Annotated in this window: 44 protein-coding genes and 1 other RNA gene (2 of these 45 cut by a window edge); 25 read left to right on the forward strand and 20 right to left on the reverse strand. The window is 69.4% G+C overall.

What is annotated here, in order from left to right:
• From KY572_RS23635 to KY572_RS23645, 3 genes are all read right to left on the reverse strand, one after another.
• Positions 1–2271 carry the 5' portion of an RCC1-like domain-containing protein gene (locus KY572_RS23635; protein ID WP_224245208.1) on the reverse strand. The gene continues 192 nt to the left of window position 1, outside the view, so only the first 2271 of its 2463 coding nucleotides appear in the window; the start codon lies at positions 2269–2271; its stop codon lies beyond the left edge, outside the window.
• A gap of 129 nt (positions 2272–2400) precedes the next feature.
• Entirely contained in the window at positions 2401–2688 is a 288-nt protein-coding gene (locus KY572_RS23640; RefSeq protein WP_224245209.1) for a hypothetical protein, read from the reverse strand.
• A gap of 58 nt (positions 2689–2746) precedes the next feature.
• Positions 2747–3169, reverse strand: coding sequence for a hypothetical protein (locus tag KY572_RS23645; protein WP_224245210.1), 423 nt, complete (start codon positions 3167–3169; stop codon positions 2747–2749).
• Between the two features lie 76 nt (positions 3170–3245).
• On the opposite strand from KY572_RS23645, the gene KY572_RS23650 reads away from it, so the two are divergent.
• The 3 genes from KY572_RS23650 to KY572_RS23660 all read left to right on the forward strand — a co-directional run bounded on the left by KY572_RS23650 (position 3246) and on the right by KY572_RS23660 (position 10525).
• Positions 3246–3875: an SAM-dependent methyltransferase gene (locus KY572_RS23650; RefSeq protein WP_224245211.1), complete on the forward strand. Its 630-nt coding sequence runs from the start codon at positions 3246–3248 to the stop codon at positions 3873–3875.
• Positions 3876–3950: 75 nt separating this feature from the next.
• Positions 3951–10022: an alpha-2-macroglobulin family protein gene (locus KY572_RS23655; protein WP_224245212.1), complete on the forward strand. Its 6072-nt coding sequence runs from the start codon at positions 3951–3953 to the stop codon at positions 10020–10022.
• A 173-nt stretch (positions 10023–10195) separates the two neighbouring features.
• Positions 10196–10525 (forward strand): hypothetical protein, encoded by a 330-nt coding sequence (locus KY572_RS23660; protein ID WP_224245213.1) that lies wholly within the window; start codon positions 10196–10198, stop codon positions 10523–10525.
• A 97-nt stretch (positions 10526–10622) separates the two neighbouring features.
• On the opposite strand, the gene KY572_RS23665 is transcribed toward KY572_RS23660, so the two are convergent.
• The 5 genes from KY572_RS23665 to ssrS all read right to left on the reverse strand — a co-directional run bounded on the left by KY572_RS23665 (position 10623) and on the right by ssrS (position 15126).
• Positions 10623–11618 carry a hypothetical protein gene (locus tag KY572_RS23665; protein ID WP_224245214.1) on the reverse strand — a complete coding sequence of 332 codons (996 nt, stop codon included), beginning with the start codon at positions 11616–11618 and terminating at the stop codon, positions 10623–10625.
• Positions 11619–11754: 136 nt separating this feature from the next.
• Positions 11755–12792, reverse strand: coding sequence for an EndoU domain-containing protein (locus KY572_RS23670; protein WP_224245215.1), 1038 nt, complete (start codon positions 12790–12792; stop codon positions 11755–11757).
• Positions 12793–12890: 98 nt separating this feature from the next.
• Positions 12891–14153 (reverse strand): tyrosine--tRNA ligase, encoded by a 1263-nt coding sequence (tyrS, locus tag KY572_RS23675; protein WP_224245216.1) that lies wholly within the window; start codon positions 14151–14153, stop codon positions 12891–12893.
• A gap of 136 nt (positions 14154–14289) precedes the next feature.
• Positions 14290–14913, reverse strand: coding sequence for a 5-formyltetrahydrofolate cyclo-ligase (locus KY572_RS23680; protein ID WP_224245217.1), 624 nt, complete (start codon positions 14911–14913; stop codon positions 14290–14292).
• A 19-nt stretch (positions 14914–14932) separates the two neighbouring features.
• A non-coding RNA gene (gene ssrS, locus KY572_RS23685) (6S RNA) lies at positions 14933–15126 on the reverse strand.
• 221 nt (positions 15127–15347) lie between these two features.
• On the opposite strand from ssrS, the gene KY572_RS47845 reads away from it, so the two are divergent.
• The 3 genes from KY572_RS47845 to KY572_RS23700 all read left to right on the forward strand — a co-directional run bounded on the left by KY572_RS47845 (position 15348) and on the right by KY572_RS23700 (position 17458).
• Positions 15348–16211: a tetratricopeptide repeat protein gene (locus tag KY572_RS47845; protein WP_224245218.1), complete on the forward strand. Its 864-nt coding sequence runs from the start codon at positions 15348–15350 to the stop codon at positions 16209–16211.
• Positions 16208–17143, forward strand: coding sequence for a serine/threonine-protein kinase (locus tag KY572_RS23695; RefSeq protein ID WP_224245219.1), 936 nt, complete (start codon positions 16208–16210; stop codon positions 17141–17143). Before KY572_RS47845 ends, KY572_RS23695 begins: the two co-directional genes overlap by 4 nt.
• A gap of 141 nt (positions 17144–17284) precedes the next feature.
• Positions 17285–17458 carry a hypothetical protein gene (locus tag KY572_RS23700; protein ID WP_224245220.1) on the forward strand — a complete coding sequence of 58 codons (174 nt, stop codon included), beginning with the start codon at positions 17285–17287 and terminating at the stop codon, positions 17456–17458.
• Between the two features lie 33 nt (positions 17459–17491).
• On the opposite strand, the gene KY572_RS23705 is transcribed toward KY572_RS23700, so the two are convergent.
• The 7 genes from KY572_RS23705 to KY572_RS23735 all read right to left on the reverse strand — a co-directional run bounded on the left by KY572_RS23705 (position 17492) and on the right by KY572_RS23735 (position 24956).
• Positions 17492–18649, reverse strand: a complete 1158-nt coding sequence (locus tag KY572_RS23705) for a cysteine desulfurase family protein (RefSeq protein ID WP_224245221.1) — start codon at positions 18647–18649, stop codon at positions 17492–17494.
• Positions 18646–19761 (reverse strand): DHH family phosphoesterase, encoded by a 1116-nt coding sequence (locus KY572_RS23710; RefSeq protein ID WP_224245222.1) that lies wholly within the window; start codon positions 19759–19761, stop codon positions 18646–18648. Before KY572_RS23710 ends, KY572_RS23705 begins: the two co-directional genes overlap by 4 nt.
• A 13-nt stretch (positions 19762–19774) precedes the next feature.
• Positions 19775–20608 carry a deoxyribonuclease IV gene (locus tag KY572_RS23715; protein WP_224245223.1) on the reverse strand — a complete coding sequence of 278 codons (834 nt, stop codon included), beginning with the start codon at positions 20606–20608 and terminating at the stop codon, positions 19775–19777.
• 7 nt (positions 20609–20615) lie between these two features.
• The gene (locus KY572_RS23720; protein ID WP_224245224.1) at positions 20616–21449 is read right to left on the reverse strand and encodes a Fic family protein; all 834 of its coding nucleotides are present in this window, start codon (positions 21447–21449) and stop codon (positions 20616–20618) included.
• Between the two features lie 121 nt (positions 21450–21570).
• Entirely contained in the window at positions 21571–22905 is a 1335-nt protein-coding gene (locus KY572_RS23725; protein ID WP_224245225.1) for an AAA family ATPase, read from the reverse strand.
• 32 nt (positions 22906–22937) lie between these two features.
• Positions 22938–23885, reverse strand: coding sequence for a branched-chain amino acid transaminase (locus KY572_RS23730; RefSeq protein WP_224245226.1), 948 nt, complete (start codon positions 23883–23885; stop codon positions 22938–22940).
• 129 nt (positions 23886–24014) lie between these two features.
• Positions 24015–24956, reverse strand: coding sequence for an AAA family ATPase (locus KY572_RS23735; protein ID WP_224245227.1), 942 nt, complete (start codon positions 24954–24956; stop codon positions 24015–24017).
• Positions 24957–25147: 191 nt separating this feature from the next.
• Between KY572_RS23735 and KY572_RS23740 the strand changes: the two genes are divergently transcribed.
• Positions 25148–25360: a hypothetical protein gene (locus tag KY572_RS23740; RefSeq protein WP_224245228.1), complete on the forward strand. Its 213-nt coding sequence runs from the start codon at positions 25148–25150 to the stop codon at positions 25358–25360.
• Between the two features lie 67 nt (positions 25361–25427).
• Here the strand turns inward: KY572_RS23740 and KY572_RS23745 are convergent, their stop codons facing one another.
• Together KY572_RS23745 and KY572_RS23750 are read right to left on the reverse strand one after the other, a co-directional pair.
• Complete coding sequence (locus tag KY572_RS23745) at positions 25428–29495, reverse strand: response regulator (protein ID WP_224245229.1); 4068 nt, start codon at positions 29493–29495, stop codon at positions 25428–25430.
• Positions 29496–29603: 108 nt separating this feature from the next.
• Positions 29604–32786: a glycosyltransferase family 4 protein gene (locus KY572_RS23750; RefSeq protein ID WP_407659991.1), complete on the reverse strand. Its 3183-nt coding sequence runs from the start codon at positions 32784–32786 to the stop codon at positions 29604–29606.
• A gap of 224 nt (positions 32787–33010) precedes the next feature.
• Here KY572_RS23750 and KY572_RS23755 point away from each other — a divergent pair, with 224 nt between their 5' ends.
• The 4 genes from KY572_RS23755 to KY572_RS23770 all read left to right on the forward strand — a co-directional run bounded on the left by KY572_RS23755 (position 33011) and on the right by KY572_RS23770 (position 38484).
• On the forward strand, positions 33011–34693 hold the full coding sequence (locus KY572_RS23755) for a DUF4912 domain-containing protein (RefSeq protein WP_224245231.1): 1683 nt from the start codon (positions 33011–33013) through the stop codon (positions 34691–34693).
• A 12-nt stretch (positions 34694–34705) separates the two neighbouring features.
• Positions 34706–36295, forward strand: coding sequence for a glycoside hydrolase family 57 protein (locus KY572_RS23760; RefSeq protein ID WP_224245232.1), 1590 nt, complete (start codon positions 34706–34708; stop codon positions 36293–36295).
• Between the two features lie 118 nt (positions 36296–36413).
• On the forward strand, positions 36414–37868 hold the full coding sequence (locus KY572_RS23765) for a trypsin-like peptidase domain-containing protein (RefSeq protein ID WP_224245233.1): 1455 nt from the start codon (positions 36414–36416) through the stop codon (positions 37866–37868).
• 19 nt (positions 37869–37887) lie between these two features.
• A complete protein-coding gene (locus KY572_RS23770) occupies positions 37888–38484 on the forward strand; it encodes an SGNH/GDSL hydrolase family protein (RefSeq protein WP_224245234.1) in 597 nt (198 codons plus the stop codon).
• A 120-nt stretch (positions 38485–38604) separates the two neighbouring features.
• On the opposite strand, the gene KY572_RS23775 is transcribed toward KY572_RS23770, so the two are convergent.
• Positions 38605–40533, reverse strand: coding sequence for a GGDEF domain-containing protein (locus KY572_RS23775; protein ID WP_224245235.1), 1929 nt, complete (start codon positions 40531–40533; stop codon positions 38605–38607).
• Between the two features lie 168 nt (positions 40534–40701).
• Here KY572_RS23775 and pgeF point away from each other — a divergent pair, with 168 nt between their 5' ends.
• The 8 genes from pgeF to KY572_RS23815 all read left to right on the forward strand — a co-directional run bounded on the left by pgeF (position 40702) and on the right by KY572_RS23815 (position 49488).
• Positions 40702–41463 (forward strand): peptidoglycan editing factor PgeF, encoded by a 762-nt coding sequence (gene pgeF / locus KY572_RS23780; protein WP_224245236.1) that lies wholly within the window; start codon positions 40702–40704, stop codon positions 41461–41463.
• 62 nt (positions 41464–41525) lie between these two features.
• Positions 41526–42380 carry a tetratricopeptide repeat protein gene (locus KY572_RS23785; protein ID WP_263451952.1) on the forward strand — a complete coding sequence of 285 codons (855 nt, stop codon included), beginning with the start codon at positions 41526–41528 and terminating at the stop codon, positions 42378–42380.
• Between the two features lie 22 nt (positions 42381–42402).
• Positions 42403–43626, forward strand: a complete 1224-nt coding sequence (locus KY572_RS23790) for a LysM peptidoglycan-binding domain-containing protein (protein ID WP_224245238.1) — start codon at positions 42403–42405, stop codon at positions 43624–43626.
• A 140-nt stretch (positions 43627–43766) separates the two neighbouring features.
• Positions 43767–44888, forward strand: coding sequence for a DNA-processing protein DprA (locus tag KY572_RS23795; protein WP_224245239.1), 1122 nt, complete (start codon positions 43767–43769; stop codon positions 44886–44888).
• A gap of 12 nt (positions 44889–44900) precedes the next feature.
• Positions 44901–47450 (forward strand): type I DNA topoisomerase, encoded by a 2550-nt coding sequence (topA, locus tag KY572_RS23800; protein WP_224245240.1) that lies wholly within the window; start codon positions 44901–44903, stop codon positions 47448–47450.
• Between the two features lie 155 nt (positions 47451–47605).
• A complete protein-coding gene (locus KY572_RS23805; protein ID WP_224245241.1) occupies positions 47606–48340 on the forward strand; it encodes a MotA/TolQ/ExbB proton channel family protein in 735 nt (244 codons plus the stop codon).
• Between the two features lie 30 nt (positions 48341–48370).
• The gene (locus KY572_RS23810) at positions 48371–48892 is read left to right on the forward strand and encodes an ExbD/TolR family protein (protein ID WP_224245242.1); all 522 of its coding nucleotides are present in this window, start codon (positions 48371–48373) and stop codon (positions 48890–48892) included.
• 65 nt (positions 48893–48957) lie between these two features.
• Entirely contained in the window at positions 48958–49488 is a 531-nt protein-coding gene (locus tag KY572_RS23815; protein ID WP_263451953.1) for an ExbD/TolR family protein, read from the forward strand.
• A gap of 58 nt (positions 49489–49546) precedes the next feature.
• Here the strand turns inward: KY572_RS23815 and KY572_RS23820 are convergent, their stop codons facing one another.
• Positions 49547–49933, reverse strand: coding sequence for a TraR/DksA family transcriptional regulator (locus KY572_RS23820; protein ID WP_224245244.1), 387 nt, complete (start codon positions 49931–49933; stop codon positions 49547–49549).
• Positions 49934–50196: 263 nt separating this feature from the next.
• Between KY572_RS23820 and trmFO the strand changes: the two genes are divergently transcribed.
• The 4 genes from trmFO (at position 50197) to KY572_RS23840 (ending at position 54837) form a co-directional block, all read left to right on the forward strand.
• Complete coding sequence (trmFO, locus tag KY572_RS23825) at positions 50197–51546, forward strand: methylenetetrahydrofolate--tRNA-(uracil(54)-C(5))-methyltransferase (FADH(2)-oxidizing) TrmFO (protein WP_224245245.1); 1350 nt, start codon at positions 50197–50199, stop codon at positions 51544–51546.
• On the forward strand, positions 51547–53157 hold the full coding sequence (locus KY572_RS23830) for a TolB-like translocation protein (RefSeq protein ID WP_224245246.1): 1611 nt from the start codon (positions 51547–51549) through the stop codon (positions 53155–53157).
• Positions 53158–53362: 205 nt separating this feature from the next.
• The gene (locus KY572_RS23835; RefSeq protein WP_224245247.1) at positions 53363–53890 is read left to right on the forward strand and encodes a DcrB-related protein; all 528 of its coding nucleotides are present in this window, start codon (positions 53363–53365) and stop codon (positions 53888–53890) included.
• Between the two features lie 44 nt (positions 53891–53934).
• Positions 53935–54837 carry a tyrosine recombinase XerC gene (locus KY572_RS23840; protein ID WP_224245248.1) on the forward strand — a complete coding sequence of 301 codons (903 nt, stop codon included), beginning with the start codon at positions 53935–53937 and terminating at the stop codon, positions 54835–54837.
• Positions 54838–55118: 281 nt separating this feature from the next.
• Here the strand turns inward: KY572_RS23840 and KY572_RS23845 are convergent, their stop codons facing one another.
• Positions 55119–55556, reverse strand: a complete 438-nt coding sequence (locus KY572_RS23845; RefSeq protein WP_317987890.1) for a CAP domain-containing protein — start codon at positions 55554–55556, stop codon at positions 55119–55121.
• A gap of 396 nt (positions 55557–55952) precedes the next feature.
• Here KY572_RS23845 and hslV point away from each other — a divergent pair, with 396 nt between their 5' ends.
• Positions 55953–56480, forward strand: a complete 528-nt coding sequence (gene hslV, locus KY572_RS23850; protein WP_224245249.1) for an ATP-dependent protease subunit HslV — start codon at positions 55953–55955, stop codon at positions 56478–56480.
• 12 nt (positions 56481–56492) lie between these two features.
• Positions 56493–57671, forward strand: partial view of an ATP-dependent protease ATPase subunit HslU gene (hslU, locus tag KY572_RS23855; protein WP_317987891.1) — the 5' portion only. The gene runs 213 nt beyond the window's last position; the window shows 1179 of its 1392 coding nt (coding positions 1–1179); the start codon lies at positions 56493–56495; its stop codon lies beyond the right edge, outside the window.

Consider the following 57671-nt stretch of genomic DNA (forward strand, 5'->3'; position numbering starts at 1 on the left):
CGTCCCGTCACCCAGCTGCGCATCGGAGTTGCTCCCCCATGCCCACAGGGTGCCATCGTTGCGCAGCGCCAGCGAGTAGCCCTGGCCCGCGGAGATGGCCGTCACCCCGCTCAGTCCGGGCACCTGGATGGGACTCAGGCGCTGGGTCCGCGTCCCATCGCCGAGCTGGCCGCCGCTATTGGTTCCCCAGGCCCAGACGGTGCCGTCGCTGCGCAACGCCAGGGAGTGAAAGAGTCCGGCGGAGGTGGCGATCACCCCGGTCAGCTCAGGCACCTGGATCGGCTCGAGGCGGTCCTGCGTCGTCCCATCGCCGAGCTGCCCCCGTCGGTTGTCGCCCCAGGCCCAGACAGTGCCGTCGTTGCGCACCGCCAGCGAATGGTTGGCGCCCGCGGCGATGGCCGTCACTCCCGTGAGCGCTGACACCTGGACAGGCGTGGCACGGTGAACGGTGGTTCCATCGCCGAGCTGGCCCCGGCTGTTGCTGCCCCAGGCCCAGACAGAGCCATCGCCGCGCAACGCCAGGGAGTGAAAGGACGTCGCGGCGAGAGCGGTGACACTCGTCAGCCCGGACACCTGGACCGGTGTTGGCTGGTTGAGGCCCGTTCCATCTCCGAGCGCGCCGAGCCCATTGCCGCCCCAGGCCCAGACAGTGCCGTCGCCGCGCAACGCCAGGGAGTGGCTGTTGCCCGCCGCGAGAGCCGTGACGCCGCTCAGCGCGGACACCTGGACCGGCGTGGAACGCTCGGAGTCCGTCCCATCACCGAGCTGGCCCAGGCCGTTCTCGCCCCATGCGCGGACCGTGCCGTCCTTGCGCAGCGCCAACGAGTGGAAGGAGCCCGCCGCGACGGAGGCCACGTCGGTCAGCCAGGACACCACGGTCGGCGTGGGGTGCTTGCTCGACGTCCCATCTCCCAGCTGTCCATGGCTGTTGCTCCCCCAGGTGCGAAGCGTGCCGTCCACGCGCAAGGCCAGGGAGTTGTCGAAGTTGGCCGCGATGCGGACCACGCCCGTCAGCGGCGGCACCTGGGACGGAGTGGCGCGCTGGAGGCCCGCGGTGTCTCCCAGCTGCGCCTCGGAATTGTAGCCCCAGGCCCAGACGGTGTTGTCGTTGCGCAGCGCCAGCGCATGGCTCGCGCCCGCCGTCAGCCCGGTGATGCCCCCGGGCGTGCTCGCCCGGACCGGCGTGTGACGAGACGTCGTCGTCCCATCGCCGAGCTGTCCTGCCGCGTTGCCGCCCCAGGCCCAGACGCTGCCGTCCTTTCGCAGCGCCAGGGAGAAGTCACTTCCCGCCGCGATGGCGCTGATGTCGGTCAGCCCTGGCACCTGCGAGGGGAGGGGACGAGCGGTGGTCGTCCCATCTCCGAGCTGGCCCTCGGAGTTGTTGCCCCAGGCCCAGACGGTGCCGTCCCCGCGCAGGGCCAGGGTGTGCGCCCGGCCCGCGGCCAGGGCGGTGATGCCGCTCAGCCCGGACACCTGCACGGGAGTGGGGCGGTCGGTGGTCGTTCCATCGCCCAGCTGACCCGAGGCGTTGTCTCCCCACGCCCAGACCGTGCCATCCCCGCGCAGCGCCAGGCCGCTGTCGGACAGACCGGCGGCGATGGCGGTGATGCCGCTCAGCCCGGACACCTGCGCCGGGGCGGCTCGGTCGATGAGCTGCCCGTCTCCGAGCTGGCCCTTGAAGTTGGCACCCCACGCCCAGACGGTGCCGTCCTCGAGCAGCGCCAGCGAGTGGGCGGGCCCCGCGGCGATGGCGGTGACACCCCTCAGGCCCGGCACCTCCCCAGGCGTGGACCGGAAGGGCGAGGGCTCCGTGCCGAGCTGCCCCCCCGCGTTGCTCCCCCAGGCCCAGACCGTGTGGTCCACGAGCAGCGCCAGCGTGTGCTGGCCGCCGCTGGCTCCGGCCAGGACCGAGCAGTGCTGGAGCGCGAGGGTGAAGGACCGGGACGCGGTGCTGCCGGGCTCGTCGGAGACGGTGACCTTGACCGAGGCCTCGTCCATGGTGCGAGCCGAGCAGGGCGGCGCCGTCCACGTCACCTCGCTGGTGGTGCCCGTCTCGCTCGGAGGCCCCAGGGAGCCCTGGCTGGCCTCCCAGGAGAACCGGAGCGAGGGGCTCTCGGCATCCCGCGCCACCACGCGCAGGGTGACGGTGCCCAGGGGCTGGAGCCGCGCGGCGGACTGGCTGGCCTCTTCGATGGTCGGCGGCGTGTTGCGTGGCGCGTCCTTTCCACAGCCAGCCACGGCGGTGAGCAGCAGCAGCAGCCCCGCTCCCATGAGCCCCTTCCAAGATCTCGATCGTCTCGTCTGGTTCATGCGCACCTCTCGCCTGTCGAGTGTGCGACGAACCTTATGCTCTCCAGGGAGGGGACCGCAGCCGTGCTCCCGGCGAGCGTCCGCCGTCCTTCACTTCTTGCGGAACAGCGCCTCCGCCGCCGAGAGCAGCTGATCCTTGCTCTCCTTGGCGTGCAGGCCGCCCTCGCCAATCTGGAAGAACTCGCAGAAGTTCGCCGAGTCCTTGTCGCCCGGCACGTCCGCGAAGGGCTCCTTGCACTCCTTGGCCACGGTGGGATCGAAGTGGCGGCAGTTGCGGCACGAGTGCACCTCCTCGCCGCAGTGCGGACACGTGTCGCGCCGTCCCACCTGGTTTCCAATCACCTCGAGCGGCTTTCCGCAGTGCGCGCAGCCGGGCATGGCTCCTCCGAGACAGAGGGCGCCATCTTGCCAGCGCTTCACGAGCAGCGGCGAGCGCTCAGCGGTTCGGCGTCGCCACCAGCCCCGACGCGCTCTCCGAGGAGGCGGACGCAGGAGCCGACGTCAGCTCGGGCGGGGCCTCGGCGGCCGCGTCGTCCAGCTGCGAGTCCAGCCGCCTCAGCAGGTACAGCATGTACGCCACCAGCGCGGCGATTGCTCCGCCCATCAGCCCGAGCATCTGCCCGCGCTGCCACACGTGGGCGCGCTCCATCACCGTGCGTCGCGAGGCGAACGTCTTGAGCTGCGCGTCCGCCACCGCGTTGTCCAGCCGCTCGGCGTACTCGATGGCCTGGGCGTTGCCGCGCTCCATCAGCCAGCGGGCCTCCGAGTCCAGGGAAGCCTTGCGCGTGTAGCAGAACCCGGCACTTCCCACGCACAGGAGGGAGACGCAGACGGCTGCTACTACGCTACGGGAACCCATGGACCCTCCAATGCGCCCAAAGCGCGGGATATCCTACACCCGCGGCCGCCCGACACTTCCCCGAGGACAGTGCGGAATGGTAGGGACGCCCGGAGTTATGGGCAAGCCCTACCGTCCGAAAGACCACTATTTCCAGAAAGCCAAGCAAGAAGGGCTCCGGGCGCGCTCCGCCTTCAAGGTGGATGAGATCCTCAAGCGCCATCCCATTGTGAGGAAAGGTGGGGTGGTGCTGGACCTGGGCGCGGCGCCGGGAGGCTTCCTGCAGATCCTCGCGGACACGGTGGGGCCGACGGGGAAGGTGGTGGGCGTGGACATCGTGGCCATCCGCCCGTTCACGCAGAAGCACGTGACGACGGCGGTGCTGGACGTGCTGGCGGACGACTTCGACGCGAAGCTGCTGGCGCTGCACGAGGGGCCGTTCGACGCGGTCATCTCGGACATGGCGCCGAAGACGAGCGGCATCAAGGCCACGGACGAGGCGCGCAGCCTGCGGCTGGCGGGCAAGGCGCTGGAGGTGGCGGTGACGCGGGGCCGGCCGGGCTCGAGCTTCGTGGCCAAGCTCTTCATGGGCGGAGACTTCGAGGAGTTCCGCGCGCAGGTGCGCTCGAATTATGAGGATGTGAAGGTGGTGCGCCCCGAGGCCACCCGAGGCGCGAGCATGGAGGTGTACCTGGTGGGGCTGCGCCTGAAGGCCGCCGCGCCCTGAGGTGCCGCCCTTTCTTGTGCCTTCGTGAAGGAAGAGTCTCGTGAGCCGTACCGGCCGCTTGCGTAGAGTGGCCGCATGGCAACGCTCTACCGGCTGCTGGCTGTCTTCCCGCTCCTGCTGATCGCTTCCCTGGCCGTTCCTGGCTCCGCCCACGCACAGGCCAAGACGCCGCCCTCGTGGAAGGAGATCGACCAGCTCGTCGAGCAGCAGAAGCTCGAGGCCGCCATTCAAGGCATCGACGCGCGGCTCGCGCAGGCGCAGGCGAAGGCGGACGAGAACGAGTGGGCCAAGGCCCTCATCCGCACGGTGCAGCTGCGCACGGGGCTCCACGGCTACGAGACCACGGTGCGCTTCCTGCGCGACCAGCCGTGGCCCAAGGGGCTGCTGCCGCGCACGGCGGTGCAGCTCTACTACGCCCGCTCCCTCGTCAACTACACGCGCGCCTACCACTGGGAGGTGAGCCGGCGCGAGCGCGTGGTCTCGTCCGGCCCGGTGGATCTCAAGACGTGGACGATGGAGCAGATCCTCACCGAGGCCCATCGCACCTACGCGGAGGTGTGGAAGGAGCGCGAGCGGCTGGGGGCGACCTCCGTCCAGTCGTTCTCCGAGTTCCTCACGCCGAACACCTATCCGCAGGGCATCCGGAGCACGCTGCGCGACGCGGTGACGTACCTGTGGGTGGAGATGCTGGCGGACACCGCGACGTGGAGCCCGGAGCAGTCGCAGATGCTGTACCAGCTCGATCTCGCCGTGCTGCTCGGCGGGAAGCCCTCGGTGGAGCTCACGGAGCCGGCCGTCCACCCGCTGATGAAGATCGCCGCGCTCCTGGGAGACCTGGAGGCCTGGCATCGCGGAGCGGGCCGGCGTGAGGCGGAGCTGGAGGCCCGGCTCGCGCGCTACGAGACGCTCTACACGGCCTACTCGCAGCCGGACGATCTCGCGCGCATCCGGAAGCACCTCGCCGCGCACCTGGAGGCCTTCCGGAGCGTGCCCTGGTGGGCGATGGGACAGGGGCTGCTGGCGGAGCTGGAGGAGCGGGCGGAGCACCGGGTGCGCGCGCATCAGCTCGCGAAGGCGGGCGCCGCGGCCTACCCGACGAGCCTGGGCGGACAGCGCTGTGCCGCGGTGGTGAGCCGGCTGGAGGCTCCGGCCTACTCCCTCGAGAGCATGAGCTCGGACGGTCCTCAGCGGCGCTCGATCCAGGTGACGCACCGCAACCAGCCCGTCCTCTACTTCCGCGCGTATGCCTACGATCTCGAGAAGCGGCTGGGCAAGGCGGACGACTATGACGTGCGGCCCGACGACCGGGAGCTGCGCCAGCTGATCGAGCAGCAGAAGCCGGTCGCCTCCTGGACCTTGGAGCCGCCGGCGACGCCCGACCTCCAGGACCACCGCACCTTCGTCACGCCGCCCCTGAAGGAGCGAGGCACCTACGTCATCGTTGCCTCCGCGCGGCAGGACTTCAAGCTGGAGGACAACGACGTGCGCGGGGTGCTCCTCACGGTGACGCCCTATGTCCTCATCACCCGCGCCAACGAGGGCCGTCGGATCGAGGCCCAGGTGGTGGATGGCCAGACGGGCCAGCCCGTGGCCGGCGTGGAGGTGCGCCTCTTCCTCATGGACTACGAGCGTGGCCACCGCGAGGTGCAGCGCGCCTCCACGGACGCGAAGGGAGAGGCGTCGTTCCTCCGTCAGCAGGGCCAGCGCTACGAGAACTTCCTCGTCATGGCGGGGCGGGGGAAGGAGCTCCTGCTCCAGTACAACCAGCTGAGCTACTTCGAGTCCTATCGGGAGGCCGAGCACCCGCAGACGCTCATCTTCACCGACCGGAGCGTCTACCGGCCGCTGCAGAAGCTGCTGTGGAAGGTGGTGGCCTACCAGGGCAGTGGCGCGCAGGCGCGCTACAAGACGCGGCAGAACACGCAGGTCACCGTCTCGCTGCGCGATCCCAACGGTGAGGTCGTCGAGAAGCGCGTGGTGCGCACCAACACGTTCGGCTCGGCGGCGGGCGAGTTCTCCATCCCCGCGGGCCGGGTGCTCGGACACTGGTACCTCTCGACCGATCCCGCGGGCTCGGCGCACGTGCGGGTGGAGGAGTACAAGCGCCCGACGTTCGAGGTGGCGCTCAAGGATCCCGACGCGCCGCTGCGGCTCAACCGGCCGGCCACGTTCCGGGGCGAGGCGCGCTACTACTTCGGGCTGCCGGTGGTGAATGGCTCGGTGCGCTGGCGCGCCTATCGCGAGCCCGTGTTCCCCGAGTGGTGGTGGGGATACGGCGGCCGCGGCACGGGCTTCATCCCGAGGGAGCGCCAGCTCGTGGCCACGGGGACCTCACCGCTGAAGGAGGATGGCTCCTTCCAGGTCTCCTTCACGCCCCAGGCCGACGAGCGCGACACGTCCTCCGCGCTCACCTGGCGCTACCGCGTGGAGGCGGACGCCACGGACGAGGGCGGGGAGACGCGCTCGGCGAGCCGGGCCTTCCGGCTGGGCTTCGTCGCGGTGGAGGCGCGCGTGGACAGCGACGAGGGCTTCTTCCAAGAGGGCAGGCCCGCGGAGCTGCGGCTGACGCGCTCCAACCTGGATGGGGTGCCGCAGCCCGGGAAGGGGAGCTGGCGGCTCGTGACGCTTCAGCAGCCCGTCCAGCCGATGCTGCCCGCGGAGGAGCCGATCGAGCCACCTCCGGGCCCGCCTCCGGCAGGGGCGGAGCCGCGCACCGTCACGCCCGGAGACGCGCTGCGGCCCCGGTGGAGCGAGGAGTACGCGCCCGAGCGGACCCTGCGTCGCTGGGCGGCGGGGGCCGAGCAGGCCCGAGGCATTGCGGAGCATGACGCGCAGGGGCTGGCGCGCGTGAAGCTGCCGGTGCTGAAGCCGGGGGCCTATCGCCTCGAGTACGAGACGGTGGACGCCTTCGGACAGAAGTTCACCACCACGCACGAGTTCCTCGTCGCGGGCGCGAGCGCTCCCATCTCACTGCCGGCGATGCTGCTGCTCGAGCGGGACACGGTGAAGGTGGGGGAGCCGGCGCGCGTGCTGGCGTTCTCCGGCTTCGAGGTGCAGCCACTGTTCCTGGACGTGTACCAGGGAGAGAAGCGGCTCCAGCGGCGCCACCTCACGCGCGGGAAGGATCCGGCGGTCATCGAGCTGCCCGTGACGGAGGAGCTGCGCGGGGGCTTCACCGTGACGCTGGTGGGCGTGCGGGACTACCAGCTCCTGCGCTTCACGCAGCAGGTGTTCGTCCCGTTCGATGACAAGGAGCTGAGCCTCGAGTTCACGTCCTTCCGGGATCGGATGCGCCCGGGAGCGAAGGAGACCTGGCGCGTCACCGTGCGAGGTCCGAAGGGAGCCCCGGTGGAGGCTGGGGCCGCCGAGCTGCTCGCGTACATGTATGACCAGTCGCTGGATCTCTTCGCGCCGCACAGTCCGCCCTCGGTGACCGCGCTCTACCCGGTGCGCACCGCGGAGATCCTGCTGCACTCCTCGCTCGGCTCCGAGCAGAGCCACTGGATCGCCTACCGAGAAGAGGAGGCCAGGGGGACCCGGTGGGTGCCCCCCGAGGCGGACGCGCTGCTCTTCATCGACAACTACTCGATGGGGGGAATGGGAGGGGAGCGCAGGCTCTCGATGAAGCGCAGGGAAGTGATCCAGATCGTGCGTGGCAGCTCCGCGCTGGCTCAGAGCGCCGCCCCGGAGGCCTCGGCGGATGCGCCGCCGCCGCCGCCGCCCGCTCCTCCCGGGGAGGCGGCCAGGAAGTCGCAACCGAGCTTCGGGAGCACCGTCAGCGGCTCGGCCAGTACCATCCTGGGAGGCGTGGTGGAGGCTCCCCAGGAGCCGCCGCGCTCGAACTTCGCGGAGACGGCCTTCTGGATTCCGCAGCTCCTGACGGGGGCGGATGGCTCGGCGACGCTGGAGTTCACGGTGCCGGACTCGGTGACGGCGTGGAGCGCGTGGGTGCACGCGCTGACGCGGGACTTGAAGGGAGGCTCGGTCCAGCGCACGACGCGCAGCGTGAAGGAGCTGATGGTGCGCCCCTACGTCCCGCGCTTCCTGCGCGAGGGGGACAAGGCCGTGCTGGAGGTGGCCATCAACAACGCCAGCGAGCAGAAGCAGCAGGGCACGCTGACGCTCGACATCCTGGACACCGAGACGGAGAAGAGCGTGCTGTCCCGCTTCGGCGTCACGAGCGCCAGCCAGCCCTTCACCGTGGAGCCGGGCAAGGGCACCTCGCTGCGCTTCACGCTCACGACGCCGCCCAAGCCCGGCCCGGTGGCCTTCAAGGTCACCGCGCGGGCGGGCAACCTGGGGGATGGAGAGCTGCGCCCGCTGCCCGTGCTCCCCGGACGCATGCACCTGGCACAGTCGCGCTTCGTCACGCTGCGCGGCAAGGATCGCAAGGAGCTGACGTTCGAGGATCTGCGGCGCAATGACGACCCGAGCCGCATCAACGAGCAGCTCGTCGTCACGGTGGACGCGCAGCTGTTCTACTCGGCGCTGCAGGCGCTGCCGTACCTGGTGGACTACCCGTACGAGTGCACCGAGCAGACGCTCAACCGCTTCGTGTCCACGGGCATCGTCTCGAGCCTCTACGGGAAGTACCCGGCGGTGGCGAGGATGGCGAAGACGCTGAGCGCGCGCCCCACGCGCTTCGAGACGTGGGACACGGTGGATCCGAACCGGAAGATGGCGCTGGAGGAGACGCCCTGGCTGCAGGAGGCCAGGGGCGGGCCGGAGGTGGAGCACGGACTGGTGAAGGTGCTGGATCCGGCGATCGCGAAGGCCGAGCGCGCGGCGTCACTGGCGAAGCTGCAGAAGGCGCAGACTTCGAGCGGCGGCTTCCCCTGGTGGCCGGGAGGCCCGCCGTCTCCATACATGACGCTCTACATCGCCCACGGCCTGGCGCGGGCCGCGGAGTACAACGTGGAGTTCCCCCGGGAGATGACCCAGCGCGGGTGGAACTACCTGACGCGGCACTTCCGCGAGGAGTACGCGAGCAAGCTGATGAAGGAGGATCGGGGCTGGGAGTTCCTCACCTTCCTCAACTACGTGGCCTCCAGCTACCCGGATGTCAGCTACATGGGCAACGCGCTGACGGCGGAGGAGCGCAAGCGCATCCTCGACTTCAGCTTCAAGCACTGGAAGCAGCACTCGCCCTACCTGAAGGCGTACCTGGCGCTGACGCTGAAGCGAGCGGGGCGGGCGAAGGACGCGGAGCTGGTGTGGGCGAGCGTGATGGACTCGGCGAAGACGAGCCCGGAGCTGGGGACGTACTGGGCGCCCGAGGACCGCAGCTGGCTCTGGTACAACGACACGACGGAGACGCAGGCCTTCGCGCTGCGCACGCTCACCGAGCTGAACCCGAAGGACGCGCGGCGGGACGGGCTGGTGCAGTGGCTGCTGCTGGACAAGAAGCTCAACCACTGGAAGTCCACGCGGGCCACGGCGGAGGCCCTCTACGCGCTGGTGAAGTACCTGGAGCAGGAGGGGGCGCTGGGCATCCGCGAGGACGCCAAGGTGACGGTGGGGGACAAGACGGTGGAGTTCGTCTTCCAGCCGGACCAGTACACGGGGAGGAAGAACCAGGTGGTGGTGCCGGGGCCGGAGGTGGATCCGGTGAAGAGCAGCACGGTGGTGGTGGAGAAGACGGCGAAGGGCTTCGCGTTCGCGTCGGCCACGTGGCACTTCTCGACGGAGAAGCTGCCGACGGAGGAGCGCGGGGACTTCTTCCAGGTGTCGCGCCGCTACTTCCTGCGAGTGGCGCAGGGCCGGGAGACGACGCTCCGGCCGCTGGCGGAGGGCGCGAAGCTGGCGCCGGGAGACGAGGTGGAGGTGCAGCTGTCGCTGCGCGCGAAGCACGCGGCCGAGTACGTGCACTTGAGGGATCCGCGGGCGGCGGGGCTGGAGCCGGAGAACGCGGTGTCCCGCCACAAGTGGGACCTGGGGATCGTCTGGTACGAGGAGACGCGGGACTCGGGGACGAACTTCTTCTTCGAGTGGCTGCCGGCGGGCGAGTACACCTTCAAGTACCGGCTGCGAGCGAACATGGCGGGCACGTTCCGGGTGGGCCCCGCGACGGTGCAGTCCATGTACGCGCCCGAGTTCACGGCCTACTCCACGGGCGCGGTGCTCACCGTGGGCAGCGCCCGGCCCTGACCGGAGAGTCTCCGCTGCCGGGCGAGCGGAGAATGTCCTCGGGTGCCTCCCTGCTGCCAGGGCTCTCGCGCCGAGCCCTGGTTGCCTCCCCTGGGTGGATCCTCGGCCCTTGTCCGAAGGTCCGAGCCACCCAAGGTTTGTGCTGGGACGCATCAACCTGGGGATGTAGGACCATGTTCAAGCGGATGATGGTGGTGAGCGCGGTCGCTTCCGCGCTGGTGCTCGCGGGCTGTCGGGATCAGGCTGGCAGCCAGTACGGCGGTCAGGCGGATCAGACTCAGGGCACCGGCGGCGCGGGATCGACGGACCAGACGCAGGGCACGGGCGGCGCGGGCCAGGGCACCGGTGACACCGGCTCGAGCGGAAGCGTGGGCAGCGGCTCGGAGACCGGCGCGACGCAGGGCGCGGGGGGAGGCTCGTCGGGCAACCAGGGCGGCCTGGGGAACTCCGACTCGACGGACATCCAGAATGACGTCGGCGGCCAGGACAACACCCAGCGCTAGCCGGGCGAGCGAAAGCTCCTGACACGACAGAGCCCGAGGCCAGCAAGCGCCTCGGGCTCCAGGCAGCGGCGAGCAGGCTCACCCGCTCGCATGTGGCTCAGATCTCGTAGGCCTGCTGCTCGAAGACGATGACCTTGTGCGACTGCGGGAACAGGATGATGAACAGGCTGTCCCAGTGGTCCCCGTTCGGGCCCGTCTGGTAGGTCCGGTAGTAGCGCCTCACCTGCACGTTCTCCGTGCCGTTGCCGTACGTCGAGAGCAGGGTGGCGGGCAGCGGGTGGTAGACGGAGTACACGGCCGACGAGAAGTCCGCGTACGTGAGCGCCGTCAAGGTGCCGTAGTACTCGTAGCGCCACCACTCACCCACCATCTCCAGCGCCTCATGGCTCGCCTGCTCGAGCGTCGTCTCCCCCGCGTACGGCCAGCCGAAGTCATAGCGGTGCAGGATCGCGTGGACGCCGTCCCGCTGGTTGCCCGTGTTCACTTGCGCCTGCAACTGCGCGCTGATGGGCTCCTCCACCAGCACGATCTGATAGCCGCCCGGCGCCGGAGGAGGCGGCTGCGGCACGCACGCGAAGCCCATGCAGTCCACCTGGAGCCGGAACTGCTTGCCCGCGCCGTTGGCCGAGCTCACCACCGCGAGGTACTCGCCGCTCTGCGCCAGCGTCACCAGGGTGATCCGGCTCAGCGTGCCGTAGCCTGCATCGTCGTCCACCTTCACCGGCGTGGTGCCGTAGCTCCCGTTGGCGTCCTTCGGGCCGTACAGGAACAGGCTCGTGTCCAGGTACATGGAGCTGCCCAGGTGCGTGACGTCCAGCTTGAGCTGCGAGTTCGCCGGCACCTGCACGGTGAAGGAGTAGTACTGCGGGTTGGACGTGAAGGACGCCTGCGCCGCGCCCCCTACCGCCACCGGGCCCACGTACGTCGTGCTGTCCAGGATGTTCCCGCTGGCCGGCGTCGGCGGCGGGGCCAGCACGGCCTGCGAGCGCTCGCCGACCTTCTCCGCCGGCTCGTTCTCGGCCACTCCGCCGCAGGCGCCCAGCAGGCCCAGCGACAGCATCCACAGCAACGCGTTCTTCCACGTCTGGCGCATCGTCTCGTCCTCTCGTCAGGGGACGGAGCCCAGGCCTCATCGCCCAGGGCCTCCGTCCGGAAAACGGCACGCCCTGTAGCGTTGTAACTCTAGCAATTCAAGTAAAGATGGTGTTTCAGCCCGAGCGGATCCGAAGCTACTCCGCGCAGGTGGGGCGATCGTTCGTGGGGTAGAAGGTGGCGATGCCGTAGGTGCCGTTGCGGGTGCCGCAGTGGATCTGCCACGCGGTGCCACCCAGGTCCGGCGCGGAGTACACGCCGCCCTCCTTCTTCGCGCCGTCCCGCGCGCAGCAGCGTACGAAGGCCCGTGTCGCCAGGGCCGCGACGCTCACCGCATCCTGCGAGCGAGAGAACCCGCCGATCTTCTTCACCCCGCAGGACCACGGGGCCACGCCGTGGAAGGAGATGAGGTACTGGTCGCCGCTCACCGCGCTGTTGCCGCGGGCCGGGCCGTCGTAGCAGAGCTTCCCCTCGGCCTCGAGCTGCGCGTACCGCGCCTGGTAGTGCAGGCCACCGATGGGGCCACGCAGCCAGTCGTCGCCGCAGAAGACGTGGGTGAAGGCGTTGCGCGGGCCCGTGCTCACCCAGAGGCTCGTGAGCCACTCGAGGTTGGCCTGCTTCGCGCCCGCTCTCGTCCGCGAGCGCCCGGCCGCCGCCAGCGCCTTCTGGATGCGCGGGTCGTCATAGTGGTTGGAGAAGAAGCGCTGCACGTCCCCGGCACTCACGGACACATCCGGCCGAGCGGGGCACAGCGCGAGGATCTCCCGGTCCACGGCGGACAGGGCAGGGGGCTTGGAGAACAGGGGCGGGTTGCCACACGTCGTCGCGCACCCCGAGGCCAGCTTCGCCACCGCGGGGATCACCTCGGCCTGCTGCTGCCTGTCCGCCTTCACGAGCTCCGTCGCGCTCGGCGCGGCCTGGACCGCCGTCTCCGCGGCGCCGTCACACAGCACCCAGCCCTCGGCCTTGGGGCCCTGCAGCTTGCACCACTTGCGCCCGGGCCCTCCCTTCTTGAGGAGCGGGTAGGAGGTGTCGGGCTCGACGACGAAGACGACCTTCTTCGACTCGGGCTGATCCACCGCCTCCACGCGGGTGTCGGAGACGAAGGCCCCGGAGCCCGCCAGCGAGCTCAGAGGAAGGAGCAGGGTCAACAGGAGGGGAAGCAGACGAGACATGGCGCCCGGAGCATACCGTGAGAGGTCTGGAGCCCCCACGACAGCGAGGGCTCGCAGGCTTGGACCCTCCGCCGGGCGCGCTTATTCACCGGTGCCCGCTACGCCAGCTTCACCTTCGCGGCCTTCAGCTTGCCCACCTGCACCAGGTACTCGCCGGCGGGCAGCTCGTGCTTCGGATCGGTGATCTTCTCCCCGTTCACGCGCACGCCGCCCTGGGCCATCAGCTTGCGCGCCTCCGTCGCGGAGGCCACCAGCTTCGTCTCGGGCAGCACCTTCGTCAGCGGCAGCTTCGGCGCCCCCGCCAGCGACACCTCGGTCAGCGGCAGGCTCTCGGTGTCCAGCTCCTTCTTCGCGAAGCGCGCCTCGAAGTCCGCCGCCGCCTTCTTCGCGGCCTCCTCGCCCTGGAAGCGCGCCGCGATCTCCTGCGCGAACGCCACCTTCGCCGCCTTCGGGTGCGTCTGCCCCGACTGCACCGACTCGCGCAGCGCCTGCACTTCCTTCATCGGCTTGGACGAGAGCAGCTCGTAGTAGCGCCACATCAGATCGTCCGTGATGCTCATCAGCTTGCCGAAGATCTGCTCGGCCCGCTCGTCCACGCCCACGTAGTTGTCCAGGCTCTTGGACATCTTGTCGCCGACGATCTTCCCCTCGATCAGCTTCGCGTCCAGGCCCTCCAGGATGGGGCCCGTCATGATCACCTGCGGCTCCAGCCCCTGCTCCTTCATGAGCTGCCGGCCCACCAGCAGGTTGAAGAGCTGATCGGTGGCGCCCAGCTCCACGTCCGCCTTCAGCGCCACCGAGTCGTAGCCCTGCAGCAGCGGGTACAGGAACTCGTGGATGGAGATGGAGCGATTCTCCCGGAAGCGCTTCTTGAAGTCGTCGCGCTCCAGCATGCGCTGCACCGAGTAGCGCGACGCCACCCGGATCATCCCCTCCGTGCCCAGCGCGTCGAGCCACTCGGAGTTGAAGCGCACCTGCGTCTTCTCGGCGTCCAGCACCTTGAAGACCTGCTTCTTGTACGTCTCCGCGTTGGCCTTCACCTCGTCGCGCGAGAGGGGAGGCCGCGTCGTGTTCTTCCCCGACGGGTCGCCGATGAGCGCCGTGAAGTCACCGATCAGGAACACCACCGTGTGGCCGAACTCCTGGAAGCGCCGCATGCGCGTCAGCAGCAGCGAGTGCCCCAGGTGCAGATCCGGTCGCGTCGGGTCGAACCCCGCCTTGATGAGGAGCGGCTTGCCCTCCTTGTAGGAGCGCTCGAGCTTCTTCTTGAGCTCCTCGGCCACCTGGAGGTCCACGGTGCCTCGGGTCACTTCCTCGAACTGCTCTTCCGGAGTCGCCTTGCGCAGCAGATCCTGGCTCATAGCGCGGGGCACGTTATCCGAAAGTGCCCTCGGCGCGAGGCTCTTCTCTTCGTGCGTCAGGTAGCCGGCGCCAAGGAAGGAGCGGACGCACGGCCAGGAGCCCTGGCCGGTCCACTCCCTCCCATGAAGAGGTGCTTCAAGTGTCCAGGAAGTCCCAGTCGCGGTACAGGCCGCGCAGCGACTCGGACTCGGTGACGACCAGGTCCATGTCCACGTCGTCCCCGTTCGTCGGCATGCCCGGGACGATCTGGTCGCTGAACGCCAGGCCCACCCGCCGGCTGCGTGCCGAGGCCGCGCGCAAGGTGGCGTCGTAGTAGCCACCGCCGCGCCCCAGGCGCTTGCCGTCCCGGGTGAAGCCCAGCCCCGGCACCACGAACAGGTCGATCTGGTCCACCGGGATCAGATCCGAGGAGTTGGAGGGCTCACGCACCCCCAACCGCCCCGGCTCCAGCTCCGCCTCGGACTTGATCGCCCTGAAGGACAGGATGCGCCCGTGCACATGGGACAGCGGGTAGCAGACGATCTTCTCGTCCTGCAGCGCCGCGATCAAAATGTCCCTTGTGGGCACTTCCCCCCGGATGGGGGCATACAGCGCCACCGTCCTCGCCTTCTGATAGTAGGGCGAAGCCAGGAATCGAGACTGCACCTTCAACCCACGCCCATCGATGAGGTCTGGCGTCATCGCCTTGCGCCGTGCCGTCAACTCCTCGCGCAAGGACTGCTTCCGCGCCGCCTCGTCTGCCGCCACCGTCTCGCTCACCGCCGCCGCTCCACAGAAAAAGTCCCCCGCCGCATGGCCGTGTGCCTAGCGTCCATTGAACCCTAAAAAGCCAGGTGGGGACCAAAGTCATGGCTCCGTAGGCTTCCCTCTGCTCCGCGAGGAGGAGGGCTTGCGCATGGCGCCCGAAACGGACCCCGTGATGGACGTATCGGTTCGAATTTCTGCTGGGCATCACGCGCCCCGCAGGGGACAGCCCTTGAACACCTGAAATCGGTCTCTAAGTCCTCAAAGTTGCTGAAGAAACTGCGGAATATCCGGATGAAATGATAAGGACGGCCCCCGGTCGGGTCAAGGTGTCCCGCACGCGTTTACAACGTTGCCGCCGGCCCCCTATGATGCGCCGGCCCTAGCTCCCGATGGCGCCCGTGCATCTGACAACAGGCCTCGCGCTGGCCCTTTTCCTGCTTCCTGGCTTGGCCGCGGCGGATCGTCCGGTCCTGTCGGGCAGGTTCCAGGCGGAGGCCTATGCCACGCTGGAGCTGAAGACCGAGGGCGATCACGTCACCGGTCATGTCGTCCATGGCGGCGACTGCCGCTTCGACGCCCAGCGCGAGGTGCTGGTGGGCTCGTTCGAGGGCTCGGTGCTGGTGGCGCGGCTGACGCTCTGCCAGAAGGGCGACCTGTGCCCGCCGGATCAGACCTACACCGTGCTGGGTTTCTATAACGAGGAGGACAGCTCGGTGGTGGCGCACGTGCGCCTGAGCCCGGGGTGTACCTCGCAGGCGGTGCAGAAGTCCGGGCGCTTCGTCCTCACGCCCGTGGGCAAGGAGGGCTCCCGAGGGCCCGGCGGCGAGCACTGGCCCGATCCTGGAGGCATGAACATCCAGGAGGCGGCGAAGGAGGCCAGCAAGCTCGGCCAGCAGTTCTACAAGCAGAGCAAGTGGGGCGAGGCCGCCGCCCAGTTCCGGCAGAGCATCGAGATCGATCCGGGAGACGAGAACTGGCCCGCGTACCTGGGCCTGGGCTCCAGCCTGCTCAAGCAGAACAAGACGGTCCAGGCCATCAAGGAGCTGGACAAGGCGCACCGGGCCCGGCCGCAGAACAGCTTCATCCTCTACATGCTCGGCTCCGCGCACGCGCAGAAGCGCGACAAGCCCAAGGCCATGGACTACCTGCGCAGCGCGGTGAAGATGGGGTTCGATCTCAGCAGCTATGTCGAGACCGACCCGGACCTGACGCGCGTGATGAACCTCGATCCCCAGTTCAAGGAACTGCTGAAGAGCTCCCGCGAGAAGAACGCTCGCGGCCCGGCAGCCAGCGGAACCCCGAACCCGTGAGCACCCCTGTGACGCCGCGGCCGACCCGGGTCTTCGGCAACTATGAACTCCAGGCCCCGCTGGGCAAGGGGGGCATGGCCGAGGTGTTCCGGGCGCGCGTGCTGTCCGGGCGCTACGAGGGCTGGAACGTGGCCGTCAAAAGGCTGCTGCCCTCGCTCACCGGCGATCCGTCCTCCGTGGAGAGCTTCATCCGCGAGGCGGACCTGTCCACCCAGCTGGACCACCCCAACATCGTGAAGGTGTTGGACGTGGGCATCGCCGAGGGCACCTACTACATCGTCATGGAGCTGGTGGACGGCAGGGACCTGGCCCAGATCCTCCGCCGCTGCAAGCAGCGCGGCATTCCCCTGCCGCTCGACTTCGCGGTGTACCTGGGCAAGGTGCTGCTCGAGGCGCTCGCCTACGCGCACACGGCCACCGACTCGCGCGGCGCGCCGCTGGGCATCGTCCACTGCGATGTGTCCCCCTCCAACCTGTTCATCTCCCGGCTGGGGGAGATCAAGCTGGGCGACTTCGGCGTGGCGCGCGTGTTCGTGGACGGCTCGCGCGAGGGCGGCGAGGTGCTGGGCAAGCCCTACTACCTGAGCCCCGAGTCGTTGCGCGGCATCGTCACGCCGGAGGCGGACCTGTGGGCCGCCACGGTGGTGCTCTACGAGCTGCTGACGCTGGAGCGCCCCTTCACGGGCAACACGCCGGAGGAGGTCTTCTTCAACATCCGGCACCGGCGGTATCGGCCCATCCACGCGTTCCGCCCGGACGTCCCCGAGCTGCTCGAGGAGCTCATCTCCCGGGGCTTCGCCGCGCGCATCCAGGATCGCTTCCCCACGGCGGAGGCCTACGCCCAGGCGCTCACGCCGCACTACGACGAGCTGGTGGGCACGCCGCTGGCCATCGCCGCGGTGGTGCGCGGCCTCTTCGGCACCAGCGACTGAGGCCGTCAGCTCGCTCACCCGGCGGCGCGGGAAGGCCTCGCTGACTCGCACGGGCCGCCGCCCGGCGCGGAGGGCTCCGAGCCTGTCCCGTGTCGGGTGTCGAGCTTTCCTCCAGTTCGTCCACCGCGAGAGGAGGATGTGATGGCCATCCAGGAGAAGGAGCGCAGGGAGCAGGAGAAGCCACGTGAGGCCGGCGCGGGCCAGGAGCCGGCGGAGAAGAAGTCGGACAACGCGGACCAGGCCAAGGAGGGGATGCCCGGCTACGGCCAGCCTCCCGATGAGAGCCGCAAGAAGCTGCCCGAGCAGGACTGGTAGCAGGGCAGGGGAGGGGGACAGGCTGGCGTCGCGCTACGCCAGGTCCTGCGCCGCCAGGGCCCGCGCGCGAGGCACGTGCGTCTGGAGCGCCGCCACGACGCGCTCCACCTCCGCCTCGGTGGTGCCAGGGCCGAGCGAGAAGCGCAGCGAGCCGTGTGCCTGCGCGGGCGTGAGCCCCATGGCCAGCAGCACGTGCGAGGGGTTGAGGGTGCCCGAGGCGCACGCCGCTCCCGAGGAGACGCAGATGCCCTCCAGGTCCAGCGCGATGAGCAGCGCCTCGCCGTCCGCGCCGTGGAAGTGGAGGTTGCTGGTGTTGGGCACCCGCGGAGCCCCTCCGCCGTTGACGGTGACGTCCGGGATGCGCGCGTGCACCTCGCGCTCGAAGGTGTCCCGGAGCGTGCCCAGCCGTGCGGCGGTGGCCTCCTGCTCCGCCTGGGCCAGCTCCAGCGCCAGGGCGAACGCCTCCGCATAGGGAACGTTCTGCGTCCCTCCGCGCAGCCCCGCCTCCTGGTGCCCCGGCGTGAGCGCCTGCACGGCCACGCCCTTGCGCACCACCAGCACGCCCGCCCCCGCGGGGCCGCCGAACTTGTGGGCCGAGAGCGCCAGCAGATCCGCGTCCACCTCGCGCAGGCTCAGCGGCGCCTTCCCCGCCACCTGCACCGCGTCCGTGTGGAAGAGGATGCCACGCTGGCGACACGCGCGAGCCACCTCCGCCGCCGGCTGCACCACCCCCGTCTCGTTGTTGGCCCACTGCAGCGAGCAGAGCGCCGTGGCCGGCGTGAGCGCGTCCAGCACCGCCTCGGCTCGCACGCGGCCGTCCGCGCCGGGCTTCAGCCGCACCACCTCCGCGCCCTGCTTCTCCAGCTGCGTCAGCGCCGTCAGCACCGCCGGGTGCTCGAGGGCGGAGGTGACGATGCGGCGGCGGTTCGGATCCGGGCGCGCGAGGAAGGCGCCCTTGATGGCCAGCGCGTCCGCCTCGGAGCCGGAGCCGGTGAAGCACACCTCCTTCGGCTCGCAGCCCAGCACCCGCGCCACGCGCGAGCGCGCCGAGTCCAGCCGCCCCCGCGCCTCTCGCCCGGCCTGATGCACGCTCGAGGCATTGCCGAAGCCGCCCTGCGTGAAGGCGCGCGCCAGCCCCCGCGCCACCTCCGGCCGCAGCGGCGCGGCCGCGTTGTAGTCCCAGTAGATCACGCGTCCTGCGCGGACAGCAGGGACACGGGCCGCTCGTCCGCCACGCCGAACGCCGCCAGGAAGCGCCCCACCAGCTCACGCTTGAGCGTCCGGCGCTGGTTGGCGCGCCCCGACAGCGGCATCCGCGCCCCCGCCATGCTGCCGTGCCCTCCCGAGGAGCCGCCGTAGTCCGCGCAGATCTCCCGGATCAACCGGCCCGCGTTCATCCGGCGATCCTTCACTCGCAGGGACACGTAGAGCTGGTTGCGGTACGTGCCGTACGCCAGCGACCACTTCATCCCCTCGAGGAACATCATCCGCTCGGCCACCTCCGCCACCATGTCCGGGGAGTACACCTCCTCCAGGTCCGTGACGATCGCGGTGCCGTACACCTTCGCCTTCTCGATGGCCGTGTGGTGGAGCTGGAAGTAGCGCGCCGGCAGCTCCGGGTGCTCGATCTGCCCCAGCAGGTGCTTGTCACAGCGCGGGAAGAGCCACAGGTAGCTGTCCACGTCCGTCTGGGTCGTCTCGCGGCCCAGATCCCGCGTGTCCGCCTTGATGCCGTAGAACAGCCCCGTGGCCACCTCCACGGAGGGCTCCAGCCGCGCCGCGCGCAGGTACTCCACCAGCATCGTCGAGGTGGCGCCGAAGTCCCCGCCCACGTCCGCGAACGGCGCCTGCAGGCTCTCCTCGCGCACCGGGTGGTGATCGATCACGATGTCCGCCCGCAGCCGCGCCGGCAGCGAGTGGTTGCCCACCGGCGGCTGCGTGTCCACCAGCCCGAAGAGATCGTACGTGTCGAAGTCGATCTGCGACACGTGCGACACCGGCAGCCGCAGCACCCGCACGAAGGCGATGTTCTCCGCTCGCCCGATGATGCCACCGTAGCCCACGCGGGCTTCCATTCCCGTACGGCGCTCCAGGATGTGCGCCAAGGTGACTGCGGCAGCCAGGGAGTCGGGATCCGGGTTGTCGTGGGTGAGGATGAGCGCCTTCTTCCTCCCTCGGGCCACACGCAGCAGTCGCTCCAGCTTGTCCCGAGCAGGGAGCTGGGCAATCCGCGGTGACGGGGGCTCCGCACCCTCCCCGGTGGAGGGGGAGCGGCGCGTGTTGGCGGACGGTGTGCCAGGCATGAGTTCTCTTCTTCTACCGTCCCCGGCGGAGGGATTCGAGGAGCCGGATGGCTTCGGCATAACGCTCGGGGAACGGAGTCTCCAGTACTCCAATGGTGTTGACGAACCGCGGATCATTCACGAGGCAGCGGAAGGCCACTCGCCCGATTGCACCCTTGCCCACCTCTTCGTGCCGGTCCACCCGACAGCCGAGCGGCTTCTTGCAGTCGTTCAGGTGGAAGCAGCCTACCCGCTTCAGGCCCACCGTGGCGTCGCATTCAGCCATCACCGCCTCGTAGCCCTTCTCGGTGGACAGATCGTACCCGGCGGCGAACAGGTGGCAGGTGTCCAGACACACCCCGAGCCTGTCCTCGCGCGCCACCTGGGAGAGGATCTCCGCCAGGTGCCAGAAGCGCCACCCCAGGCAGTGGCCCTGGCCGGCGGTGCTCTCCAGGCACAGGCGCGCCCGGAAGCGCGGCGTGCGGCGGTGCACCTCGTCGATCGCCTCCGCGATCAGCCTCAGCCCGCGCCGCTCGTCCGGGTGGGCGCCCGGGTGGATGACGAGCAAGGAGATCCCCAGCCGCTCGCACCGCGTGAGCTCCTCCGTCACGCACGCCAGCGAGCGCTCGCGCAGCGCCGGATCCTCCGAGCCCAGGTTCACCAGGTAGCTGCCATGCGCGATGGAGGGCAGGCCCGTGCGACGGGCCTCGGCGCGGAAGGCGCGGCGCTCGGTGTCGGTGAGCGAAGGCGCGCTCCAGCCGCGCGCGTTCTTCGTGAAGATCTGCAGGGAGCGGGCGCCGTGCTCCTCGGCGCGGGCGAAGGCCTGGCTCACGCCTCCAGCAATGGACTCGTGAGCCCCGATCAGCACGGCGACGCTAGTTGATGGCCTTGTAGCGCCGGTTCAGGTCCTTGAAGTACTTCACGCCGTTGTCGAGCGAGTTCTCGATGGCGTCCATCAGCAGCGTGCGGAAGCCCGACACGGGGCCGCGGAAGGACTCGTAGTACTTCTGCCGATCGATCGAGTGGATGATCGCCGGCATGTAGCCGTTGCGCAGCAGGATGAGGTTGGTGCACATCCGGCCCACCTTCCCGCTGTGCTCGGTGAAGGGGAAGATCTGCAGGAACATGTGCTGCACCGTCGCCGCCTGCTTGATCGGGTGGAACTCGCGGAACTCGGCGCTCGCGGTGTAGTCCACCAGCTTCTCCAGCGCGGGCTGGATCTTCGCCGGCTGGGCGATGTCGTGGAAGTACGTGCGGTGCAGCGGCATGTCCTTGCGGAAGCCGGCGCGCTCGCGCTCCTTGGCCAGCTCCTTCTCGGTGCGCTCGCGCCGCTCGTTGGCCGCGCGCGCCGCCATGGCCTCGGGCGTGTTCCCGATGAACAGATCGTGCATCCGCTTGATCTGCGTCAGGGTGATCTGCGCGTTCTTCTTGCTGTTGGCGGCCTCTTCCCGGATGTAGTCGCAGACGGACTTGTGCTGACGCACCTCCAGCACCACCGGCATCATGGAGGCCTCGGCCGCCACCCGGCCGGGGTAGAGCGCCGCGGTCAGCTCCTGCTGCGTGTACACCACGCCCTCGAGCGCCGCGTCGTGGTAGATCCACGACATCTCGAAGCGATCGAGGAAGTCGCGCGCCTTCTCCTTGAAGATGTCGAGGTAGTCGCGCAGCGCCTCGTTCTTCTCGTCAATCTCTTGGTAGCGTTCCTTCACGGACCTGCGGCTCCTTGTGCCCGCTTCCCGTTACACGAGGCTGGATCGGGCAGTCGGCCAGCGATTGAAACCCGACGCGGATTCTAGAAATTCCGCGCGGTTGGGACAACAAAACCCTGCTCTACAAATCGACGAGGAAGACCTCGCATGCCTGGTCGAGCAGGTCCTTGGAGAGCGCCGGCGGCATCTGCCGGTAGCGCGCCGCGTCCTTGATGAGGGCGACGAGATCCCGGGGGTGGCAGGCGCGCAGCTGCATGTTGCGTGGCTTGTAGTAGGCCTCGAAGAGGTAGGTCACCGCCTGGTCCACGTACGGAATTCCCGCTGCTTCGCACACCCGTTCGAAGATTTCCCGGAAGGTTCCCTCATCCGGGTTCTTCACCTCGATCTTGTACTTGATCCGGCGCAGGAACGCCTCATCCACGAGTTCCTTCGGATCCAGGTTGGTGGAGAAGACCAGGAGCTGCTCGAAGGGGATCTCGAACTTCTTGCCCGTGTGGAGGGTGAGGAAGTCGATGCGCTTCTCCAGGGGGACGATCCACCGGTTGAGCAGGTCCGTGGGGTGGACCTTCTGGCGGCCGAAGTCGTCGATGAGGAGCATGCCGCCGTTGGCCTTGATCTGGAACGGGGCCTCGTAGAAGCGGGCGCTCTCCGAGTAGATGAGGTCCAGCGTCTCGAGCGTCAGCTCGCCACCGACGACGACGGCGGGCCTGCGGCAGAGCAGCCAGCGGTTGTCCATCTCGAAGGTCTGCCGGCGCCCCGCCGCGTCACCGCCCCCGTCCAGGGGGATGGGGGTGTGGTTGAGGTTGTCGAAGACCTTGATGATCTGGTTGTCGATCTCGATGCAGTAGGGGATGTAGGCCTCGCCGCCGAACATGCGCGAGATGGCCTCGGCCAGGCTCGTCTTGCCGTTGCCCGGAGGCCCGTAGAGGAACAGCGAGCGGCCCGAGTTGACGGCGGGGCCCAGCTTGTCGAGCAGATCCTCGGTGACGGTGAGGTGCGACAGGCCCATGAGCAGATCATCCCGGCTGACGACGGGGTTCTCCTCGATCTGCTGGGTGATGAGGGCGTTGTACTGCTCGATGGGCACCGGGGCGGGGCCCACGTAGGTGGTGCGGGTGAGCGCGTCGCGGGCGTACTCGCGGCCCTTCTCGGTGAGGATGAACTCCACCGAGGCGCGGCCGAAGCCCTTGCCGCCGCGCAGGTCCACCAGCTTCTCGGTGGCGACGAAGTCCACCACGCGCTCGATGACGCCGGGCCACGGCAGGCGCAGCTCGTCGGCGATCTCCATGCCCGTGCCCGTCCCCGAGTAATAGAGGAACTTCAGGGCGATGTCCGAGAGCAGACCCATCTTGAGCCCCGTCTCCTCCAGCGACTTCGGCTCCGGGGGAGCGATGTCGAGGATGGCCGGGTTCTCGAGGTTGAACGGGTTGTCGTCCTGGTAGCCGGGTTGAGGCATTGGGAGGGTTTTACCTCAATCCGAGCGACGGGTCAGACGTAGGTGAGCCACTCGGCGTAGCGGGGCTCCTGGCCGCGGACGGCGCGGAAGTACGTCTCCTGCACGAACTTCGTCACCGGGCCGGGCTTGCCCTCGCCGATCTGGCGGTTGTCCACCTCGCGCACCGGGGTGATCTCGGCGGCGGTGCCGGTGAAGAACACCTCGTTGCAGATGTAGAGCGCGTCGCGGGTGAACGTCACCTCCTCGATGTAGCGCCCGCTGTCGCGCAGCAGCCTGAGCACCGAGTCGCGGGTGATGCCGTCCAGGATGGGGGAGGAGAGGGGCGGCGTCTTGATCACGCCCTTCTTGTTCACCATGAAGATGTTCTCGCCGGAGGCCTCGGCCACGAAGCCGCTGATGTCCAGGAGGATGGCCTCGTCATAGCCGCCGAGCACCGCCTCGCGCTTGGCGAGGATGGAGTTGACGTACTGGCCGGAGATCTTCCCGCGCACCATGTTCACGTTCACGTGCATGCGGGTGAAGGAGCTGACCTTGGCGCGGATGCCGTCGCGGATGCCCTTCTCGCCCAGGTAGGCGCCCCAGTCCCAGGCGGTGATGACGACGCGGGTGGGGTTCACCGCGCCCAGGCCCATGGCGCCATCCCCCATGAAGGCGATGGGGCGCAGGTAGGCGCCGTTGGCGAACAGGTCCTTCTGCTTGCGCAGCAGCTCCAGGCACGCCTCCTCGAGCTGCTCGGCCGTGAAGGGCATCTTCATCAGGCAGATGTGGGCCGAGTCCATCAGCCGCTGGATGTGCTCGCGCAGCCGGAACACCGCCAGGCGCCCGTCGTGGGTGCGGTAGGCGCGGATGCCCTCGAAGACGCCCAGGCCGTAGTGCAGGGCGTGGGTCATCACGTGCATCTGGCCTTCGTCCCACTTCACGAACTTGCCGTCGATCCAGATCTGGTCTGCGCGCACGACTGCGGACGAGGTGGAGCTCATAGGGGGATCCTTAACGCGAAGGGGGACAGCAGGCCGGGCCTTCTTTCACATGCCGTTCAGTCCGTCAAAGCGTGAATGCTCGGAGCGCGACCGGGCCACGGACCGTTCGATTCCCTCGTTTTCCCGCGTTCAGGCCTGAGCGATCTGCGGCAGGTTCGCCTTGGCCTTCTCGATGTCCCCTTCGTACTTGAGGACGAGGTTCAGGGTGGCGGCCACCAGGTCCGCCGTGAGCGCGTCCGCGTTGAGCAGCGCCAGGCTCTGCGCCCAGTCCAGCGTCTCGCTGATGGAGGGGGCCTTCTTGAGGTCCAGCTTGCGGATGGCGGCCACGGCCTCGACCACCTGCTCGGCCAGCGTCTGGGCTACCTGGGGCAGCCGGGCGCGGACGATGCGCAGCTCGCGCTCCCGGTCCGGGAAGTCGATGTGCAGGTGCAGGCAGCGGCGCTTGAGCGCGTCCGACAGCTCGCGCGCGTTGTTGGAGGTGAGGATCACCCTGGGCACGTGCCGGGCCTTGAAGGTGCCCAGCTCGGGAATGGTCACCGCGTTGTCCGAGAGCACCTCCAGCAGGAAGGCCTCGAACTCCGGGTCCGCCTTGTCGATCTCGTCCACCAGCAGCACCGCGGGCCGCTCGGAGAGCAGGGCCTTGAGGATGGGGCGGGGCAGCAGGAAGCGCTCGGAGAAGAAGACGGCGTCACCCGAGGCCATCCGGTCCGCGGCCTCCACCAGCGAGGAGGTGCCCGCCACCATCTCGCCGATCTTGTCCTTGAGCAGCTGGGTGTAGAGCAGCTGCTTGGCGTACTCCCACTCGTAGAGCGCCTTGGCCTCGTCCAGGCCCTCGTAGCACTGGAGCCGGATGAACTCGCGGCCCAGGGCCTGGGCCAGCGCCTTGGACAGCTCCGTCTTGCCCACGCCGGCCGGGCCCTCCACCAGGATGGGTTTGTCCATCCGGTCCGCCAGGAAGCAGGCCGTGGCGATCTCCGGCGAGGACAGGTAGCCCACCTGCTCCAGGCGGGTCGCCGCGTCCTCCACGCTGGCGAAGGGACGTGTCTCTGAGGGCGAAGAAGGGGGGCTCACACCCTGCAACTTAATCGAGGCAATTCTCGGCACTGCGGCAAAAATGCCAGAGTTCCCCACGTCCTGGAGCCTTGGTGGCTGGAGGGCTTACGTGCAACCTCCTGGAAATACAGAGGGAAATATTTTTCGCATCCAGGGCATGCCACGTGCATCAAAACGGCGCATTCCGGTTCTCGTAGAGGTGCGCGGTCATGTGGGTGTGGCTCAGGATGGTGTTGGCGCTGGTGGTGCTGGTGATGCCGGGGGCGTTCCTCGTGCTGCTGGCCTACGTCGCCCTCCGGACGCTCCTGGCGCGGTGGCGGGTGGCGCAGCAGCGGGCCGAGGGGCGGGGGGTGTCCGTCCGGGACGTGCTCGCCTCGTTGCACTTCCGGGATCTGGTCCGCGAGGCGCGGGCGGCCTTCTGAGCCTCCGCTGAGCCCTCGCTGATGAGCGCGGCCCCAGCCGGGACCGCGCTCTCAACGACGACGACGATCAGGACTTGTCCAGCTCATCCACGAGCGACGTCCAGTCGTCCTCTTCCTTCTTCATCGACGAGATGGGCACCATCACGGTGCGGTCCGCCGGATCCTCGAACTCCGCGGCGGGCACCGGCGCGGGAGCCGGAGCCGCCTGCTGGACGGGAGCGGGAGGCGCCTTCTTCGCGGCCGGAGCCGCGCCCACGGCGGGACGGCCGGGGGAGGAGGCACGAGCCGCGGTGGGGCGCGCCGGTGCGGGGGCCGGAGCCGGAGCCGCCGGAGCCGCCGCCGTGTTGGTCTGCGTCTTCACGGCCAGCTCGTCGTCGTCCGCGACGGCTGCCGGTTTGGCGGCGGCGGGTGCCGGCTTTCCGGCGGCCGGGGCGGTGGCGGCACCCGGGGCCTTGCTCTTGTAGCGAGCCAGCTCCAGCTCGGCGACCTTGAGCGCCTTGCTCTTCTCCTGCACGGACTGCTGCAGGCGGGCGACCTCCTGGGCCTTGATGCTGTCGCGACGCTCCAGCTCCGCCTTCTGCTTGGCGCCGAGGTCCTCGATCTCCTTGAGCTGCTTGGCCTCGAGCTCCTTGCGCTCGCGCTGGGCGGCGGCGAGCTTGGTGGCGGCCTCGGTGGCCTTGGCCTCGGCGGCGGCCACCTTGGCGTTGAGGTCCTTCTCCGCGCGGCTCTTGGCGCTGGCGGCGTTCTCCAGCGCCAGCTCCAGCTCCTGGATCTTCCGGGCGCGGGTGGTGAGCTGGCCCTGGGACTCCTTGAGCTTCGCCTCGGCGTCGGCGGCGCGCTGCTGGTTCTCCTGGGTGAGCTGGGCGATGCGAGCCTCGGCGGCGGCCAGCTTCTTGGAGAGATCCTCCGCGGTGCGCTTGGCCTCGTTCCGCTCGGCGGTGGCGGCCTGGGCCTGCTGCTGCAGCCGGTTCTCGGCCTGCTGGAGCTGGTTGGCCAGCCCGTCGCGATCCGCGGAGAGCTTGGCCTGGGCGTTGCCGGCCTGGCGCAGCTGCTCGTCGCGAGCGGCGAGCTCCTTGCGAGCGCCTTCCAGGTCGCCGTTGAGGCCGTTCACCTGCTGCTGCAGCGTCTCCGCCTGACGGCGGGCGTCGGCGGTCTGCTGGGCCAGCTTCGCCTCGAGCGCCTTGAGCTGCTCCGTCTTGGCGTTGACGTCGCGGGTGAGGGCCTCGGCCTGGCGCTGCTTCTCCTGGGTGACGGTGGTGAGCTTGCGGAGCGTGTCGGACAGCTCCTTGCTCTTGTTGGCCAGGTCGTTCTGGAGCAGCTCCTCGCGGCGCTGGGACTCCTCGGTGAGGACGTTGAGGCGGTCCTCGAGGTGGTGCCGTGCGTCCTCGGTGTGCGCCAGCTGCGAGGTGAGCTGGGTGACTTCCGCCACGCGCTCGCCCAGCTCGTTCTTGGTGTGGGCGAGCTGCTCGGCCAGCTCCTGGCCGTGGTCGCGCGCGTCGGTGAGCTGGGCCTCCAGCTCCGCCTTCGTCTGGGCGGCCTCCTGGCGCGAGCCGGCGTGCGCCGCCTGCTCCTTGGAGAGCGCGTCGCGCGTCTGGGCCAGCTGGCCCTGCGTGGCCGTCAGGTCCTGGATGGTGGCGTCCAGCTCGCCGCGCAGGCCGTCACGCTCCTCGATGAGCGAGCTGATCTGCGCGCTGGTCTCCGCCGCCAGCTTCTGGTGGGCGGTGCGCTCGGCCTCGTAGTTGCCCTGCGTCTCGGACAGCTCGGCGCGCAGCTGGCCGATCTGGCCGGTGAGGTCCGCCTCCAGGGCGGCCTTGGCCTGCTCGGTGTCCTGCAGGACGCCGGTGAGCCGCTCGATCTCCTCGCGCGAGGCCTCCAGCTCGCCCTCGCGCATGGAGAGCGTCTGCTGGGTCTGCGAGAGCGTGGCCTGGGTCTGCTCGAGCGTGCCCTTCGTCTCGGTCAGCTCGGCGTCCAGCTCGTCCCGGACCGCGATGGTGGAGGCGAGCTGCTGCTTGGTCGTCTCCAGCGTGTTCTGGGTCTCGGTGAGCGTCTGGGTGGTGGCCTCCAGCTCGCCCCGGGTGTTGGCCAGCGCCTCTTCCGTGCGCGCCAGCGTGCCCTGCGTCTCGGTGAGCGTCTGGGTGGTGGCCTCCAGCTCGCCGGTCAGGCTGGAGATGCGGCCGTCGCGCTCCGCCACGTCGGCGCGCAGGCCCTCGATGCTCTCGTCGCGCTGGGCGATGGTCTGCTCCAGCGAGGTGATGTGGGCCTGGAGCGACTGGATGTGGCCGTTGAGGTTGGCCTCCAGCGTGTTCTTCGCGGTGTTGAGCGCCTGGAGCTGGCCGGTGAGCTCGGCCTGCTGATCGTCCTTGGCCTTCTGCAGCGCCTGGAGCCGATCGGTGAGGTCCGTCTCCAGCGCATCCTTGGCCTGGTTGAGCGCCTCCAGCTCGCCGGTGAGCTCGTGCTCGCGGTCGGCCAGGTGGGCCTTGACGGCCTCGACCTCGCCCTCCAACTCGCCGATGCGCTCCAGGTGCTGCTGGATGGTGGAGTTGAGCTCCGCCTCGTGCTGCTCGTTGCGGGAGATGGTCTCCGCCAGCTCGCGCTCGAGGGTGGAGATCTTCCCGTCGCGCTCCTCGATGCGCAGGGTGAGATCCTGCTCCTGGGCGTCCTTGTCCAGCTTGAGCTGGTCGCGCTCGCCGATGGTGCGGGCGAGGTCCGCCTCGAGGTCGGCGATCTGCTGGTTGAGGCGGGACTCGAGCGCCGCGGCGGTGGCCTTGAGCCGCTCGATCTCCGCGTCGGACTGGGCGCCGTGCTCCTCGGCGGCGGTGGCGCGCTGCTCGAGGGCGCGGACGGTGGCGTCACGCTCCTGCTCGGTCTGCTGCAGCCGCTCCTGGAGGCCCTGGATGTCGCCTTCCAGCGCCGCGTAGCGCAGGTCGCGCTCGCTGATCGTCTGGGCGAGGGTGGCGTCCAGCTCCTCACCGCGGCGGCGCAGGCCGTGGATCTCCTGCTCGTGGGAGCGGATGGTGTCCTGGAGCTTCTGCTCGCGGACCTCGGACTCCAACGTGGCCGTGTTGAACTGCTTGTCCAGCTTGTCGTACTCGACGCGGGCGTGCTCCAGCTCGGCGGCCCGGCGCGACAGCTCGTCGTCGCGGTTGTTGACCTCCTTCTTCAGGACATTGATGTCCTTCTCCTTGGCCGCGACGACCTCGATGAGGTCCTTCTCGGAGGAGAACTTCTGCAGGAGGAGATCGTCCACCGTGGCGCCGTGCTCACGCTCCTTCTGGAGCATGGCCGTCTGCGCCTCGTTGAAGCGCCGCAGCAGGTCGTCCACCTGCATCTTGAGGCCCTGCAGCTCCACGTCCTTCTCGTGGAGCCGGTCCTCGACGGAGACCAGCTCGCGCTCGCGCACGCTCCAGATCTCCGAGATGCGGGCCACCTGGGCCTCGCGCACCTTCAGCTCGTCGCGCAGGACCTGGATCTTGCCCTCGGGCGTGCCCATCAGCTCGCGCTTGGGCGGGGTGCGCTTGGACTGGCGCGACTCGGCCAGGAGCTCCGCCTTGCGGTCCGCGATGGACTGGAAGGCGCGATCGAGGAACGTGCGGTCCTCGTCCGTGATGGCGCTGCGGCGCTCACGCTTGGGCAGCTTGGGCGGTCCACCCGGGGGCGGGGCGCGCAAGGGCGGCGGCATGGGCGGCGGCGCGTCTCGCGGCGGCGCGTTGCCGGACAGCGACGCATCCAGCGAGGCCTCCGCCTCCGCGTCCTCCGCGCTCCCCGGCGGGATGATGTTGGAGCTGAGCGAGGCCAGCTCCCCCATCTCGAAGGGGATCACGAGGTAGCCGTCCGCGGCAGCGGGCGTCTCGCGGTGCTTCTTGAGGGCCTCTTCGCCGGTGTCCGACGAGAGCAGCAGCACCTTGAGGTTCTGGCCCCACTTCCCCTTCTTGATCTGACCGCAAAGGGTGAAGCCGGATTGGTCCGGCAGCTCGGCTCGCAGCACCACCAGGTCCGGCCGGCGCTTCTCCATCTCGCGCTGGGCCTCCGAGGCGGTGTTGGCCATGGCCGTCTGATACCCCGCGCTGCGAAGCACGGTGGCCATGCTGAGGGCGAATTCGTTCTGGCTTTCGACGATGAGGACCCGACGCTCCATGAAGTCCTTCGATTCGCGATGGCTCGCGAAAAGTGCAGTGAAAACCGGGCCATCCTACCCAGCGTTGGCGGGGCAGGGAAGTTTCCCAGGCGTGCTCGGTTGGCTGGTTTACGAGCTTTTGGCGCCCGAAGCCCCCTGGATCCGAGCCGAAGCAGCGGGCCGGGAGGGATCTGTTGGCTGCTCGTCCCTCCCTGGGAAGTTGGTGGGAGGTGTGTGCCTGGCGAACTGAGCTCCCTCGGGGGGACAGTAGCCGTGCGCCACCTGGGCCAGCCACGGATCCAGCGCCGAGCTGGGGGGCTCGGCCGCGGGGGCCTCTGCTACAGGTGCCGCGGCGGCGGGCGGGGCGGGGGCAGGGGGCTCCTTCGGATCATCTCCCAGGGGCTCGACGGCGTCGTCCACCTGGGCGACCTGATCATCCGGCGCCTCGACGGCCTCGGCGGAGTCGACCTCCTGCACGGCCTCGTCCGAGGCCTCGACGGCCTCGGCGGCGTCGACCTCCTGCACGGCCTCGTCCGCGGCCTCGACGGCCTCGGCGGCGTCGGCCTCCTCGAGATCATCGTCCGCGGCTTCGACGGCGTCCGCGTCGGCCTCCTCGAGATCATCGTCCGCGGCTTCGACGGCGTCCGCGTCGGCCTCCTCGAGCTCCTCGGGCTCCTCGAGCCTCGGGCGCGGGTGCTGAGGGGTGGGCTCCAGGGCGGCGTCGTCGGAGATCTCCTGGGCCTCCTCGGCGGAGAGCTCCTCGGGCTCCTCCTCCCTCTTCCTGGGCACAGGGCGCCTGGCCACCAGGGGCGGCGGAGACACGGAGGGCGTCACCCCGGACGGCCTCAGAGGCGGCGGAGTGGGGCGCAGGGGCGGAGGGGTGGCGGGCTCCGGCGCGGGGGACGGCTTGTGGCTCGCGGAGGCCGCGGCCCCGAGAGGAGGAGGCACCTTCTGGCCCAACGGGGGCGTGCCCTCCGCTGACGGGTGAGCGCTCCGGTGGCTCGGGAACGCCACGGGCTCCGGCGGCGGGGGCACTCGGATGACCGGCGGTGTCGTGGGCTCCGCCGAGGGCCGCAGCACTGGAGGTGTCCCCGGCTCCGGCGCGGGCGGGGGCTTCAGGACAGGAGGAGTTCCTGGCTCCGGCGCAGGCGGGGAACGCAGCACAGGAGGCGGCGTGGGCTCCAGCGCGGGCGGGGGGCGCGGCACCGGAGGCGGCGTGGGCTCTGGCGCGGGCGAGGTGCGCAGGGCGGGGGGCGTCTTGGGCTCCGGCGCGGGAGGAGGCCGCAGGACCGGAGGTGTCCCCGGCTCCGGCGGAGCAGGGATTTTCGGAGTCGGAGGCGCCGCGGTCTCCGGCGGAGAGGCCGTCTTCAGGCTCGGAGGGGAGGCCGGCTCGGGAGGAGGGGACGCTGGAGGGCTCGAAGCCGAGGTGGGCTCCAGGCGCGGCGGCGGGCCGCGAAGCTCCGGAGGCGGCGGAGCCCGAGTCAGCGGAGGCAGGCTCGTCGTCCGCCCCTTGTTATCGGCGCCCTTGTCGGCGCTCTTATGATGATCGGCGGGCTCCTGCTCCCGCCCGGGCTCCTGGAGCGCCCCGCGAGTGCCCGTCTTCGGAGCAGGGGGGAGCGGCGCACGGTTGGCGGAGGGCTCCGGACGCGACGAGCCGTTGGTCTGGTTTCCACCCAGCGTCTTCACCGGGACGATGGGAGTCGGGGCGGGCGGCTCCTCTTCCTTCGTGGGCGTCGGCGGACTGGCGGAGGCAGCGGGAGGTGACTCGCTCTCGGACAGGAGCGTGCCGCGCACGACCTGCGGCGTGGCTTCATCGGGCTGGGCGGGCCTGGCCGAGACGATGGAGGTCGGTCCATCCTCGGACTCGCGTCGGAGCCCCGCCGGCGGACGGACCACGGGCGTGGGCCCGGAGGACTCGTCGCTGGATGCGCCGCCGCCGCGCTTCTTCTGATCTCGCAGCGGCCGCCCCATCACCACCGGCGGCTCGTTGCCGCGCACATCCGGCTCGGTCTTCACGAGCCGGGTATCCATCCCGTCGTCCGAGAGCACCTGCCCCAGCACCAGGGGCAGATCGTCGCGCGCCGGCTTCTTTCCGGAGCCCTTGCCCTTCTCGGACTTGCCTCCGCGCGAGCGCCGGCCCCCGCCCTCGGGCGGCTTCACCTGGGAGATCCGGTTGGTCGGCGTGCCCGTCATCGTGGGCACGGGCAGCTCGGTCGCGGTCCCCACCACGGTCCGCCTCCCGAGCAGCTCGTCATAGATGTCCAGGAGCTTGCCGCGGATGAGGCCCGCCTCCAGCTCCTGCTCGGCGAACGCGCGGGCCTCCCGCCCCAGCTCCAGGCGGCGAGGCACGTCCTTCGTCAGCTCGACGATGCTCTCGGCCAGGGACCTGGCGTCCCCGGCGGTGTGGAAGACGGTGGCGGCCGGCGGCAGCAGCTCGCGCGTCACCGGCAGATCCGCGGCGAGCACCGGCCGGCCCGCGGCGAAGTACTCGGACACCTTGGCCAGCGGACCGCCCTGGAGCCGGTTGCGATCCACGTCGTCCATCGGCAGCACGCCCACGTCCGCCAGCGTCAGCACCTTGACGAGATCGTCGTGCAGCACCGGCGGCTGGAACTCCACGTGCTCCTGGATGCCCAGCTCCTTGGCCAGGTCCTCCAGGTGCGGCTGCCAGTCCGGGTGGCGCGCGCCCACCAGGGTGAGCTTCACCTCCGCGCCCTGCTCGATGGCCAGCGCCAGCGCCCGCAGCAGGGTGGGCAGCCCCTGCCACCCCGCCTGGCTGCCCAGGTACATCAGCCGCATCGGCTGGCCGTCCGGCACCCCATGCACGTCCGGCGTGTACGGCCCCAGGTCCACGGGTGAGCGGATGACGCGGATCTGCTCCGTGCTCGCGCCGAGGGACTGGATGTAGGTCCGGGTGGTCTGCGAGCCGGTGATGACCAGGTCGGCGTTCATGAGGCAGAACAGCTCCTGCCGCCGGACCTTGGCCAGGAAGCGCTTGTCGCCACCAGTCTGGGGGTGGGTGTAGGGCAGCTCCTGCGAGGGGAAGGTCTGCGCCTCATAGATGAGGCGGTAGCCGTAGTCCCCCTTCATCTCGCACAGGACGTAGCCGCCGAACGGGTCGGTGAAGTGCGCGAGCGCGTACTCCTCGCTGTCGAGCTGCCGGCGCACGGCTCGCTCGAAGGTCTGGATGCGGGAGACGAGATCCCCCGAGCCGACCGGCACTCGGAGCAGGCGCGCGCCCTGGTACTTCTCGATGTGCGAGTGGTCCGGCGTCTTCGCCGAGAGCACGACGACCGAGAAGCGATCAGGCAATGCCTTGAGATACTCGGTCAGTCGGCGCGACGAGCCCGACGGGCCGGGGATGACGTCGAAGCTGCACAGCAGGAGTCTGGGCAGGTCGCTCAAGCCGGCGCAGGATACTCGGTCCTTTTCCAAGGTGTCATCGGCCGTGACGCCGGAAGCCGGTCTTGCGACGAACAGAAAAAACCACAGCCTCGTTGACCCCTAGGGCGCGGCGACCTAAAGGCGACCTGTCTATGGAAGATCTCAAGAGCGTCACCCTGAGCTACCTGCGGGATCTGGCGCGCAAGCACCTGGGCCCTGGACATAGCAAGCTCAACAAGACAGAGCTCATCGCGGCGCTCGCCGACTTCGTCCCTGCCCTGAAGAAGCTGGCCAGGGTTGCCGGCATCGAGCTGCCCACCCGCACCAAGGCGGCGACCAAGGCCACCCCCTCCGCCACGAAGCCCGCCCGGGAGGGCCGGGGCAAGGAGGCCCGTGCGGGAGAGAAGAAGGTGCCGGAGAGGAAGGCTCCCGAGCCGAAGAAGGCGCCCGAGAAGAAGGCGGCGGAGCTGAAGAAGGCCCCCGAGCCGAAGAAGGCTCCGGAAACGGCGAAGGCGGCGGAGGCGAAGAAGGCTCCCGAGCCTCGGAAGGCCGTCGAGGCGAAGAAGGCTCCCGAGCCGAAGAAGGCCCCCGAGGCGAAGAAGGCCCCCGAGCCGAAGAAGGCCCCCGAGGCGAAGAAGGCCTCCGAGGCGAAGAAGGCCCCCGAGCCGAAGAAGGCTCCCGAGAAGAAGGCCTCCACGCCCCAGGGCCGCAAGCCCGCGGCGACTCGCTCGTCGACCCTCACGGTCGATGAGGGCGCTCAGTCAAGCCGACACGCACAGGTGGTGAACTTCCCGCCGCGTCCCCGCCAGGCGCGCTCCGCCGAGGAGGAGTGGGCCGAGGCGGAGGTGGTGGACTCGCCCGAGCTGGAGTCCGTGTTCCAGCACGCCGCCGAGCCCCTCATGGAGGGCTTCTTCGTGGCGCGCCTCATGGGCGAGCGCGAGCTGCGGCGCCATCACCTCACCGAGGACCAGGCCCCTCGCTCCGTGGCGATCCCGAACACCTCGGGCTTCGAGGAGGAGCTCGGCGAGCTGCCGCTGGACTACGGGAACGATCTGGCCCTGGCCCTGGCCCGGGATCCCCACACGCTCTTCATCAGCTGGGACTTCAGGCTCGACACCCTGGCTCGTACTCGGGAGGGGCTCGAGTCGCCTCGCGCCATGCTGCGCGTGTTCGATGGTGAGCGGCTCGTCCGGGAGCTCGAGTTCGCGCCCGAGTCGCGCAGCTTCTACATCCACGGGCTCCCGCCGGGCCGCCCGTATCGCGTCGAGGCGCACTTCGTCGGTCGAGATGGCCGCTCGCGACGGCTGGGCCACTCGACCCACCCGCTCATCCTGCCGCGGAGCGGGCCCTCGCAGGACACGACGATCCGCTTCATGCAGATGCCTCCGCCGCCCGTGGTGCCCGTCATCAGCCCGACCTCGGTGCCGGTGGCGACGCCGGCCCCCGCGCCCGCGGAGGCAGCCCCGAGCACCCCCACCCGCGCGCCCTCCGTCGAGGAGCGCGAGTACATCACCTGGCGTCGCGTCGCGCTGCCGGGCAGCGACGAGATGGCGTCGGTGGCGGAGCCGAGGAGGGAGCGCATCGAGCGTCACGAGCGCGAGGCCGCCAGCCTGCCCGAGCAGCCGGAGTACGTGGAGATCACCGCACGTCCGCTCGGATCCTCCGAGCAGTCCGTCGCGGGAGGGCCCGCCCGGGGACTGGAGCAGCCGGAGTACCTGGACGTCCCCACGCGTCCGCCCGGATCCTCCGAGCAGTCCGCCACGGTCGGGGGCGCCCGGGGAGGGGCCTCCGAGCAGACCCACTGGACGCCGCCGCGGTCGGGGCGGGGACGATAGGGCGCGTTACCTATGAGTCAGGGCTCTCTGGCGCTGGTGCTCCACGCGCACCTGCCGTTCGTGCGTCACCCGGAGCATGAGGACTTCCTCGAGGAGGATTGGCTCTACGAGGCCATCTCCGAGACGTACCTGCCGCTGCTGAGCGTGTTCGACCGGCTGGCGGACGACGGGGTGCCGTTCCGGGTGACGATGTCGCTCACCCCCACGCTCGTCACCATGCTGCGTGACGAACTGCTCACGCGCCGCTACTCGCGGAAGCTGGAGCGGCTGTGCGAGCTGGGCGAGCTCGAGGTGCACCGCACCCGGAACGATCCCACCTTCGGCCCGCTGGCGCGCTTCTACCGCGACCACTTCGAGGCCCTGCGCGTGGCCTGGGAAGGGCGCTACCAGCGGGATCTGGTGAGCGCGTTCCGCCGCCTCCAGAACGCGGGCCACCTGGAGATCATCACCTGCTGCGCCACCCACGGCTTCCTGCCGCTGCTGCACGAGACGCCCGAGGCGGTGCGCGCGCAGATCTCCGTGGCCGCCAACCACTACCGGCTGACGTTCGGCCGGGACGCGCCGGGCATCTGGCTGGCCGAGTGTGGCTACTACCCGGGCGTGGAGCGCTTCCTGGCCGCCGAGCGCATCCGCTACTTCTTCCTGGACACGCACGGGCTGACGGACGCCTCGCCGCGCCCGCTGTTCGGCCCCTTCGCGCCCCTCTACACGGAGGCCGGAGTGGCCGTGTACGGACGCGATCCCGAGAGCTCGCAGCAGGTGTGGAGCTCGGAGAGCGGCTATCCCGGCGACCCCATCTACCGCGAGTTCTACCGGGACATCGGCTGGGATCTGGACCTCGACTACATCCGGCCCTTCGTCCAGCCCACGGGGGACCGCAAGAACACCGGCTACAAGTACTACCGGATCACCGGCAAGACGCAGGACAAGCTCCCGTACGATCCCGTGGAGGCCCGCCACCGGGCCGCCATGCACGCCGGCAACTTCATGTTCAACCGCGAGAGGCAGATCGAATACCTGGCCTCTCGGATGGGGGACCGCAAGCCGGTGGTGGTGGCCCCCTATGACGCGGAGCTCTTCGGGCACTGGTGGTTCGAGGGGCCCCAGTTCCTCGACTCCCTCATCCGCAAGGTGGCCTCCGAGCAGCGGACGTTCCAGCTCGTCACCCCGTCGGATGATCTGCGCGAGTTCCCGCGCAACCAGGTGGCCACGCCGCCGCAATGCTCCTGGGGCTCGGGCGGGTACGCCAACATGTGGCTGGACGAGTCCAACGACTGGATCTACCGCCACCTGCACCACTGCGCCCGGCAGATGGTGGCGCTGGCCCGGGACTACCCCGAGGCCTCGTCCCTGCAGCGCCGCGCCCTCAACCAGGCGGCCCGCGAGCTGCTGCTCGCCCAGTCCTCCGACTGGGCCTTCATCATGAAGACGGGCACCATGGTGGACTACGCCGTGCGTCGCACCAAGGAGCATGTCCTGCGCTTCCTGCGGCTGCACGATCAGGTGCGCAACGGGAATATCGACGAGGGCTGGCTGTCCCAGGTCGAGGCTCGCAACAACATCTTCCCGGAGATCGACTACCGCGTGTACCGCCCCATCTGAACGGCCGGGGTGGCAGTCGGAAGCTCGGGAAGAGGGAGGGCGGCGCACTGTTCTCTCCCTGTACTCCGAGTTCACTTTCGCTTGCCGACCCCGGATGGCGCTTTAGCTTGAGGTGGATATGAAACTGCCAATCGTTCGTTCTCGAAGCACCGTGCTCGCGGCAATCGTGGCGGTGCTCGGTTCCGTCGCCTTTGCTCAGCAGGCGGCCTCTCCGCAGGCCGCTGGCTCCGGAAACGTCCTGCAGCCCGAGACCCGGGCGGCCCAGGCGCTTCCCTCGCTCGCTCCGCTCGTGGACTCCGTGAAGCTGGCCGTCGTCAACGTGGACGTGACGGCCAAGGTGTCCGGTGGGCGCGGCATGGAGAGCCCCCTGGACCGGTTCTTCGGCGGGGGCCGCCCCAACGGCCGGGAGAACATGCGCGAGGGCGCGGGCTCCGGGTTCATCATCGATTCCAAGGGCCTGGTGCTCACCAACAACCACGTCATCGAGGACGCGGTCACCATCAGCGTCAACCTCAATGACGGGCGCTCGTTCCCCGCCGAGATCGTCGGCCGCGATCCGCTCACGGACGTGGCGCTGATCCGGTTGCAGGGCAAGGACGTGAAGGATCTGCCCGTGGTGGCGCTCGGGGACTCCGACTCGCTGAGGGTGGGGGATTGGCTGCTGGCTATCGGCAACCCGTTCGGCCTGTCCTCCAGCGTCAGCCTGGGCATCCTCTCCGCCAAGGAGCGCGACATCCAGGCCGGCCCGTATGACGACTTCCTGCAGACGGATGCGGCCATCAACCCCGGCAACTCCGGCGGCCCGCTCTTCAACATGAAGGGCGAGGTGATCGGCATCAACACGGCCATCGTGGGCGGGGGCACGGGCATCGGGTTCGCGGTGCCCAGCAACCTGGTCAAGGCGCTGCTGCCCCAGCTCGAGAAGTCCGGCGCCGTCACCCGTGGCTACCTGGGCATCGGCATCCAGGATCTGACGCCCGCCATCGCCAAGGCGCTCGAGCTGCCCGTCAAGGAGGGCGCGATCGTCAACGAGGTGAGCGCTGGTGGCCCGTCCGCCAAGGCGGGCCTGAAGGTGGATGACGTCGTCGTCGCTCTCGATGGGAAGGCGCTGACCTCCGCCAGCTCGCTCACCCGCACGGTGGCGCTCAAGAAGCCGGGCTCCACGGCGACGCTCTCCCTCTACCGCAACGGCAAGAAGCAGGACGTGAAGGTGACGCTCGGCACGCGGCCGGACCTCGAGGGTGTCGGCAAGCGCCCCCAGCGCGAGGAGGAGGAGAGCTCCAAGGCCCGCGTCGGCATCTCGCTGCAGGATCTGGATGCCCGGACCGCGCAGCAGGCCGGCTTCAACAAGGCCGAGGGCGCGCTCATCACGGACGTGGTGCCGGGCTCGCCGGCGGCTCGCGCGGACCTGTCGCCGGGCATGCTGGTGGTCGAGGCCAACCGCAAGCCGGTGCGCAGCGCCGAGGAGCTGGCGGCGATCATCCGCTCGACGCCCTCGGGGGGCACGCTGCTGCTCCGCCTCACGGCGCCGGGTGGCAACAGCCGCTTCCTCCGGGCCCTGACGCTGCCCTGACGGCCAGGCGGAGACGGTATTGAGCATCAGCTACGTCGCGCTCGGGGACAGCTCGGCCGTGGGCGTGGGAGCAAGCCGCGGCGGGGGCTACCCCGAGCGCCTTGCTTCCCGCCTTCGCAAGGAAGGGCTGTCGGTAGGGCTCACCAACGTGGGCATGAGCGGCGCGGTCATCCGCGACGTCTTCACCTCGCAGGTCAAACGGGCCGTGGCCACGCAGCCCACGCTGGTGACGCTCGGCGTGGGCACCAACGACATCTGGCGCGGCACCTCGGTGGAGGACTTCCGGGACGAGCTGGATCGCATCGCCCGGAGGCTGAAGCCCACCGGGGCCTCGCTGGTGGTCGTCAACGTGCCGGACATGGCGCTGGCGCCCGTGGCTCGCATGGTGCCAAGCGCTCTCTACGAAGGCCGCATCGAGCCCTTCAACGAGGCCATCGCCACCGTGGCCCGCGAGCACGGGATGCACGTGGTGGACCTCTACGCGGCCAGCAAGGTGTTCATCCCCCAGCGGCCGGACTTCTTCAGCTTCGACGGCTTCCACCCCTCGGACGCCGGCTACGAGCAGTGGGCGGACCTGATGCTGCCCACGGTGAAGCCCCTGGTGAGCCGGCGCTGAGCGGCCCTCCCGCGCCCATGGGGGGGCCCCGTCGGGCGCGGTTCTGGCGAACTGGTATGCCTGTCATACCAGTTGGCAGCCACTGGTCCGCCACCGGGCAGACCTCGCGCTGAGTGGCGCTCAGGCCTTGGCCACGCCCTTGGGGGGTAGGGGGAAGCTGCCGTCGGCCGAGGGGCGGGTGGTGTGCGGCCCGCGCTCGCGGCCCGGGTGGATCTCCATGCCGGGCTCGTACGCCGACACCTTGTTGCGGCCTCCGCGCTTGCTGGCGTAGAGCGCCGCGTCCACGCAGTCCACCAGCGTGTCCTGATCCGCGGCGTCCTGCGGGAAGCTGGCCGCGCCGATGGAGATGGTGATGTGGCCCGTGGGCTGGGTGGGTGCCGCCAGCGCGGCCGTCTCCAGCACCGCGCGCCGCAGCTTCTCGCCCACCTCCAGCGCGCCCTCCTTATTCGTCTGCGGCAGCAGGACCATGAACTCCTCGCCGCCGTAGCGCGCCAGCGTGTCCACCTTGCGCACGCGGGTGCGCAGCACGTCGCAGACCTTGCGCAGCACGTCGTCTCCGGCGCGGTGCCCCGCCGCGTCGTTGAGCCGCTTGAAGTGGTCCACGTCGATCATCAGGATCGACAGCGGGGTGCTGTAGCGCTCGGAGCGAGCCATCTCGGACTCCAGCCGGCTGAACAGGTGGCGCCGGTTGGGCACCCCGGTGAGCGGATCCGTCATGGTGAGCAGCACCGTCTCCGCGTGCAGCCGGGCGTTCTTCACCGCCGTGGCCGCCTGATCCGCCACCGCCGTGAGCAGCTCCAGCTCCTCCGGCGAGAAGCTGGCCACCTCCGGCCGCTGGAAGTTCATCACCCCCAGCACCGCCTCCATGTGCACCATGGGCACCGCCAGCAGCGAGCCATGGTCCGTGCCGCCCACCAGGTTGCGCTTGGCGAAGATGCTCGAGCGATCCGAGACGTCCGGCAGGTACACCGCCCGGTGCGTCTCCGCGGCCCGGCCACACGCGCCCTCGCCGATGGCGAAGGTGAGCCCCTCGCTGCCGCGGTGGTGCGGCCACGCGCTGCGGATCTCCAGGAGCCCGTCCGCGTTGCGCAGCATGATGGAGAAGTTGGGGATCTTCAGCCGCTCCACCACCAGCCGGGTGATGCGCTCGAACATCTCCTGGAGATCCAGCGTGGAGTTCAGCGCGTGCGCCACGTCGAAGAGCAGCGACAGCTCCGTGATGCGCTCCTCCAGCTTCTCCTTGAGCGCCAGCTTCTCCTTGGTGACCGTCAGATCGCGGTGGGTGTCGATCTCCTCCACCTTCATCGACGTGAGGCGCGCCAGCATCTGGTTGAAGGCCGCGCCCAGCCGCGAGAGCTCGTCCGTGCCTCGCGTCTCCGCGCGCACCAGCATGTCTCCCTCTTCCGCGCGCCGCATGATGGCCGTCAGCCGGCGCAGCGGGCGGGTGAGGAACAGGTGCAGCGACAGCCCCGTGGCCAGCGCCAGGATGACGCCGAACAGCAGCGTGGCGACGATCGCCCCGTGGAACACCGTGGAGAGCTGACGGCTCAGCTGCGGCTCCGAGAGCCGGACCTGGAGCACGCCCAGGCGCTGCGCGTTGTCATCGGTGTGGCACGTCATGCACTCGGCGCCGCCCAGGGGCCGCACCACCTCCGTGCCCTCCCGGGCCGAGCGGGCCGTCTCCGGTGTGGGGGCCGTCAGTCGCAGGTGATCCGCGTGCACCTTGCCTTCCTCGCCCCGGTGCCGAGACCAGCGGATCTTCCCGTCCGGCGTCATCACCCGCAGCTCCGCGACAGAACGCAACAGGCGTGTATCCGACGCGAGCACCTCGGCGACCGCGCCGTGCGGATGTGCGCGATCCGCCTGGGGCAGGGTGAAGGTGGAGGCGATGAACTCCGCCAGCGCGAGCGCCTCGCGGTGCGCCGCGTCCTGCACGGCCCGGCGCGTCTCCCGCCAGAAGTAGCCGGCGCCGATCAGCGCCACGATGAGGCCGGGCAAGGCAATGCTCCAGAGGAGCTTCCTGCCGACGGTGTGGGGACCCAGGGCCATGTTCTCGGGAGGTGGGCGCTGGAGGCAGATCCAGCGGACCTACAGGGTTGGAATTGTCCGGTGGACGACTTGGGGCTGTCAAACGTTCCCGGAAGAATTTTGCCGCAGTCTTGAGGATTCCTCGGAGAACGGTGCCGTCCTGGAAAAGTGGGCTACCGTGTGCACGTCATGGGCTCGTTGTTCATCACCTCGGCATTGCTCCCTGTTCCTCATGGCTTCGCCACGCGCACTGGCGGCGTCTCCGAGGGGCGGTTCGCGTCCCTCAACCTGGGCTTCACCGTCGGAGACGTGCGCGAGCGAGTGGAGGAGAACTACCGCCGGCTGGCCGCGGCCGCGGGCGCGCCGCTCGGCTCGCTGCACCTGGTGAAGCAGGTGCACGGCGATCGCGTGCTGCAGGCCGGGGCAGGGGAGGCCTCGCAGGCGCTGCGGCCGGCCATCGGCGATGCGGATGCCCTCTTCACCGAGCACGCGGGCAACTGGGTGGGCGTGTCCACCGCGGACTGCGTGCCGGTGCTGCTCGTGGATCCCGAGGGCAAGCGCGTGGCGGCGGTGCACTCGGGCTGGCGCGGCACGGACGCGGACGTGTCCGCCCGCGCGGTGGATGCGCTGGTGGCGCGCGGCACCCGGCCGGAGCGGCTGCTGGTCGCCGTGGGCCCGTGCATCCAGCAGTGCTGCTACGTGGTGTCGCCGGAATTGGCCAGGCACTTCGCCACGCGCTTCGGCTCGGACGTGGTGGTGGCGCGCGGGGACGAGTTCCGGCTGGATCTGGCGCGGGCGGTGGTGCTGACCCTGCGCCGGGTGGGCGTGAAGGTCGGCAACATGGATGTTCTACAGGAGTGTACCTCCTGCGACTCCTCGCGCTTCTTCTCCCACCGGCGTGACACGGGGCGCACCGGCCGTCACATCAATTTCGTGGTCCATCGCTTCTGACGCGGGCCGATTTCTTGACCGTGTCGGAAGGCGCTCTTTATCCTCACAGGTGGATACCCGTGCTGGAGCGTCTCTTCCTCATCCGACGGCTGCTTGCCGTCGCGCCACTGTGCGCGCTCGTCGCGTGCGCCACTGACTCCGCCTCCAAGGCGGACATGGACGCGCTGCGGGGAGAGCTGCGCGCCATGCGCGAGCAGCAGGCCCGCACCAACGAGCGGCTCGAGCGGCTGGAGCGCAGCACCTCCGTGCTCCGGGCCCGGCCCGCTCCGGCTCCGGCCGCCGCGACCGAGAAGGCCACCGACAAGGCGGGCGACAAGGCCTCCGCGCCCCAGACGGCGGCGCCCGCCCCCAAGGTCGCCGTGCCGGAGCTCACCGTGGTGAAGCTCAAGCCGAAGGGCGAGCCCGCGCCGCCGCTGCCCACCCGCGTGGCCGTGGTGGAGCCGGACTCCGAGCAGGTGGAGATGTTCGTCAGCAGCTCGCCCGAGTCCTCCTCCTCGCCCGCCAGCGCGCCCGAGCCGGTGCTCGCCCCGGCCAGCAGCGCGGCGCTCGACTCCGAGTTCGAGCAGGCGGTGTCCGCGCTGCGCACCGGCAGCGTGGAGCAGGGCGTGGGGCGCCTGCAGACCTTCGCCGAGCAGAACCCCCGGCACCCGCGCGCGGACAACGCGCTCTACTTCGCGGGGCTGGGCATGATCGGCCTGAACGACAACGAGGGCGCCTCGGCCGTCTTCCAGCGCCTGATCGAGACCTATCCCGCGGGGGATGCCGTGCTCGACGGCATGCTCCGGCTGGCCGAGTGCCGGCTCAAGCTGAACCAGCGCGAGGATGCTCGCGCGCTCTACACCCGTGTCATCACCCAGTTCCCGGGGACAGCCGCCGCGACCCAGGCGGAGCAGCGGCTCGCGTCCCTCTCGCCGTAGAAGCCCGAAAGGAAGTCGCCCGATGCGTTCCCGGATCCTGTCAGCATTCCTCGTGGCCATCTCCCTCGCGCCGGCCTGGTCGGCGCGCGCCCAGGACCAGGAGCAGCCCGAGGAGGAGGCCGAGGGCTCAGAGACGGAAGGCGCCGAGGTCGCCGAGGAGCAGCCCCAGGCGGGCGGCACCCAGATGGGGCCGCGCATCGAGGGGGCTCGCGAGACGGCGCCCGGCGAGGTGCACACCGTCGTTCGGGGCGACACGCTGTGGGACCTGTCCCAGCAGTACCTGGGCAGCCCCTGGTACTGGCCCAAGGTCTGGTCCTACAACCCGGAGATCGCCAACCCGCACTGGATCTACCCGGGCAACCGGGTGCGCTTCTTCCCCGCGGGCGAGGAGGTACCCTCGCGCGTGGAGACGGGCACTCCGCCCGGTTCCATGGTGGTGGATGAGGGCGAGGTGCAGGCCGCCACGGAGCTGGGGCCCGCCAGCGGCGAGAGCCTGGTGTCCGTCTCCGGCGTGCTCACCTATCAGGCCAGCGCCGCCCCCCTGGTGGCCACGCGCGGCTTCGTCACCGCCAAGGAGGTGGATGAGGCCGGCAAGGTCGACAGCTCCTTCGCCGAGCGGGACATGATGACCTACCCGGACACCGTCTACCTGCGCTTCAAGCGGAAGATCGACGCGAAGGTGGGGGACCGCTACCTCGTCTACCGCACCGACTCCGAGGTGAAGCACCCGGTCACCAACAAGAAGGTGGGCTACCTCACCGACCTGGTGGGCACCGTGCGCGTGCTGAGCGTGGGGGACAAGTTCGTCACCGCGCAGATCGCCGAGAGCTGGGACGGCATGATGCGCGGCGATCTGGTGGGCCCCTACGGTGAGCGGCTGATGGACCGCGTCGCCACCAAGCCCAACACCAAGGCGCTCAAGGGTCATGTCGTCACGGCCCTGCTGCCCTTCCTCACCTTCACCGGCGAGCACCACTTCCTGGTCGTGGACCGCGGCAGCGCCGACGGCGTGGAGGTGGGCAACACCTTCTCCGTCGTCCGCAAGGGCAACCCCATCGGGCACCTGTTCGCCGAGCAGGATCCGCAGAAGACCAACGCCCTGCCGGACGAGGTGATCGGCATCTGCCTCGTCTCCGAGGTGAAGGAGCGCACCTCCAACTGCCTGCTCACCACGTCGCTGCGCGAGATCAACCCGGGCGACCGGGTGGAGATGCGCGTGGGTACTGCACCCACCGCCAGCCGCTGATGTCGGTGTAGTACCTGCCTTTCGCGATACCACTCCGGGAATGGCCGCTTGACCGCTGCCAGTCCGGTGTTTATGTGTCGCGCCCCCTACCGTCGGGCCCATCATCTATATAGGTGGGCTTTGGACGGGAGGGGTCGGGTATGGCGGGCACCTTTGCACACACATTGACACCGGAGCAGCGCGCGACGCTGGCACTCTGGGCGGTTCCTGGCCTGGGGCCGAGAACGCTGGAGGCCCTGCGTGCGTTCACCCGGGGCTCGCTCGCCTCCCTGGTGGGCAGCCCGGTGAGGGAGTGGCTGGCCGAGGCCCCGCTTCCTACGCCGGTGCGTCGGCGCCTGGCGCCGGTGGCGCAGCTGGGCCCGGTGGCGGATCGGCTCGTGGAGCGGTGCCAGGCTGGGGGCATGGAGGTGGCGTTCGCGGGTGAGCACGCCTTCCCCGAGCGCCTGGCCGCCACGCCGGACGCGCCTCCGGTCCTCTTCTATCAAGGGCACGTGGGGGCGCCGCGGCGCCGGGTGGCCATGGTGGGCAGCCGCCATCCGGACCAGGGCTTCCTGCCCTTCGCTCGGGCCTTCGCGCGGCAGGTGGCGGAGGGGGGCGTGGGCGTGGTGTCCGGCGCGGCCATGGGCGTGGACAGGGCCTGTCACTACGGAGCGCTGGATGCGGGCGGGGAGACGTGGGCCTTCCTGGGCTCCGCGCTGGATGCGCTGGATCCGCCGCAAGCCCGCATGCTCCCTGAGTTCCTCGAGCGGGGAGGGGTGTACTTCAGCGAGCTGCCGCCGGGCGTCCGGGCAAGCCGCACCACCTTCCCCCGGCGAAACCGTCTCATCGCTGGCGCGTCGGATGCGGTGTTGGTGCTCCGGGCGGGGAGGACCTCCGGGGCGCTGTACACGGCGGAGGACGGGCTGGCGCTGGGGCGCCCGGTGCTCGCCATGCCGGGGGATGTGCGCAACGAGGCCGCCGAGGGCTGCAACCGGCTGATCCGCGAGCGCAAGGCGCATGCGTGCCTCGAGGTGAAGGACGTCTGGGACTTCGTGGGGGCCCGGCCGGTGCTGGCGGTGCCTCCGGGAGCGGGAGACGCCTGGAGGGCGCTCTCGGCGGAAGCCCGGGGGGCCTACCAGGTGTTGGATCGGGTCCCCCGGACATTTGATGAGGTGCTGGAGGGCTGCCAGCTCCCGCCCGCCACGCTCACGAGCGCGTTGGTGGAGCTGGAGATGTCAGGGCTGGTGGTCCAGCACCCGGGCAAGGTTTACGAGAAGGTCTGAGCAGGAGAGGTCATGGCCACGCGGAAGAAGAAGGAAGCAGAGACGACGGAGGCCGAGGAGACGACCCCCAAGAAGGCGGCGAAGCGTCCCGCGGCCAAGAAGGCCACTGCCAAGAAGGCGTCCGCGAAGAAGAAGACGGCCGCCAAGGGCAAGGGCAAGGGCAAGGCCGCCCTGGCCACCGTGGAGGTGGATGCGGGCGACGCCGAGGCCGAGGAGGAGTCCACTCCGCGCGGCAAGGGGCCGCACTACCTGGTGGTGGTGGAGTCTCCCGCCAAGGCGAAGACGATCAAGAAGTACCTGGGCACCGGCTACACCGTGAAGGCGTCCGTGGGTCACATCAAGGATCTGCCCAAGAGCAAGATGGGCGTCGATGTGGAGCACGACTTCCAGCCCGAGTACCACGTCATCAAGGGCAAGGAGAAGGTCCTCAACGAGCTGAAGAAGGTCGCCAAGAACGTCGACCGCGTCTTCCTGGCCACCGACCCCGATCGCGAGGGCGAGGCCATCGCCTGGCACATCAAGGAGGAGCTGGGCCACAAGGACGCCCAGCGGGTGCTCTTCAACGAGATCACCAAGAAGGCCATCCAGGAGGCCATCGCCCAGCCGCGCCAGCTCAACCAGGACAACTACGACTCGCAGCAGACGCGGCGCATCCTCGACCGGCTCGTCGGCTACCAAATCTCGCCGCTGCTCTGGAAGAAGATCCGCCGGGGCCTGTCCGCCGGCCGCGTGCAGTCGGTGGCGGTGCGGCTGATCTGCGAGCGCGAGGAGGCCATCAAGGCTTTCGTGCCCCAGGAGTACTGGACGCTGGACGCGCTGCTCGAGGGCCCCGCCGGCCCGCCGCCCTTCAAGGCCAAGCTGTCCAAGGTGGACGGCAAGAAGGTGGAGCTCAAGGACCGCGAGACGACGCAGGGCCTGGTGGGCGAGCTGCAGGGCGCCGACTTCGTCGTCTCCAAGGTGGACCGCAAGGAGCGGCGCCGCAACGCGCCCGCGCCCTTCATCACCTCCAAGCTGCAGCAGGAGGCGGCCAACCGCCTGTCCTTCACCGCGAAGAAGACGATGACGCTGGCCCAGCGCCTCTACGAGGGCGTGCCCCTGGGCGAGGAGGGCCAGACGGCGCTCATCACGTACATGCGTACGGACTCCACCCGTCTGTCGGATGACGCGGTGAAGCAGGTGCGCGAGTTCATCTCCACCAAGTACGGCACGGAGTCGCTGCCGGAAGAGCCGGTGGTGTACCGCAGCCGCAAGAGCGCCCAGGACGCGCACGAGGCCATCCGCCCCGTCTCGCTGGAGTACCCGCCCGAGCGCGTGCGCCCCTTCTTCGAGCAGATGGGCGAGGAGGACATGTACCGGCTCTACGAGCTGATCTGGAACCGCTTCGTGGCGTGCCAGATGAAGCCGGCCGTGTACGATCAGACGAGCGCGGACATCTCCGCGGGCCGGGCCACGTTCCGGGCCTCGGGCTCCACGCTGAAGTTCCCGGGCTACCTGGCCGTGTACGGCGCCGGGCTCACCCCGGAGGAGGAGGCCGAGAAGGAGAAGGCCAAGGCCGCCGGTGAGGACGGCGCCGAGGACGCCGTGGGCGAGCTGCCCGTGCTCAACGACGGGGACAAGGTGCGCCTGCAGAAGCTGCTGGACGAGCAGCACTTCACCCAGCCGCCCCCGCGCTTCTCCGAAGCCACCCTGGTGAAGGAGCTCGAGGAGCAGGGCATCGGCCGTCCGTCCACGTACGCCGCCATTCTGTCCACCATCCAGGACAAGAAGTACGTGGAGAAGCTGGAGGGCCGCTTCCGCCCGACGGACCTGGGGCAGATGACCAACGAGATGTTGGTGAAGCACTTCCCCAAGGAGATGGACGTCGCCTTCACCGCCAACCTCGAGGAGAAGCTGGATCAGATCTCCGAGGGCGGCGCCAACTGGAAGGCCGTGCTGTCGGACTTCTACGCGCCCTTCAAGGAGACGCTCGAGAAGGCCGAAGCGGAGATGCGCGACGTCAAGCGCGAGGAGATCAAGACCGACATCGCCTGCGAGAAGTGCGGCAACGTCATGGTCATCAAGTTCGGGAAGATGGGGCACTTCCTCGCCTGCTCGAACTACCCCGAGTGCAAGAACACCAAGGACTTCAAGCGCGACGCCGAGGGCAAGATCGTCATCGTGGAGGAGGAGACCACGGACGAGAAGTGCGAGAACTGCGGCAAGCCCATGGTCATCAAGCGGGGCCGCTTCGGACGCTTCCTCGCCTGCTCTGGCTACCCGGACTGCAAGACGTCCAAGCCCATCTCCATCGGGGTCAACTGCCCGGACTGCAAGCAGGGCTACCTCACCGAGCGCCGCAGTGGCCGCGGGAAGATCTTCTTCGGCTGCAACCGCTACCCGGACTGCAAGTTCGCCGCCTGGGACAGGCCGCTGGCCGAGGCGTGCCCGCAGTGCCAGTCGCCGTACCTGCTCCAGAAGTTCTCCAAGCGGGACGGGGCGTTCGTGGCCTGCCCCAACAAGGAGTGCGGCTACCGCCGGGAGATCCAGCAGCCGGGCGAGGTCAGCGCCCCCTCGGCTGCCTGAAACCCTCAAGGATTCCGGGAGTGTAGCCAGTCCACGCCTTGACACGCCGAGCGGGCGCCCTCTAAGAAGGGGCAGCCCGCTCCCTGCGTGGGAGTCCGCCGCTCGTGCCTCGCACGGGTGTGCCGGCCCAGGGCGTTGAAAGGAATTGCAGCGCGATGATCCCCATGGTGAGCGAACTGCTGGACGGGGTGCTGCTGGCCACCACTCCGGCGGGCAAGCTGGGTCTGGTGGACTCCGTCGTGAAGTTCTTCAAGGACGGCGGCCCCTTCATGTTCGTGAACCTGTTCTGGTTCGCGTGCTCGCTCGCGGTGGCCATCGAGCGCTTCTACACGCTGATGTTCCGCTACAACCTGCCCGCTCCGCCCTTCATGGAGCAGATCACCAAGCTGGTGATGACGGGCAACGTGGACCGCGCGGTGAAGCTCTGCAACGCGGCGCCCAACGCCCCGCTGGCCAAGGTGATCCGCGCCGGCCTCACTCGCGCCAACCGCGGAGAGATTGAAGTCGCCAAGGCGGTGGAAGAGGCCATGGTGGAGAACACCCCGCACGTGGGCGCCCGCATCCCCTGGCTGTGGTCGCTGGCCAACATCGCCACGCTGGTCGGACTGGTGGGCACCATCTTCGGCCTCATCGGCACGTTCCAGGCGCTCGGCAACGTGCCCGCCGAGCAGAAGCAGACGCTGCTGTCCGACGGTATCTCCAAGGCCATGAACAACACCGCCTTCGCGCTGTCGATCGCGGTGCTGTGCATCGTGTTCCACCTGATCCTCACGTCCTACGCGAAGCACATGGTGGAGAGCGTGGAGCTCAACGGGCTCAAGCTGGAGAACCTGCTGTCGCGCCGCCACGCCACCGACACCCAGGTCGACGGCGAGTCCCGCGCCGCCTGAGCGGCGTGCCGCTGAGCCAGAGGGCCTCGCATGGCGTTCTACTACTCGCGCCGCAAGCTGAAGCCTCGTGAGGAGGAGGAGACGGGGGAGCTGAACATCGTCCCCTACCTCGACATCCTCATGAACCTCATCCTGTTCATGCTGCTGTCCATCACGGGCCTGGCCTCGTTCGGCATCCTGAACGTGACGGCGCCCAACTACGGCGGCCCCACCGCCGGCGCGCAGCAGGACAACCCGGAGACGCCCAAGCTCACGCTCAGCGTGCTCATCTCCAAGAAGGGCCACTTCATCAACAGCGAGAACGCCATCCTGGGCCAGGGCGGCAGCGAGCCCACCATCCCCACCAAGGCGGATGGCTCGTATGACTACGCGGCGCTCAACGCGAAGATGGTGGAGATCAAGCAGGCCTTCCCCGGCGAGACGAAGGTCATCATCGGCGCGGACTCGGACGTGCAGTACGAGGCGCTGATCGCGACGATGGACGCGTGCCGCGAGACGCAGGGCAAGGATCGCCACCTGCTGTTCCCGGACGTCACCCTGGGGGCGATGTGAGCTCGACGACCGAAGTCGAGCTGCCCGCCGTCATGACGCCCGAGGAGGAGGAGCGCGTCCAGCGGATGCGCTTCCGCAAGGCGCTGGCGCGCAAGAAGCGCAAGGAGCGCGAGGCGGCCGGCGAGATCAAGGAGCTGAACATCACCGCGATGATGGACATGATGACCATCCTCCTGGTGTTCCTGCTCAAGTCCTTCGCCTCGTCCTCGGCGGCCATCACCGCCTCGGATGACATCCGGCCGCCGGTGTCGTCCACCCGCGCCTCGCCCAAGGACACGGTGGCCGTCACCGTCACCCCCAGGAACATCCTGGTGGGCGAGAAGGAAGTGGTGCGGCTGGAGAACGGGCAGGTGCCCGCCGGCCAGCTCCAGGGGCGGCTGGTGGTGCCGCTCGACGCGGCGCTCAAGAAGGAAGTCGAGAAGCTGAAGTACATCGCCGAGCGCAACCCGGCGGCGCCCTTCAACCGGGAGCTGTCCGTCATCGGGGACAAGAAGGTCCCCTATGACTTGCTCCTCACCGTCCTCTACACCGCGGGCCAGAACGAGCTGGAGAACTACCGCTTCGTGGTGCTCAAGAAGGACGAGGGCGGGCAGTAGGCGGCAGGAGCGCCCGCCATGCTGGCTGGCTGGCTGGCGCTCCCCCGGGCCCCAGAGGCTAGAGCGTCGGCACGGCGTAGTGGCCGCCGCGCGTCTCCAGTTCGTGCCGGGTGGCGTCCTCCTCGCAGCGGATGGCGAAGGGGAGGGCCTCCAGGCGCTCGATGGGGATCTCGTAGCCGCAGTCCACGCAGTCGCCGAAGACGCCCGTGTCCATGCGACGCAGCGCGGCGTCGATGAGCATGATCTCCCGGCGCTGGGCCTCCATGAGGCTGGAGAGCGTGTAGTCGGCCAGCTCGGACTGGGCATTCTCCTCGTACTCGGGATCGCGCTCCTGAGCCTTCAGCGCGGCGAGCTCCCGGTGGGCGCCGGCGTTCGCATGGAGGATCTCCCGACGGCGACGCTGGAGGAGCTCCCGGATCTTCAGCAGTTCGTTGGGTCGACTCATGGCCTGACTGGCTCCATTGGATGTGGTACCGCGCTCGCCCGGACGGTGTGTCCGAACGACGAACGGGTGAAACCTAGGGGTCCTCCCGAGGTAGGGAAACCGGAGCCCCGTTGTGACGGCACAGGTGGGCCGGAGGGCAGGCAGCCAGGCTCCTTCGTGCAGACAACGGCTCGACTTCCGGCCCTTTTTCGGCGCTGGGAAGGGGCGGGCAGTCCTGCTAACTGTTTTCAGACGGGCGAGGTGCGCCCACGGGGAGTGAGTGAATGGCGGAAGCGAAGCCGCGCGTGACGGTGATTGGGGGAGGGCTGGCGGGCAGCGAGTGTGCCTGGCAGCTCGTTCGCAGAGGCATCCCGGTGACGCTGCGGGAGATGAAGCCGCACAAGCGCTCGCCCGCGCACAAGTCGGATCAGCTGGCGGAGCTGGTGTGCTCCAACTCGCTGCGCTCGGACAACCCGGAGAGCGCCATCGGGCTGCTGCATGCGGAGCTGCGAGCGCTGGGCTCGCTGATCCTCGGCAGCGCGGACACGCACCGGGTGCCGGCGGGGGACGCGCTGGCGGTGGACCGGGAGAAGTTCTCCGGCGCCATCACCCAGGCCGTGCGCGAGCACCCGCTGGTGGAGGTGGTGCACGGCGAGGTGGAGACGCTGCCGGAGGGGCTGGTGGTGGTGGCCACCGGGCCGCTCACCTCGGAGGCGCTCACGCGGGAGCTGGAGCGCCACGTGGGACAGAAGCTCTATTTCTACGACTCCATCGCCCCCATCCTCTCGGGGGACTCCATCGACATGAGCATCGCCTTCCGCCAGAGCCGCTACGGCAAGGGCGACGGGGACGACTACCTCAACCTGCCGATGTCGAAGGAGGAGTACTACCGCTTCATTGCCGAGGTGAAGGCGGGCCAGAAGCTCACGCCGCACGCTTTCGAGGAACCTAGATACTTCGAAGGCTGTCTGCCGATTGAGGTGATGGCCGAGCGCGGAGACGACACCCTGGCCTTCGGGCCGATGAAGCCGGTGGGGCTGATGGACCCCCGCACGGGGCAGGCCCCGTACGCGGTGGTGCAGCTGCGCATGGAGGACCGTGCGGGCACGTCGTGGAACATGGTGGGCTTCCAGACGCGGCTGACGTGGGGCGAGCAGAAGCGCATCTTCACCACCTGCATCCCGGGGCTGAAGGACGCGGAGTTCCTGCGCATGGGGCAGATCCACCGCAATACGTTCATCGACTCGCCGCGGCTGCTGGACAAGGACTTGTCCCTGAAGACGGAGCGGCGGCTCTTCTTCGCGGGGCAGATCACCGGGGTGGAGGGCTACGTGGAGTCCGCGGCGTGTGGGGCGCTGGTGGCGCTGGCGCTGAGCGCGCGGGTGGACGGGCGCGAGTTCGTCCCGCCGCCGGCCACCACGGCGCTGGGCTCGCTGTACCGGCACGTGACGGGAGAGGCGCATCCGCCGGACTACCCGCACCAGCCGTCCAACGTGATCTTCGGGCTGTTCCCGCCGCTGGCCGGGCGGGTGAAGAAGCAGGACAAGCGGGCGCGGTACTCGGCGCGGGCGCAGGAGGATCTCGCCGCGTGGCTGCCCACCGCCGTCCCGCAGTCCCTTCAGAGGAGCGCATAGATGCAGCTTCGCCGACTCGTCGTGATGGGAGCGCTAGTGGCGCTCTCGGTGGTGGGATGCAAGCGCGGTGACTCCGGAGGCGGAGGCGGAGGCGGCTCGGGAGGCAGCGGCGCGGCGAGCGGCAAGGGCGCGGTGGTGGGCGGGCTGGGCACGCTGCTGGCGCCCGGCATGGCGGCGGACCTGCGGGTGTCACCGGATGGCCAGTTCGCCACGTACCTGCTCGAGGCGAAGAAGCCGCGGCTGGACGGCGTGCCTCCGCAGATGCTGCTGGGCGAGCTGCACGTGGTGCCGGTGGTGGGGGGCTCCTCGCGCAAGGTGGGGGAGGGCGTCACCAACGTGCCGGGCGGGCAGCTCTTTTCGAAGGACGCGCACTACCTGTTCTTCCTCAACGGCTACAACCCGGCGAACCAGGCGGGCGCGCTGCACGTGCTGTCGCTCGCCGAGCCCACCGCCGAGCCGGTGAAGCTGGGCGAGCAGGTTTCCTACATGCTGCCGAGCCCGGACGGCAAGCTGCTGGCCTTCGTGGACGGCGGGGTGCTGAAGCTGGGCGCGCTGCCGGCCGGGCCCTTCCAGGACGTGGGCGGCGAGGTGTCCACCGTGCAGTTCACCCCGGACGGCAAGACGCTGTTCTTCCGGCGCCGGCTGGTGGCCGCCGGTGGGCTGGCCGCGGTGTCGGTGGACAAGCCCGCGGCGCCGCAGAAGCTGGGCGACTACGTGGGCGACTACGAGGTGGCCTCGGACGGCAAGCACATCGCGTGGCAGGTGCGCAGCGAGGCCGAGCGCGGCATGTACGATCTGCATGTCGCGGCCGTGGCGGACCTGAAGCCCCGGAAGGTGTCCACGGGGACGAAGATCTTCGGCTTCTCCAAGGACGGGAAGTGGCTGGCGCGCACGGAGAACGGCAAGCCGGAGCAGCTCGGAGACTTGTACGTGGGCCCGGCGGACGGCAGCCCCGGGCGCAAGGTGGGCGAGCGGGTGGAGGAGTTCGCCTTCTCCCCGGACTCGAAGGCCGTGGCCATGCTGGAGAAGTACGATGTGTCCGCGCGCGCGGGCCTGATGACGGTGGCGGCGCTGCCGGACGGGGCGCCCCAGCGCGTGGGAGATCGCGTCCCCAACTTCACCTGGGGCGCGGATGGCAGGTACGTGGCCTTCCTCTCGCGCTTCCTCAAGCCCATCTACTCGGTGGACCTGATGCTCTACCCGGTGGGCGCCGAGAAGGCCGAGAAGGTCCAGGCGGGCGTGTTCGGCTACGGCTTCACCCCGGGCAACGCGGAGGTCTACTTCCGCACCAACTGCATCCGAGAGGGCAGGGCCTGTGACTTCAAGGCGGTGGACCTGAACCAGGCTCGGGCCGAGCCGGCCACCTGGCTCCAGGGCATCTTCAGCTACAAGCTGGCCAGCGACGGCAAGCGGTTCCTCGTCACCTACGCCCGGATGGACTCGGACACGTACGACGTGGCCGTCTACGACACGAAGAGCAAGGCCCGGAAGACGCTCGACCAGCGGGTGCAGATCCCCGTGCACTTCGGGGGAGATGGGGACTCGCACGCCGTGTACCTCGTGACGCAGGGCGGCAAGCCCGGCGTGTACGCGGCTCCCGCGACACCGTGAGGAGTGACGCACCGCGCTATATAAGGATGCGCGGCCGTTGGAGCTGAAAGATTCCGCCTAAACGCGTTGATTCCGGAATCTGGAGGGATTTATCCGCCAATGTGATCTCGTAGGAAACTTAGGCGTACATGGTGCGATAATGTAATTGGAAGGCCGTCACGCAGTGTGGCGGCACACCCTGGCCCCTCACACCAAGGTCCCGACCATGAACTCGCGCACCATGAACCACGGCAACCTGCAGCTGTCGCTCCCGGACGGGTGGTCGGATGCGACGCGGATCGTGGCGTCGGGGCCGGTGGAGGATGGGTTCCGCAGCAGCCTGGCGTACACGACCGAGCCGCTGCGTCCGCGCGAGACGCCGCCGCAGTTCGCGCAGCGGATGCTGGGGGTGCTGAAGAGCTCCTCGGAGCAGTTCCAGCTGGTGGGCGAGCGCCCGGCCACGTTCGGGATCCTGGGCGGCTTCCTGCGCGAGTACACGCACATGGTCGGGGGCGTGAAGGTGGCGCAGCTTCAGTTCTACGTGGTGCGTGAGGGCGTGGTGCACATGTTCACGTTCACGCAGAAGGCCGAGCGCATGCAGGCCACCCGTCACGTGGCGGAGAAGCTGTTCGCCTCGGCGAGCCTGGGGGCGGCCCCGTCGGCGTCGGCTCCGGCGAGCGCGGGTGCTCCTCCGATGCGCGCCCGGCCGTCGCGGTACATCGAGCCGCGGCACATGCGCATCATCGCGGCCTGAGTCCCAAAGCTTGCGTGGGGGCCGAGGCCGTCTACGCTACAGGCATGGTGCAGCTGTCGCCGCTGCTGGAGAAGTTCCGGGCCCACCTCGAGGACGAGAAGGGCGCGTCGCCGCACACGGTGCGGAACTACCTCATCGATCTCGTCGACTTCGAGAAGTACCTGGCCGAGAAGATGAAGCTCACGCTGCTGGCGGGCTCGCACGCGGCCATTCGAGGGTACCTGGGCACGCTGGCGGTGGACCATGCGCCCTCGAGCCGTGGTCGCCGGCTGGCCAGCATCAAGTCCTTCTACAAGTACCTGGTGCGCCAGAAGCTGCTGCCGGCGAGCCCAGCGAAGCTGGTGAAGAGCCCCAAGCTGCCGAAGAGCCTGCCGAAGGTGCTCCCGGTGGACGAGGTGTTCGCCATCCTGGACATGCCATCGCTCAAGACGGTGCTGGGGCTGAGGGACAAGGCCATCCTGGAGATCCTCTACGGTGGAGGCCTGCGTATCAGCGAGCTGTGCGGGCTCAACCTGCTGGACGTGGACCGGAGTGGGCGCATCGTCCGCGTGATGGGCAAGGGCAGCAAGGAGCGGCTGTGCCCGGTCAACGCCCAGTCCATCCGCGCGCTGGAGGACTACCTGGCGCGGCGCGGAGAGCTGCTGGCCACGGCTCGGCCGGGGCAGGATCCGGACGCGCTGTTCCTCAACTACAAGGGCGGCCGGCTGACGCCGCGTAGCATCGCCCGGCACCTGGACACGTACGTGGTGAAGCTGGCCCTGGCGCGCAAGGTGAGCCCGCACGCCCTGCGTCACTCGTTCGCCACGCACCTGCTGGGCGGAGGCGCGGACATCCGGAGCATCCAGGAGCTGTTGGGCCACGCGAGCCTGTCCACGACACAGCGCTACACGCACGTCACGGTGGAGCAGCTCCAGCAGATCTACGACAAGGCCCACCCGCGGGCCTGAGCCGCCGCCCCGCGTTCCGTTCCCGCTGTTCGTGGGGGCCCGAGGGCGATCGCTGCGAGCCAACTGGTCCTACAAGCAGACCAGTTCGCCCGGATTGCGGCCAGAGGGGGGCAATCCGAATCGGTTCGTCCCAGATCGCCGTGTGCCGAGAGAGAGCGGGACGGCCGGTGCGGGAGGACCCGTCAGCTGACGGGGGGACCCGCACCGAGACGAGGGACCCGCGACCTGTGCGCCCAGCCTGTGGATCCGTGTTCTTCCGTGGCTGAGTCGGGGAGGCGGTGTCAGTAGGGCTTCTGTCCCACGAAGTTGCCCGGAGGAGCGTAGTTGCAGACCCAGAGCTCCCAGGTGGGAAAGTCCTTCCCGAAGGGAGAGTTCTTCGTGCACGTGCGCTTCGCGCAGCCCACGTGCGTGGTGTTGCGCCAGACCACCTGCGTGTAATGGCCGCACACCTTGCCACTCGCGCACGAGTTCTGGGCGAGGTTGTAATGGGCAGCCTCCGAGGCCCAGTCCTTCACCACGTCCGCCGTCTTCCAGGCGCCAGGGGTCGCCGCGGCCAGGTTCTCACCGAAAGGAGCGCGGTTCGGGTTGTGCTCGAAGGTGCAGCGGGCCGCCCAGGACTCGGCCTTCTTGGCGGCCTCGGCGGACCACTGGAGCTCGGGGAGGGGTGGCTTGGGCGTGGGGCGTGCGTTGGCGCGCGCCTGGTTGTGCGCGTCGACCATCTCCCGAGCGAAGGCATCGGGCGGAGGGCTGCTTCGGGGAGCGGGGGAGGGGCTCGAGGGCTTCGTGCCCGTGGCGGAAGGCTGCGGCAGTCGCTCCTTCGCGCCCGCGCCACACGCGGCGAGGCACGCGGCGAGGCAGGCGACGACGAGCTGAGCGGAACGGCGCGGGAGACGAGCGGAGGCACACCCTTTCATGAGGCGAGGGTGGATGATTTCCGCGCGGGAGTCGATGCGTCCCAAGGGAAACGAAGCCCCCGGGAAGGGCAGAGCGTCATATGGACGTCAGTGCCTGGCGGCGACCCACCTGGGTATCCGCGCCCGTCGATGGTGAGGGGGCGGACAGGCGGGCGGTCTTCCTTGGAAACCCGCTCCCCGCCTTGTTAAACCCCCCAGACCATGTTCCACGGCACTACCATCCTCTGTGTCAGGCGCGAGGGAAAGGTCGTCATCGCCGGCGACGGCCAGGTCAGCCTCGACAAGACGATCATGAAGAACACCGCCAAGAAGGTGCGCCGCATCGGCGAAGGCAACGTGCTCGCCGGGTTCGCTGGCAGCACGGCGGACGCCTTCACCCTCTTCGAGCGCTTCGAGGCCAAGCTCAAGGAGCACCAGAAGAACCTGGCCCGAGCCTGCGTCGAGCTGGGAAAGGACTGGCGCACCGATCGCTTCCTGCGCCGCCTGGAGGCCCTGCTCATCGTCGCTGACCGGGACAAGACCTTCATCCTCTCCGGCGCCGGTGACGTCATCGAGCCGGACCACGGCATCGCCGCCGTGGGCAGCGGCGGGCACTACGCCCTGGCCGCCGCGCGCGCCCTCATGGCCCACACCCAGCTGTCCGCCCGAGAGGTCGCCACGCACGCGATGGCCATCGCCGCGGACATCTGCGTCTACACCAACTCGAACGTCACCTACGAAGAGCTCTAGGAGCCCCTGCCCGTGGCCGATTCCCGAAAGATGCCCGCCTTCACGCCCCGCGAGGTGGTCAGCGAGCTGGACCGCTACATCGTCGGGCAGAACGCCGCCAAGCGCGCGGTGGCCATCGCCCTGCGCAACCGCTGGCGCCGTCAGCGCGTCTCGGATGATCTCCGCGAGGAGATCCACCCGAAGAACATCATCATGATCGGCCCCACTGGCGTGGGGAAGACGGAGATCGCCCGGCGGCTGGCGAAGCTGGCCCAGGCGCCCTTCGTCAAGGTGGAGGCCTCCAAGTTCACCGAGGTGGGCTACGTCGGCCGCGACGTCGAGTCCATGGTGCGCGATCTCGTCGAGGCCGCCATCGCCCTGGTGCGCGAGGAGGAGACGGAGAAGGTGAAGCCGCGCGCCCTGGAGCTGGCCGAGGACCGGCTCATGGAGCTGCTCTCGGGCAGCGCGCCCAAGACTTCCTCGCCGCCGCCGTTCGGCTTCCAGCCCCCCGTGCCGCCGCCTCCGTCCCGGCTGGGCGACCACGAGCGCGAGAAGCTCCGCGCCCAGCTGCGCGCCGGCACGCTGGATGACCAGTTCGTGGAGATCGAGACGTCCGACAGCAACCCCATGTTCCTGCGCAACTTCACCGGGCACGGGATGGAGGAGGTCGGCGTCAACCTGCAGGACCTCTTCAAGAACATGCCGGGCATGAACCGCACCAAGCGTCGCAAGGTGCGCGTGCCCGAGGCCCTGCAGCTCCTCCAGCAGGAGGAGGCCGGCAAGCTGGTGGACAACGATCGCGTCACCCGAGACGCCCTGGTCCGCGCCGAGTCCAGCGGCATCATCTTCATCGACGAGATCGACAAGATCGCCAGCCGCGAGGGCGGCAAGGGCCAGGGGCCGGACGTGTCCCGCGAGGGCGTCCAGCGCGACATCCTCCCCATCGTCGAGGGCTCCACCGTCAACACCAAGTACGGCCAGGTGAAGACGGACCACATGCTCTTCATCGCCGCGGGCGCCTTCCACGTCTCCAAGCCGAGCGATCTCATCCCCGAGCTCCAGGGCCGCTTCCCCATCCGCGTGGAGCTGGAGCCGCTGAGCGGCCAGGACCTCATCCGCATCCTCCGCGAGCCGAAGAACTCCCTCATCCGCCAGTACACCGCGCTGCTGGCCACCGAGGGCGTGCAGCTCCAGTTCACCGATGACGCCGTG

Origin of the sequence: Hyalangium gracile (genome assembly GCF_020103725.1) — a bacterium.
GTDB lineage: Bacteria > Myxococcota > Myxococcia > Myxococcales > Myxococcaceae > Hyalangium > Hyalangium gracile.

Excerpts from the sequence above, each read along its gene's own strand:
- tyrS (WP_224245216.1), bottom strand. The coding sequence starts at position 14,153 with ATGAGCCAGGATCTGCTGCGCAAGGCGACTCCGGAAGAGCAGTTCGAG.
- KY572_RS23745 (WP_224245229.1), bottom strand. The coding sequence starts at position 29,495 with ATGGAGCGTCGGGTCCTCATCGTCGAAAGCCAGAACGAATTCGCCCTC.
- KY572_RS23655 (WP_224245212.1), top strand. The coding sequence starts at position 3,951 with ATGGCAACGCTCTACCGGCTGCTGGCTGTCTTCCCGCTCCTGCTGATC.
- KY572_RS23845 (WP_317987890.1), bottom strand. The coding sequence starts at position 55,556 with ATGGTCGACGCGCACAACCAGGCGCGCGCCAACGCACGCCCCACGCCC.
- KY572_RS23755 (WP_224245231.1), top strand. The coding sequence starts at position 33,011 with ATGGAAGATCTCAAGAGCGTCACCCTGAGCTACCTGCGGGATCTGGCG.
- KY572_RS23830 (WP_224245246.1), top strand. The coding sequence starts at position 51,547 with ATGCAGCTTCGCCGACTCGTCGTGATGGGAGCGCTAGTGGCGCTCTCG.
- KY572_RS23820 (WP_224245244.1), bottom strand. The coding sequence starts at position 49,933 with ATGAGTCGACCCAACGAACTGCTGAAGATCCGGGAGCTCCTCCAGCGT.
- KY572_RS23775 (WP_224245235.1), bottom strand. The coding sequence starts at position 40,533 with ATGGCCCTGGGTCCCCACACCGTCGGCAGGAAGCTCCTCTGGAGCATT.
- KY572_RS23795 (WP_224245239.1), top strand. The coding sequence starts at position 43,767 with ATGGCGGGCACCTTTGCACACACATTGACACCGGAGCAGCGCGCGACG.
- KY572_RS23810 (WP_224245242.1), top strand. The coding sequence starts at position 48,371 with ATGGCGTTCTACTACTCGCGCCGCAAGCTGAAGCCTCGTGAGGAGGAG.
- KY572_RS23645 (WP_224245210.1), bottom strand. The coding sequence starts at position 3,169 with ATGGGTTCCCGTAGCGTAGTAGCAGCCGTCTGCGTCTCCCTCCTGTGC.
- topA (WP_224245240.1), top strand. The coding sequence starts at position 44,901 with ATGGCCACGCGGAAGAAGAAGGAAGCAGAGACGACGGAGGCCGAGGAG.
- KY572_RS23765 (WP_224245233.1), top strand. The coding sequence starts at position 36,414 with ATGAAACTGCCAATCGTTCGTTCTCGAAGCACCGTGCTCGCGGCAATC.
- KY572_RS23710 (WP_224245222.1), bottom strand. The coding sequence starts at position 19,761 with ATGCCTGGCACACCGTCCGCCAACACGCGCCGCTCCCCCTCCACCGGG.
- KY572_RS23805 (WP_224245241.1), top strand. The coding sequence starts at position 47,606 with ATGATCCCCATGGTGAGCGAACTGCTGGACGGGGTGCTGCTGGCCACC.
- pgeF (WP_224245236.1), top strand. The coding sequence starts at position 40,702 with ATGGGCTCGTTGTTCATCACCTCGGCATTGCTCCCTGTTCCTCATGGC.
- KY572_RS23640 (WP_224245209.1), bottom strand. The coding sequence starts at position 2,688 with ATGCCCGGCTGCGCGCACTGCGGAAAGCCGCTCGAGGTGATTGGAAAC.
- KY572_RS23815 (WP_263451953.1), top strand. The coding sequence starts at position 48,958 with ATGCGCTTCCGCAAGGCGCTGGCGCGCAAGAAGCGCAAGGAGCGCGAG.
- KY572_RS23760 (WP_224245232.1), top strand. The coding sequence starts at position 34,706 with ATGAGTCAGGGCTCTCTGGCGCTGGTGCTCCACGCGCACCTGCCGTTC.
- KY572_RS23700 (WP_224245220.1), top strand. The coding sequence starts at position 17,285 with ATGGCCATCCAGGAGAAGGAGCGCAGGGAGCAGGAGAAGCCACGTGAG.
- KY572_RS23790 (WP_224245238.1), top strand. The coding sequence starts at position 42,403 with ATGCGTTCCCGGATCCTGTCAGCATTCCTCGTGGCCATCTCCCTCGCG.
- trmFO (WP_224245245.1), top strand. The coding sequence starts at position 50,197 with ATGGCGGAAGCGAAGCCGCGCGTGACGGTGATTGGGGGAGGGCTGGCG.
- KY572_RS23835 (WP_224245247.1), top strand. The coding sequence starts at position 53,363 with ATGAACTCGCGCACCATGAACCACGGCAACCTGCAGCTGTCGCTCCCG.
- KY572_RS23650 (WP_224245211.1), top strand. The coding sequence starts at position 3,246 with ATGGTAGGGACGCCCGGAGTTATGGGCAAGCCCTACCGTCCGAAAGAC.
- KY572_RS23730 (WP_224245226.1), bottom strand. The coding sequence starts at position 23,885 with ATGAGCTCCACCTCGTCCGCAGTCGTGCGCGCAGACCAGATCTGGATC.
- KY572_RS23660 (WP_224245213.1), top strand. The coding sequence starts at position 10,196 with ATGTTCAAGCGGATGATGGTGGTGAGCGCGGTCGCTTCCGCGCTGGTG.
- KY572_RS23725 (WP_224245225.1), bottom strand. The coding sequence starts at position 22,905 with ATGCCTCAACCCGGCTACCAGGACGACAACCCGTTCAACCTCGAGAAC.
- KY572_RS23840 (WP_224245248.1), top strand. The coding sequence starts at position 53,935 with ATGGTGCAGCTGTCGCCGCTGCTGGAGAAGTTCCGGGCCCACCTCGAG.
- KY572_RS23740 (WP_224245228.1), top strand. The coding sequence starts at position 25,148 with ATGTGGGTGTGGCTCAGGATGGTGTTGGCGCTGGTGGTGCTGGTGATG.
- KY572_RS23665 (WP_224245214.1), bottom strand. The coding sequence starts at position 11,618 with ATGCGCCAGACGTGGAAGAACGCGTTGCTGTGGATGCTGTCGCTGGGC.
- KY572_RS23670 (WP_224245215.1), bottom strand. The coding sequence starts at position 12,792 with ATGTCTCGTCTGCTTCCCCTCCTGTTGACCCTGCTCCTTCCTCTGAGC.
- hslV (WP_224245249.1), top strand. The coding sequence starts at position 55,953 with ATGTTCCACGGCACTACCATCCTCTGTGTCAGGCGCGAGGGAAAGGTC.